Below are 55530 nucleotides of genomic sequence, written 5' to 3' on the forward strand. Positions count from 1 at the left end.
TCGCGTCCCAGTTGACGCCGAGCATGCGGATCGGGGTTCCTCCCGCGTCCCGCTCGATGACGCGGCCGCGCCCGCCGACCCAGCGCAGGGCGCCGTCGGGCAGGACGATGCGGAACTCGGTGGCGTAATCGACATCCTGCTCCAAGCAGGCCTCGTGCTCTCGCTGAAGGCGGGCGACGTCCTCGTGGTAGACCCGGCAGAAGAAATCGTCGGCCGTGTAATCTCCGGGCGGCAGGCCGAACAGCGCGTACCAGGCGGCATTGCTCTGCACCTTGCCGGTCGCGATGTCCCACTCCCAGCTGGCGACATTGCTCACCTGGAGCGCCAGGGCGCTGCGCTCGGGCGGCAATGATCCGCAGAACTCTCCCCCCTCGGGCCGCACGCGGTGCTGTGGAACGGGGAAGACGGTGATGCCGCTCATGGTGGTCTCCGAAAGAGGGGGTGCCTTTTCCGTCCCCGGGGGTGGGGAGGGCGCACTTGTTCTGCCTGCCTGTACTGGTTTCCGGCGGCTGCCTTAGGGTAAAGGGGTCACCGCTTTCTGAACGCGCGGCCGCCTTGCGATGCGGCACCGCACAAGCGTAAGGCCGCTTTCCCGAACCGAAGAGGCGAGCAATGGCTTACTCCACGATCGAAACCAGGACCGAGGACAAGGTCCGCATCGTGACGCTGTCCCGGCCCGAGGCGCTCAACGCGCTCAACACCCAGCTGATGGACGAGCTGTCCGACGCCCTGATCAAGGCGGACGCCGATCCGAGTGTTTCGGTGATGATCGTGACCGGCTCGGAAAAGGCCTTCGCCGCGGGCGCGGACATCAAGGAGATGCAGAACAAGACCGCGATGGAGGCCTATACCGAGGACTTCATCACCGCGAACTGGGAGCAGGCTGCCAAGTGCCGCAAGCCCGTGATCGCCGCCGTGGCCGGCTATGCGCTCGGCGGCGGCTGCGAACTGGCCATGATGTGCGACATCATCATCGCCGCGGACACGGCGAAGTTCGGCCAGCCCGAGATCACGATCGGCGCCATTCCCGGCGCCGGGGGCACCCAGCGCCTCACGCGCGCGATCGGCAAGTCCAAGGCGATGGAGATGTGCCTGACCGGACGGATGATGGGCGCCGAGGAGGCCGAGCGGGCAGGGCTCGTCTCCCGCGTGGTGCCCGCAGCCGACCTGATGGACGAGGCGCTGAAGACCGCGAACAAGATCGCGTCCTTCTCGCGGCCGATCACGATGATGGCCAAGGAATGCGTCGACCGCGCCTATGAGACCACGCTGCGCGAGGGTCTTCTCTTCGAGCGCCGCGTCTTCCACGGCGTCTTCGCGACCGAGGATCAGAAGGAAGGTATGGACGCCTTCGTCGAAAAACGGCAGCCAAGCTTCAAGAACAAATAGATATGGCTGCGGCCGGACCGATGGACACCGTGTCCGCCTGCGCTAGCTTCGGCTGACGCGGATAGCCGCCCGAGGATCGCCGGCATGCAAGACCATCTCGTTCTCGCCGTCGTCCTGATCGGCGTTCTCGGCATCGGGGCCCAGTGGCTCGGCTGGCGCTTCAACCTGCCGGCCATCGTCCTGATGTCGATCGCCGGGCTCCTCCTCGGACCGATCTTCGGCATCATGCGGCCCGAAGAGACCTTCGGCGACTTCTACCAGCCGATCATCGCGGTGGCCGTCGCGGTCATCCTGTTCGAGGGCGGGCTCCAGCTGCGCTTCGACGAGCTGAGGGGGCTGGGGAAGGGCGTGAGGCGCCTCGTCCTGCCCGGCGTTCCCATCGCCTGGGCGCTGGGCGCGCTCGCGGCGCATTACGTTGCGGGGCTGAGCTGGGGCACGGCGATCCTGTTCGGCGGCATCATGGTGGTGACGGGACCGACCGTCATCATTCCCCTCCTGCGCCAGGCGAAGCTGTCCTCGCGGCCCGCCGCGCTGCTCAAATGGGAAGGGATCATCAACGACCCGATCGGCGCGCTCGCCGCCGTGGTCGCCTATGAGTTCTTCTTCACGACCCATAGCGGTGCCGCCGGCCACGAGATCGAATCCTGGCAGATCGCCGCGAGCCTCCTTCTGGGCTCCCTCATCAGCCTCGCATGGGGCGTCGGCGTGGGCTACGGCCTCGCCGCCAGCTTCCGGAAGGGCCTGGTTCCCGAATATCTCAAGCCGCCAGTGCTGCTCTCGTCGGTCCTGCTCTGCTTCGAACTCGCCAACCTCCTGCAGGAAGAAGCGGGGCTGATCGCCGTCACGGCGATGGGCGTCACCATGGCGAACGCCAAGATGCCGTCGATCAACCAGCTGCGCCACTTCAAGGAAAACATCGCGGTCCTGTTCGTCTCGGGAGTCTTCGTCCTGCTGACGGCCAATCTGACGCCGGAGACGCTGACCATGCTCGACTGGCGGGCGGCGCTATTCGTGGCCGCCATGCTGTTCGTGGTGCGGCCCCTGACCGTCTTCCTGTCGACCATGGGAACCGATCTGCGCTGGCAGGAGCGGGCTCTCGTGGGATGGATCGCGCCCCGCGGCATCGTCGCCGTCGCGATCTCCGGCCTCTTCGCCGCCTCGATGGCGGATCGCGGCTATGAAGACGCGCAGATGCTGGTGCCGCTGGCCTTCGCCATGGTCTTCGCCACCGTCCTCCTGCACGGCTTCACCATCGCGCCGCTGGCCAAATGGCTCGGCCTCGCCTCGACCCATCCGCCGGGCGTCCTGATCGTCGGGTCGAGCCCCTGGTCGATCAAGCTCGCCGAGAAGATCCACGACCTGAAGGTGCCGGTGCTGATCGCGGATACGAGCTTCCGGGCGCTTCGCCCCGCGCGGCAGGCGGGCATAGAGACCTTCTACGGCGAGATCCTGTCCGAGGTGACGGAGCACCACATCGAATTCGTGCGCTTCGGCTATCTCCTCGCCGTCGGCGGCAACGAGGCGCACAACGCGCTGGTCTGCACCGATCTCGCGCCGGAAATGGACCGCGCGACGACCTATCAGCTTTCGGCCCGCGGCACGGATGATTCGCGCAAATCGGTGTCCTACAGCCTTCAGGGCAGGACCTTCCTGTCCGAAAAGGTGAGCCTCGATTCGCTGCTGCAGAAGCACTGGGAGGGCTGGGAGTTCCAGTTCACCCGCCTGTCCGAGGAGTACCCGCCGGAGCGCTATCGCGAGGGGCTGCCGGCCGAGGCGCTCATCGTCCTCGTCGTGCGCAAGGACCAGCTCCTCTTCCAGTCCGCCGAGGAACGGATCGAACTGATGGCAGGGGACCGCGTCCTGGCCTATCTGCCGCCCAAGGCGGTCGGCGAGCGCAGGGAACAGGCGCCCGACACCTCCTCGGATGTCGAGGCGATCCAGGAGAAGAAGCGCGCCGCCCTCGAGAAAGTCTCCACCTGACCCGTTCCGGTACGTTCCGCATCGGGACTTAACGGCGGCTTAAGGAAGTTGGCCGTAGCCTTAACCCGGCTGGTTAAGGGAACGGGTATGGCGGTCAGGCAGGAAAGGGGGATGCGCGCGGGCAGCCTTCTTGCCGCCTACACCGCCCGCTACGGCGACGCGATACGGCGCCAGCAGAGCACGATCGCCCTGCGCGCCGCGCGGGTGGAGGCCGAGCTCGCCTACCGCGCGCGCGGAACCTTCCTCGCCAGCATGAACCACGAGCTGCGCACGCCGCTCAACGCGATCACCGGGTTCGCGGGCCTGCTGAAGGAAGCCGACACCTATGGCTTCGGCCCGGAACAGCGCACCGAATATCTCGATTATATCCTGGAATCGGCCGACCTCCTTCTCTCCCATATCGACACCATCCTCGAAGTGGCCGATGCCGAAAGCGGCGGCACCAAGCTGCGCAAGAGGAGCTTCCCGCTGCCCGAGATCATCGAGCATCTGGCCGAAGACCTCGCGGAGGAGCTGGCTTCGCGCGAGATCGTGCTGCGGACCGACATGCCAGACTCCCTGCCGCCCGTGCATGCCGATCCCGACAAGATCATGACGGCTCTGCGCCACCTCGTCCTGTTCATCGCCGCCAAGCACCGGCCCGGCATGCATATCGACGTGACCGTCCGCCCCGGCCTCGCCGGCCGCTCCAAGGGCTGGATCTATCTGGCGATAGAGGATGACGGCCCCGGACGGACGGCGGACGAGCTTGCCGACGCCATGCGGGTCTTCGAGCAGGTCCATGAGGGGCTCGACAGGGGCTTCGGCAGCCAGGCCCTCGGCCTGCCGATCGCCAAGAGCTTCGTCGAGCTCAATGGCGGCCGGTTCAACGTGAAGCCCCGCCAGGCGCCCGGCCACCTGATCCGCTTCGCGCTTCCCCTGGCCGTGGAAGATGAAGCCCTGGCGGTGGCGTCATGATGAGCGAAGAGATCCTCACCCTGACCAGCGAAAGCCAGGAGCCGGGCCGCGGCCGCCGGCGCGTGGGGCGGGTCATCGCCAATACCGGCGCGGTCGTCCTCGTCATGATCGAAAGGCAGGGCGGGGCGGCCGAGATCCTGCACACCGGCGACCTCCTGATCGTCGGGCGCAACAGCTCGCTCTGCGTCGGCGCCGTCAGCTCGATGAGCGTGCCGGCGCCCGCTGCCCAGGGAGAGACCGACGAGTTGTGGATCGCCGAGGTCGAGCTCTACGGCGCGCTGTCGGAAGACGGCGCCGTGCGGCACGGCCTGCCGCGCCCGCCGGCGCTCGGCGACCCCGCATGCCTCGCGGGGGAAGCCGATATCCGCGCCCTCTACGGGCCGGAGGCCAATGGCGGAATGCGGATTGGCACCGTGGCCGGCACGCCCTACGAGGCCACGGTCGCGCCTGCCGCGCTGACGGGCGGCTTCGCTCTCCTCGGCTCCGCGGATTTCGGCAAGAGCTGCTCGATGGCCGTCCTGGTCCGCGCGCTCCTGCGGGCGCGCGAGCCCGTCCATCCGGTGCTCCTCGACATCCACGACGAATATGGCCGCAGCTTCGGGCGCGCGGCGAGGATCATCCGCCCCGGCGCCGGCTTCCTGCCGCATTGGCTGCTGACGTCGGACGAGCTCGCCTGGGTCCTGTCGCTCAGCGGCGGGCCGCTCCTGCCCGAGGAGCGCTCGCTCCTCGACGAGGGCGTCCCCTATGCGCGGCGTCGGACGCTGCAACGGGCCGATCCGGCCGCGCTGGACGGCTCGCCCGTCGACGGTCCGCTGCCTTACCGGATCGGCGATCTCCTGTCCTGGCTCGACAAGACGGCGCAGCAGGACGCTTTGCGCGGAGCGGTCGTCTATGAAAGGCTGCGCACCCGTCTTCGCAGCGCGACGGCGGATGGACGCCTGCGCGTCATCTTCGGCGGCCAGCCCGGCCAGGACACGCTCGGCGAATTCGTGCACGACGTGTTCAGCCTCCGCCGGCCCGGCCCGCTCCTCTCGGTCCTCCAGCTCGGCAAGCTGCCGCTCGGCCTCGAAGGCCTGTTCACCGCCGTCATCGCGCGGATCGGCACGGCGCTTGCCGAGGGAACGCGCGGCGCGGTCTCGGTTCTGCTCCTTCTCGAGGAGGCCGACCGTTTCGCGCCGGCCGACACGCCCACCGGCGTCACCGCCCTGTCTTCCGCCGCCCTCGAAAAGCTGGTCGCGCGCGGCGCGCGCTCGGGCATCGGCCTCGGCTTCACATCCGACCGGGCCAGCGAAGTCAGCGGCCGCCTCCTGCGCGAGGCGCCGACCGTCTTCGTTCACCGCATGTCGGGGGAGGCGGATCGTACCCGCGTGACAGCGGCGCTGCCCGAGGCGGCGAACGCCTTCCTGTCGGCCGCCGCCACGCTCGGCCGCTCCGAGGTGGTCGCCTGCGGAAAGGCCGTGCCGGTGCCGGGACGCCTCCTGATGGACAGCCTGCCCGACGCCGCCGTGCCCGGACAGGTGCGGGCGAAGGGACCCCGCGCAGCCGAAGACATGGTGGAAGACTTCATCCGCCGCTGGCGTTTCGGCAGCGAGGCGGCGGCGGCCGATCTTCCGCCAAGAGTGTCCCGGCGCGAGGGCGGAGACGCCGTGCCCGCGGCCTGACCCGCGTCAGCTCGCCGGCATCTCCGCATAGCGGTAGAGGTAGTTGGCGAAGTCCTGGGGATCCCGCTCGCGCGCATTGCGGAAGATCGACGGTTCGGCCGCGTTGAGGACCCTGCCTTCGGGCGTCACGATCAGGAGCGTCGGCACGCCCTCGAGCTCTTCCATCCCGAAGCGCTGCGGCACGTCCATGTTCCTGTCGTAGCGGCCGACATCCACCTTCACGACAGCATAGTTCTCCGCGATCAGATCCGCGATCTCCGGGATTTCCATCATCCCGGCGAGGATCCGGCAGTCCGGGCACCAATTGCCGCCCATCTTGATCAGCACGCGCTTGTTCTCGCCGCGCGCCTGCGCGAAGGCGCGGTCAATCGCGGCCTGCGCATCGAGCGCGGGGTCATAGGGCTGCGGATCGGCGGAATAGACAGCGTTCTCCGAAATGATCGGCGGTCCTTCGGGACCCTCGGGCTCGCTGTCGGCGCAGGCTGTGAGGCCGGCGGCGAGAGACAGGGCGATCAGCATGGCGCGCATGGGCAATCCTCCACAAGAATGACTTCACAGGTCGCGGCGGCGGCGGCCATCCGCAAGAGCAGGTGTCAGCCCGCCTCCGGTCCCGCCTTCATCAGCGCGGCCCGCTCGCAGGAGGCGACGACAGTGCCGTCCTGGTTCAGCATCTCGTGCAGGAAAGTCACGATGCCCTGGCCGGGGCGGGACTTGGACGCGCGCACGGCCTGCACGGTGGTGCGCGCGCGCAGCGTATCGCCATGGAAGACCGGCGCGGGGAAGCGGACCTTCTCCATGCCCAGATTGGCCACGGTCGTGTTGAGCGTCGTGTCGTTGACCGTCATTCCGACCAGAAGGCCGAGGGTGAAGAGGCTGTTGACCAGCGGACGTCCGAATTCGGTCCGGGCTGCGGCGTGATGGTCGATGTGCAGAGGCTGCGGGTTCATCGTCATCAGCGAGAACTGCATGTTGTCGTATTCGGTGACGGTGCGCGTCCACTCATGCTCGAACACCCGCCCCACTTCGAAATCGGCGAACCACAGTCCCGGCATGAACGACCTCCCTTTTCTGCTGTGCCGCTTACGCAAAGGAATGCGCGGAAGCCAGCACGGGGCATGGATCAGCTGGCGAGCCTGTGGCCCAGGGCCAGCACATGGTCGAGCGTTTCCTCGTCCATCCTCATGGCGAGCTGCGCCAGCTCCGCCGCCTTGCGGCGCCGGTCCGCGGGCGCGGGCGCGGGCGAGGGCGCTGCGGGCGGAGGCGCCAGGGTCGCCATCAGGCTGACGGGGTCGGTGCCGAGCGCCTGCGCGATCGCCTGGAAGCGCGACAGCGACATCCGGTTGGTGCCGAGCTCGTATTTCTCGACCTGCGCGCCCGAGACGCCGCAGGCCCGGCCGAGCGCGGCACGGGACAGGCCGGCGCGCTCACGCATCCGCCGCACGGCCCGTCCGGCCAGAAGGTCCAGCGTCTGCGGTCCGGTGGCGGCGCTTCGCTGTGGCTTGTCCTCTGGTCTCGTCACCGCTCGCCTCTCATCGGGCGACCTATACGCGAGGTGAGAATCGCATGCTACCTCGGATTGCATTAGGGGGCGTTCACAATATGTTCCTCACCGGGCGATGAGGAGCGACGGCATGACGGACAGCGAGTGGCTGAGCGCGATCTGGGAGGCGGCAGAGGAGGTCGGGGATGATTCCCTCGTCCTCGCGACGCTGATGGCGATGCGCGACCCCCGCCTTCGCGACGATGTCAGGGCGCTGATCGCGGCCTCGGACGGCACGCGGGCGAGCCTGCGCGTGCTCCTGCGGCGCAGCGGCCTCTGCACGGCTGCGAATGCGGCCTCGAAGAGGTGAAGCTTGTCTTGCCGGCCTCTTCGGGGCAGCCTCCCCATCGTCCTGCAAGGAAGGAGAACGCGATGAGCACGGAGCGCAGCTGTCGCAGCTTTGCCGAGTTCTTTCCCTTCTACCTGCGCGAACATGCGCGGCCGCGGACGCGGGCCCTCCACTATCTCGGCACGGCGTTGGTGCTCGCCTTCGCCATCTGGGCCCTGCTGACGCTGAACCTCTGGCTGCTGCTGCTCGTTCCCGTGGCCGGATACGGCTTCGCCTGGATCAGCCACGCCTTCGTCGAGCACAATAGGCCCGCGACCTTCACCTATCCGCTCTGGTCGCTGCGCGCCGATTTCCGGATGTTCTTTCTCGCCCTGACGGGGCGGCTCGGCCCGCATCTCGACCGGGCGGGCGTCGCGCGGCCGGGCTGATGGCGCAGCTCCTGATCGTCTACCATTCCAAGACCGGCGGCACCGGGCAGATGGCGGACGCCGCTGCAGAAGGCGCGCGGGAGGAGGCGGAGACCGTCCTCAAGCGGGCGGAAGAGGCGGGGCCGGAGGATCTTCTCGCCGCGGACGGCTACATCTTCGCGGCGCCGGAGAACCTCGCCGCCATCGCGGGGGTGATGAAGGACTTCTACGACCGCAGCTACTATCCTGTCCTCGGACGGATCGAGGGGCGGCCCTATGCCCAGATGGTCTGCGCCGGATCCGACGGCGAGAACGCGGCCCGCCAGACGGCCAGGATCGCGACCGGCTGGCGGCTGAAGGCGGTGCAGGATCCCCTGATCGTCTGCACGCACGCCCAGTCGGCCGAACAGATCCTGGCCGAGAAGACGATCGCGCCAGACGATCTTTCGCGCTGCCGCAAGCTGGGCGAAGCGATGGGCGCGGGCCTCGCTCTGGGCGTCTTCTGAACGGTGGGCGGCGTCCTTGCCGGCGCCGCACAGGCGGGAGGCTGCTCATGGCCGAGGACAGGGGAGGGTGCGCCGGGACGGCCGCGGACATGGTGCCCCCAGTCCGACTCGAACGAACGACCTACTGATTACAAATCTCTGGGTCCGACTATCCGCCCCTTGTCACATCCCCTCAGAGGCTAGGTAATCCGGGCTGTAGCGTCATCAGTCGATATCACCCGTTGCCTTGCGTTTCTGGTAGCATGGTAGCACGGTGGTAGCACGGCAGAGAGGGCGGCTTGGCCGAGCTGCCGGTGCGAGGGGCGATGGCGGGTCGAATTACAAAGCGAGCGGTGGATGCTCTGCCTGCGGGCGAGCGGCGGTGGGATGGCGAGCTGAAGGGGTTCGGCGTCCAGCGCACCAAGGGCGGTACGGCATCCTACGTGCTCAAGTTCCGCGCGGGCGGGCGGCAGCGCTGGCTCACCATCGGCAAGCATGGCAGCCCTTGGACGCCGGACACGGCACGGAAGGAGGCGCAGGCGCTTCTGGCGCTGGTAGCACAGGGTAAGGATCCTGCGACCGAGAAGCTTGCAGCGCGGGACCGAGCGACGTTCGCGGCCTTCGCAGAACGCTACCTCGCTGAGCATGCCGAGCGTCACAAGAAGGCGAGTTCGGTGCGGGATGACCGCGCGAACCTGCGCAACCATCTGCTACCCGCCTTCGGCGCCCGCGCACTGGACCAGATTACCCGGCAGGACGTGGCGAAGCTGCACAGCAGCCTCGCGGACCGTCCCGTGGCCGCGAACCGCGTACTCGCACTGCTCTCCCACATCTTCACGATGGCGCAGGCATGGGGCGAGGTGCCGGACGGCACGAACCCGACGCGGCACATCAAGAAGTTCAAGGAGGTGAAGCGCGAGCGCTATCTGTCGGCTGAGGAGTTCGTGCGGCTCGGCGCAGCGCTGCGGCAGGCGGAAGAGCAGGGGAGCGAGACGCCTTATGCCGTGGCGCTTTTCCGGCTGCTCACCTTCACCGCAGCGCGCTGCAGCGAGATTCGCACGGCGCGATGGGAGTGGGTGGACCTGCAGGCGGGCGAGCTGCGGCTTCCCGACAGCAAGACCGGCCGGAAGACAATCCACCTCTCGCCGCCTGCGCTGGAGGTGCTGGCGGCTCTCCCGCGCGAGGAGGGCAATCCGTTCGTCATCTGCGGAGGCAAGCCCGGCGCCTCGCTCGTGAACTACAAGGATCCGTGGAAGCGGATCAGCGAGGCCGCGCGGCTGGACGATGTCCGCCCCCATGACCTGCGTCACAGCTTCGCCAGTATCGCCGTCGCGGGCGGGATGAGCCTCCCGATGATCGGCGCACTACTCGGACACACACAGGCGCAGACGACGGCGCGCTATGCTCACCTCGCCAGCGACCCGTTGAAAGCCGCTACGGCTGCTGTCGGGACACGGATCAATGGGCTCATGGAGGCAAGGTTAGATGCAACTGCCATGCAGCTTGAGTCGTGGATCCACGAAGCCGCATCTAGGTAAGGAACGTGACCGTAAATCGTACAGTTGAAGCGGTCTGTGAGGTGCGTAGAAATATGTCGGACAGGATTTTTGAAGGCGAGAGCTCTCTGCAGAAGTTCATTGACCGCCGCACGGGTGGTGAAAATCTCCCCGAAGAAACCTTCGATGCGATGTCAGAGGATCTACGCATAGGTGTTGAAGAGGGTGACAGGCTTTCAATTGTTTCTGCCGTCCACTTCTTCAGGGCTGCCAGCGTTCCATTCCCTACATGGCTTACGGACGCACTGGTCTACCTCTTTTGGGATTTAGAAGATGTCAGCGTAGGGGAAGAATTTTCGAGACTACTTTCTCGGCGACAGCGATCCGATGCTCTAGCCTCTAAGCAATGGAACCACTGGCGTCTTCTCACCGCTTGCAGAGTCGCTCAGGGCAAGGGTGGAGCGGGAAAGCAGTTCGTCTACAAAATGAGCAGGCAAGAAGCGGCCCGTTACCTCGGCCTGACCTCAACTGAAAACCTCGGTAGATCATGGGAGCACGCGTACAGCATCGTCGCCGACATCACAGGCGCCAGTACGGAGACGGTTAGAAAAGACTACGCACTCATCCAAAGAGGCAGAGAACGCGAGGGATCAGAGGGTCGGTACTATTTCTTTATGCCGAGACCCTGTGAGGAAGAAGAGTAGGGCAGGACGCGCAGAATTCAGTTGCCCTAGGGCAAACATCGTCTGTTCCCGCTCCCTTAATACGCCGCTCTTTCCGAAGTACCCATAGGCATCCGGGCATGACCGGTAGGTACTAAGAGGAGTAGGCATTTGTCAGACCTTCATCAAACCGAGGATGGATCTCAGAGCGGCCTGTTCAACACAAAGCAGGCAGCAAACTACCTGAACCTTGGCGTAAGCACCTTAAATCGCGCCCGCTGCGAAGGCTGGGGACCAAAGCATACCGTTCTAGGCACCCGCGCGATCCGCTACCGACAACGAGACTTAGACGCTTTCATCGAAGCCGGTCTTCGTCAGTCTACTTCAGAACGCGCGGCATAAGAAGGGCGGCCATGAGCTAAGCCCACAGCCGCCGAAAGGCATTACCATCATGACCATACAGAACCTGCCTCGCGCACGCCAGCGCGAGATTGATCTCCCTACGCCTTTCTCCCATCAGGTGCGGCTTGTCCGCCGGCGCTTCGCCCTCAGCGAAGAGGGCGCCGCCGTCGTCGCCGAACTCGCCTTCGGCTCCTGCGGCGAAGGAGGTGATGCATGAGCGGCAACAGCCAGGAACACGGCATTCGCTACAGCATCGCGGTCGACACCGAGCGCGGCGTGCTGCTCTTCACCGGGCGGGATGCATGGGCACTACAGCACCTTATCCGCGCGGGTGAGAACGGCGTGACGCCGCTAGAGCGTCCAGCGCCGCGCTGGTCGCACTACGTCTGGAAGCTGCGAGGCGCCGGGCTGGACGTGGAGACCATCACCGAGCCCCACGGCGGCACCTATGCCGGAACGCATGCCCGCTACGTGCTGCGCACGCCCTGCAGGATCCGGCCCGGCGCACGGAAGGATGGTGAGCATGGCGCAGCGGCGTAAGGGCCGAGGCGTCGATGCGCAGGGGCGGTCCAAGGGGCCGCCCCGCCACGTCCGCCTCTATCGCAGCACTTTGCACTCGCCTGCCTACCGCTCCCTGGTACCGGCGGCGCGAGCCATTCTGACAGAGCTGTACGACCTCTATGACGGCCAGAACAACGGCGAGCTATTCCTTAGCGTCCGGCGGGCGGCGGAGCGGGTGCACGTCAATAAGGACACGGCCGGAAAGATGCTCGGCATCCTGCGCGAACGCGGCTTCATCAAGCTGCGGGTGGAAGCCTATGCCGAACTCGATATGCGCTACGCCCGTTGCTGGGTGCTGACAGAGTTTCCGTTCGCTGGCCATGCGCCCTCGCGCGACTTCGAAAAGTGGTATCCGCCGGGAAGCAAGGAGTGAATGTTTGCGACGCCTAGAGATGTAACGCCTCCTGATGATTGCTATGACCAACGGAAGCTATGAGACATCATTAATCAGGACACAAGAATTCCTGCAAGGCACGTCCGCAGTATTTCCTCATCCGTTTTGGAACCATGAAACAAAGGCTGTAAAAGTATTGTACTGCGGCAGCGATGGTCCACTAACCCAACGCAGACGAGGAGTAATCGTATACTCACCCGGTGGTAGAGTCATGGTCTGTCCGGCCCCAATCAGCTTCCCTTGATCGCTGAATATATAGGAATTTCCGCTAGCACTATTGCATGTAATAGAAACGTCGAAGACGTTCTCCCAAATTGCTTTGACCCGCACCCATCCTCCATTCTCTCCTAAAACGAAGGAATTGATATCGCGGTGCCAGCGACAATTCTGCCGGTTGCACCGCACATGGGTACTGCCGTTTTCTTCGTTTTTACTATCTACCTTTGTGCTCGTCTCAAGAGAGCTGATCCGTAGCCCATCATGCTCTTCGTCTGGATACGTTGCGACATGCGCTTCGAGGTCTAGCTCTGCGTCTAGGTGGTCCTCTCGGCGCATGCCCTCCCAATCATGGCTGTCGCATACAGCGATATACACGCAAGTGACTCCTGTAATTGGCGTGGCATCATTGTAGGTATCGAGGGACGAAAACTGAAGCAGGATGTGCAGTAATGATAACCTGCTGGTCCGCAATCGGAAAAGTTGTGGCCCTGCCATCTGCGGTGGAGTACCCTCTAACAGTGTGGCGGTGCTAAAATGCTGGCCCTAATTTGGGACAACGTGTCCCTTATCTTGGACCAGTGTACTGATAAACGATAAAAGGTGCCTCGTAAGCCATCCCTCGGTTTCGGACGAAATTGGGCTTGAAGAAAACTTGTCGTCCCCTCTCTTCAGACACAGGTAGTTTGCCAGGTGGGGGAGGCGGCAGAGGTAGCAGTTCGTCGTCCGTCACTGCCTATCTCTATTCAGGATTGGCTGCTCCGCAATGGTAGGAATGCTAGCCTTATCCGAGGCAAATCGATGCGCAGTCGGGCGCGGGTGAACGCTGGCTAGCGAGGTGCAGACACCGCTTGTCTCGCCACAGAGTCGCCATAGTGTCTAAAGGGTTAGGGGCGCGGGGGGTTCTGACCCGCCCCGCCGCGCCTTGCCACGGATGCCTGTTCGGGAGGCCCCATGACGATTCTTAAGGTAGCACGCTCTGCGTGCGCCGCCACGTGTGCGCTCGCTCTTATCTCCACCGGAACGGCCCTCGCCGCGCCCTATGTCGGCGAGATCACCGCCACACAGAACGGCGAAGTGATCGGCACGACCGAGTTCACTTTCGATCCCGAGGTCGCGACGGTGATCAACCGCCCGCTCGGCGACGGCACCACTGAAGACCTCAGCGTCTACGGCTACATCGAGGATCTGACGCTGCCGATCGGCACGCTGTTTGGCGAGCAGTTCTGGCTCGGCAACGATCCGCAGAACCCCAGCTTCACCGCGCTCGACACGAGCGGCCTGCGGAACGGCTTCGATGCGCAGCCGTCGTGGTGGGTCTTCTCCGACAGCAGCGACTATATGAGCGCCACCTTCTCCTACGGGCTGTCGTTCGACGCGGTGCAGGACAGCTTCGTCGCCGTCGTCATGGCGGATGGTCAGGCGGCGCCACAGTTCGACGGCCTGACGTTCACCGTCACGCTGGCCGAGGCGGTCCCGCTGCCCAGCGCCGCTCTGTTCCTCCTGACCGGGCTAAGTGGAGTGGCGGGGGCGCGCCGCTTCTCCAGGCGTAACTGAGGAAAACTCTCACCGGCGTCCGCCCCTATGGCCGGGAGGCCAGCGAGGGCCTAACAGTCGGCACTCGCCTACTTCTGCTGTCGATGAACATCAGCGACCCAGCGGCTTAGCTGCGTTATGTGCTTCCGCAGCGCCACCGCCTCGCTCGTGTGACAGCCGGTGCTATAGTTCCCCTTGGCCTTGCCTTTCGGTGCGCCGGGGCTCTTCCCGCCGTGCATCCGGCACCTCTTCTTCCCCTGGATCGCTGGCGACCGGCAGGGCCTCCCGTGTCTCGTCTTCGCACCGCATAGAGGTGCCGAGGTCAGCAGCGGGGGCAGGGCAGCCCGGCTCATGTGCGAGCGCTGCCTGCCGTGCATGGGGTTGTACGCCTTCACCGATGAAATCCTCCCCCTCCTGCTCGCTGTGAGCTGCGTGGAGGTGTGCTGTGCCAGCCGATACCTGGGTGCGGTTGTCGTGGTGATGGTGATGCACATGCACCGTTTGGCGGCTGTTCGGTCCGCGTGCTTTTCTCAATCCTTCCGCCATTGCGCCGAAGGTGCGGGCTGCTTTCGCTGCTTGTGAGAGGTTCATCTGCCGACCTTCGAAAGTCTGATCGGGTAGGGCGGCCCGGCGATAGCATTCGGCTGCTGCAGCATGCGCCATCACGATCTGAGCGGCGAACAAGCCTTCCAGCGCACCATCCGGCTCAAGCCCTTTCATCGCCATCAACGCGGCGTTGGAAGCTTGGCGGCCGTGACCCTCTCGCCAGCCGTCGCCGTGGTGACAGTGCGCCATGATGGCATCGTTGAGGACGCGCATATTGAAAGCGTTCGAACGCGTGCCGCCATAGGGGCGGCTGTTTTCGCCGCTCTTCTGGCCGGTGTCGTCTTCCACGCTGACCGAATTCCTGCTCACTACTTCTCGCACCCCGCCGCGCGGATAAAGAGATTGACAGATATGATAAGGTGAATCCTGCGGGCCGTCTAACTCAGTTTGAAGTAGAGCTAGATATTTGTTCTATTCTGTCTCGGACTGCCGAGCTACAAGACCGGCCGTGACTGCAACCATAGCTATCGGAGCCCCCATCTTTCCAATCGCACCGGCGGAAGCCGATCAGCGGCGGATGGTGACGTTTCTGCTGCCATAGAGGGTGTGATGGTAGCAGGGTGGTAGCACACTGCCGCAGTGCACTTGGGCGACCGGCGCTAAGTTATTGATTGGTCTGGTGCCCCCAGTCCGACTCGAACGAACGACCTACTGATTACAAATCAGTTGCTCTACCAGCTGAGCTATAGGGGCACGGCGCGTGTCGTGCCCCAGCGCAAGGGGCGGGTCAACTCTCCTGCATTGGCAGGGCGGCGGGCCCGGGCCGTCCCGCGCGGGGACGCCTCTCTTCGCAAGGCGCGGGCTGTCCCGCCGTCTCAGGCGATGAGGAGGAGGCCCGAATAACCGGCAGCGCCTGCGATGAAGGGGAGTATGCGGCTGTCGCGCTCCTCCGGCAGCTCCTCCTTGAGGACGTTGAGGATGATCCCGCCGCCCAGAAAGGCGACGAAGCCGAAGATCAGCGGCTCCGGCGGATGCGTCAGGATCCCGGCGGCCCAGCCCAGAAGGAGCGCCAGCGAGACCGCCCAGCGCCCGATCCGTCTCCAGGTCGCGCTCAGATCCTCGCGGAGGCCGTAATCGGTCACGAGAAAATGCAGGGAAAGGGCGAGGGTGAAGAAGAGGAGGGTCAGCTCGGTGCGTCCCTCGCTCTGGGTGAGGAGGTAGCCGGCGATCACGTTGTAAAGGCCGAAACTGGAAAGATGCACCCAGAACGTTCCTGTCCGCGGCGCTTCTTCTTCGTTCAGCGACGGTTCGGGATCGCGCCGCTTGCGCCGCACCATCGTTTCGAGCGCATAGAAGAGAACGAGGCCGGTCAGGGCCAGCATCCAGGCGAGGCTTTCCTCGAGAAGCCCGACCTCGACCAGCGCCTCGCGCTGTCCCGCCGCGATCTCGGGCAGAAGATGCAGGAAGACATAAGCGACCGAGGCGCCGCCTGCGGCCGAGAGCCATCGCGAGCGCGGAACGCCGTCCAGCGCCTTGAGGTGATGGGCGAAAAGATGGGTGGCAACGAGGGCGAGGGCCGCCAGGAAAGAGGGGAGGACCATGCAGCAGGCATAGGAACAGCCGGGCCTCCGCGTCCAGACATGAGCGCCGTCATGGCTAATGCCCGTTAACCATGCCCCAAAAGGACCTTGATTTTCGGCAGGTTAGATCACGCGAACGGCATCGGCGAGGCGCGGCGTTTGCACGCCATCGCCGTGAACGAAGCGCAAGCCAGTCGAGGACAGCATGAGCAACGACCTGAGCATTCTGAACATGGCCGAACCCGGCCTCGCCTGCCGTTTGTGGTCGAACTGGGTTCGGCAGGCCGATGCGGCATTGCGCGGCGTCGGAGCGGAGGCGTCGGACGAGGACTGGATCCGGGCGCTCGACGCCGTCGACCACGCCGCCGACCTCCTGCCTGCGCCGAAGCTCGGCGCCGTGGCCGCCAAGGCGCGGGACATGATCGGCGACCATCCGGACAAGGTCGCTCGCCGCCGTCTCGCCATGCGGGCCTTTCGCACGGCGGCATGCCTGTCCTATGCGGAGGCGAGCAAGGCGGCCTGAGCCGCCGGCGCCCGGTCCCCGGCGCCGATGGCGGGTGTCCCGCTATGGCACGAGGCCTGACGCGCTGCCGCAACAAGACGAGGCGCCGCCATCGATATTCCCGGACATGCCCCGAGCGCGCTCGGCCTCGCGACCATCTGCACCCGCCTGCTGGCGGCGGGTGTGCTCGGGGCGCTGCTCGGGCTCGAGCGGGAGCGGCGGCACCGCCCCGCGGGCCTGCGCACCTATATGTTGACCGCGCTGGCTGCCGCTCTTCTCGCCATCATCACCACCGAGATCGGCCTCTCGCTGACCGTGGACGATAAGGTCGTGGCGGATCCCATCCGCATCATCAGCGCCGTCACCTCCGGCGTCGCCTTCCTGGCTGCCGGAACCATCATCTCCCAGGGCGGCAGGGTGGTCGGCCTCACGACAGGGGCGGGCATGTGGATGGCCGGCGCCATCGGCGTGGCCTGCGGCTTCGGCTACTATCCGGCCGCCGCCGTGACGGCGGCGATCACGCTCGTCGTGCTGGGCGGCCTGCGCTGGTTCGAGCACCGGACCGATACGGATGACGGGCGGGAAGAAAATGCCGAAACGCCGGAGAAGGCTTGACCGGAGCGGTCCGTCCCCTTAATCGGCGCGTTCTTTTTTCAACCGCTCAGCGCAGGCCCGTCATGAAAGTCCGCAGCTCGATCAAATCGCTCAAGAACCGGCATCGCGACTGCCGCGTCGTGCGCCGTAAGGGTCGCATCTACGTGATCAACAAGACGCAGCGGCGTTTCAAGGCCCGCCAGGGCTGAGGCCGCATTGGGCTTCGGCCCGATCCCTGCTATCTTCGCAGGAATGCGGGCCTTCCTCCTTCCCCTCGTCCTGGGCGCATCGAGCGCCGCCGCGCTCATCCCTGCCGCTGCCGATCAGAACGAGCCGGCGCTCGATGACCTGTTCGCGCAGTTGCAGGCGCCCGAAGGCGATGCAGCCGAGACCGAGGCCCGGATCGAGGCGCTCTGGTATCGTGCGCCGGAAAGCGGCATCGCCGTCCTGTTCGAAAGGGCCGTCGATGCCCTGAACGCCGAAGATCCCAATCTCGCGGCGGTTCTCGCTTCTCATATCAACGGCCTCGCCCCGAGCTATGCGGAGGGCTGGATCCTGACGGGGCATGTCCGCTCTGCGCTCGGCGACGGAGGCGGCGCCTCGCGCGCCTATGCCGAAGCGCTGCGCCTCGAGCCCCGGCATTACGTCGCCCTCGCCAGGCTGGGCGATCTGGCGGTCGAGGCAGGGGACAAGCAGGCGGGGCTCGAACGCTATCGCGAGGCGCTGCTGATCAATCCGCATATGGACGGGGTGCGGGAGCGGGCCGACCGGCTCCGCAAGGAAACGCGCGGCCAGGAAATCTGAGGACGCGCCATGCAGCTCCTCCTCCTTCTCGCGCTCCTCGTTCTCTCCTTCGTTCTGGCAAGGCAGGCCCGGCGATTCTTCGCCCGGCGCGAATCGGCAGCGCGCTCCCGGCGCCGCCTCGTCGAGACGCTGTCGGATCCCCGCGACGCCGCCGCCATCCTGCTGGTGCAGCAGGCTGCTTACGAGGGGCACGTCTCCCTCGATCACAAGCGGGTCATCACGGCGCTCATGCGGAAGGCCTTCGGGTCCGACGAGGCCGAGGCGGAGGGGCTCTTCTCTTTCGGGCGGATGGCGATCGGGCAGACGGGCGATGCCGCCGATGCGCTGCCGCGGCTGCTCCGTCCGATTCGCGAGCGGTGCACCCTCGACGAGATGAAGGAACTGCTGGCCATGCTCGAAGAAGTCGCGAGCACGCAAGCCCCGCCCAATGACAAGCAGCGCGCGCTGATCGTCGCGACCAGACGGGCCCTGCGCCTGGGAGAGCCCGCGGACAAGACCGCCTAGGCGAGGCTGTAGCGTCCGGCCGAGTCCTTGCTCGCGCGGCCCCTTTTCACATGCGCGTCGAGATGGGCGGCGACATTGAGAGCGGCCGCCGGGCGCAGGGCGGCATCGAGACCCTCATAGACCTGCGGCACGATTTCGCCGGCGCTGGCCGGGCCGCTCGCGAGCACCGCCAGAAAGGCCGCGTCCCGCGCCCTGCGATGGTTCTGCACGGCTTCCACGAAGGGCAGGGGATCTTCGATCGGCGCGCCATGCGTCGGGTAGTAGATGCGCTCGTCACGCAGCCGCAGCCGTTCGAGGCTCGCCATATAGGCGTCCATGTCGCCATCGGGCGGCGCGATGACGGTCGTTGCCCAGCCCATGACGTGATCGCCCGTGAACAGGGCCCGCTCCTCCTCGAGCGCGAAGCAGAGATGGTTGCCGATATGGCCGGGCGTGTGCACCGCCTTGAGCGCGGCGCCGGGGACCGTCACACTCTCTCCGTCAAGAAGGATCCCGTCCGGCTCGAAGGCGAAGTCCGCGCCTTCGTCGAGCGCCGGCGCCGCTCTGGCTGGCGGGGAGGGGTGGGCTCCGAACGCCCTGACCGGGGCGCCGGTCCGCGTCGCGAGCCGCCGGGTGCCGGCGCAATGATCGCGGTGGGTGTGGGTAACGAGGATATGCCGGATGGGCCCCGGCGCCGCCGCCAGCACCGCCTCGGCATGGGCGGGATCGTCCGGGCCGGGATCGAGCAGAATCACGCCGCGCGAATCACCGACCAGATAGGTGCCGGTGCCGGTGAAGGTGAACGGCCCCGGATTGTTCGCGATCACCCGCCGAACGAGCGGGCTGAGCCTGTCGGGCTTCCCATAGGCGAATTCGAATTCGCGAATGAAGGGAATCATCACTGAAGGGCGAGCAGCGCATTCCGTTGCGCCGACAGGTCGTAGCCTGCCGCCTTCGCCGCCTCGATCAGGCCATCCACCTCCGCGCCGCCTCGCGCGCGGGCCATCGCCCAGAGCGTCGCGGAACGCGTGCCCGAGCGGCAATAGGCCAGCGTCTTGCCGGGGGCTTCGAGCGCCGCCGCCATCGCATCGATGTGCTGCGGGTGGACGCCGTCGGGCCCGACCGGCACGTGCAGGAAGGAAAGCCCGGCATCCTGCGCCGCCGTTTCCATCGCGGCCGCCGAGGGCTGTCCCGCATCTTCATTGTCCGGCCGGTTGCACACGATCGTGCCGTAACCGAGGCGCTTCGCCTCCTGGACGTCGTCGATGCTGATCTGGGGGGAGACGGCGACCCCCTCTTCGAGCTGGCGGAACATCTGCGCCTCCTCTTTCGGTGGGTCGGGTTTGCCGGAGCGCGGGTCCGGCGGCCGGGATGATGGTCGGAGTGAGAGGATTCGAACCTCCGGCCCCTGCCTCCCGAAGACAGTGCTCTACCAGGCTGAGCTACACTCCGATCCGTGCGCCTCTAGCGCCGGGAATCGCGCTTGGCAACTCCTAGAAAACTTGGCCGAAAGGGCGTTGCAATGCCGATCGCGAGCGGATAGTGAGGCGGCCGTCTTGGGGTGTAGCCAAGTGGTAAGGCAGCGGTTTTTGGTACCGTGTATCGTAGGTTCGAATCCTACCACCCCAGCCATCTCCTTCACATTCTCGCGGGTCCGGACGCAGGCTGCTCGCCGGCGGTCGCGCAAGGTTAAGTCGAGCGGCGAGAAAGCCGTCGACCTGCTTGTGTGCAGTGCAGCATAAACACGAAATGGCGACCGCAGTTCAGCGTGTTGTCGGCGGTATTACTTGTCGAAACCGTCACTTCGCGTCCCACCTGCACGTGATAGGGTGCGCGCGATGTGGTTGACACACGTAACCTCTTGCGCCTCTCTGCGCAGCGACCCGGTCGAGACTTGAGAGGGATGGAAGCGGCGTCGCCTTTAGACGTTGCATTTCAGAAAGTTTCACTCGATCATCGATTTCGGGTTGGTACGGGGTTCGCCCCAAAAACGGTTTTGCGCTCGCTGCGAGTCATTCCACGACGCGGCAGGCGAACGCGGACGGGTCAACTTTGTAAGGCGTCCTCCGGGACGCGCAGCAAGGGCCGCTCGGCCGAACAGATACGGAAGCATCCGGTAGGTGAGCAGATGATGAAGACAAGCGCACTCCTGGGGTCGGTGGCCCTGCTTGCGGTCGTGGGTACGACTCCCGCGGCCGCGCAGTTTCGGCAGGCGCTCGACGTGGCACAGCAGACCGTCGATGAGGGCAGTGCCAGCCAGCAGCGCGTCGAGCAGCTCGATGATCAGGCCTCTGAACTCCTCGGCGAGTATCGGGCGAACCTGAAGCAGCGGGATCTCCTGCGGCGCTTCAACGTCACGCGTGAGCGTGAGGTTCAGAACCAGCTGGCCGACATTCGCGGACTCGAGCAGGACGTCGAGAACATCCAGGGCCTCCAGCGCGCGGTCACGCCGCTGATGGAAGAGATGCTGCAGCAGCTCGAAGCGCTGATCGCGGCGGACATTCCCTTCCTCGCCGAAGAGCGGGCCGAGCGCCTGGACCGTCTGCGCACGGTCATGGCCGATTCCACGCAGACGCCGGCCTCGCGCTACCGCCTGCTGATCGAGGCCTTCCAGATCGAGAACGAATACGGCCGCACGATGGAGGCCTATAACGGCGTCGTCGACAATGGTGGCGAGGAGCTGACCGTCGAGTTCCTGCGGATCGGGCGCCTGGCGCTCGTCTACAAGAACGCCGACGACACCATCCTGCGAATCTACAATCGCGACACCGGGCAGTTCGAGGATCTCGACATGAGCTTCCTGCCGAATATCCGCCAGGGCCTTCGCATGGCGAAGGAACAGACGCCTCCGGGCCTGCTGACCGTGCCGACGACGGCGCCGGTCGAGGTCAGCGAGTAATCGAGAAGGGTTCGGAAGAATGAAGATGTTCAAGTCTCTCAAGACCGGCATTATGGCCGGTGCGGTCTGTGCGGCGGCCATGACGGGCGTCGCATCGGCCCAGCAGACGTCGCTCGACGAAGTGCTCCGGGCAGCGCGCGAAGAGCGCCGCGCGGCGGCCGAGGTCAACCGCGAACGCGAGGCGCGCTTCCTTCAGGAGCGTGACCAGCAGCAGGCCCGCCTCAGCCAGGTCGTGGCCGAGGTGCAGCAGGAAGAAGCGCGTTCGGACGCTCTCGACGAGCAGTTCGCGACGAATGAAGCCCGCATCGAGGAGCTGCAGAACACGCTGCAGGAGCGTCAGGGCGAGTTCGGCGAGCTCTTCGGTGCCGCCCGCTCGGCAGCCGGCGACCTCGCAGCCCAGCTGCGCCAGTCGATCATCTCGGCGCAATATCCCGGCCGGGCGCAGCAGCTGTCAGAGCTTGCGCAGTCCGAGCAGCTGCCTTCGGAAGAGGAGCTCCAGAACCTCTATCTGACCATGCTGCAGGAAATCGTGGCGCAGTCGAAGACAGCCACCTTCCCCGCCACCGTGGTCAATGCCGCAGGCGAGACGACGCAGGAAACGATCACCAGGATCGGTCCTTTCTCGGCCTTCGCTGGCGGCAGCTACTACACCATGGCTTCGACCGAGACCGGCACGCGCCTGACGGAGCTGCCCCGGCAGCCCGGTGGTGATGCCGTCGAAAACGCCCGCCGCGTGCAGGGCTATGATGGCGACGGTTATGTCGAAGGCACGATCGACCCCTCGCTCGGCCAGCTCCTCGGCCTCGTGATCGAGACGCCGACCCTCGAAGAGCGCATCGCGCAGGGCCGTCTCGTCGGTCAGGTCATCATCGGCGTTCTGATCATCGGCCTGCTTCTCGGCCTCTATAAGTGGATCACGCTCCTGATGACGGCGGCGAAGGTCCGCAGCCAGATGCGCAAGAAGAGCGCGTCCAAGTCGAACCCGCTGGGCCGTGTCATGATGGCCTATGAGTCGAACACTGCGGCCGATACCGAGACCATGGCTCTCAAGCTCGACGATGCCGTGATGAAGGAAGTGCCCCGGCTCGAATCCGGCCTGAACCTGCTCAAGGTGCTCGCCGCTGTCGCGCCGCTGCTCGGCCTGCTCGGCACCGTTATCGGCATGATCAACACCTTCCAGGCGATCACGCTGTTCGGCACGGGCGACCCCCAGCTGATGGCGGGCGGTATCTCCGAGGCCCTGATCACCACGGTGCTCGGCCTGATCGCGGCGATCCCGCTTCTGCTGCTCCACGCCTTTGCCAGCGGCACGGCGCGCAGCGTGACCAATATTCTGGAGGAGCAATCCGCCGGAATGATCGCAGAGCACGCGGAGTCGCGGGTCTAACGACCCGCGGGCCGCGCCCGAAAAAGGAGGACCAGCTATGCTGGAGGTCTTCAATCCGGCGGATGCCGCCGACAATATCCGGGCGTTCCTCGAGGCCGGCGGCAATGTGCTCTTCGTGATCATGATCACGACGTTCGTGATGTGGGCGCTCATCGTTGAACGCCTCATCTATTTCAGCACCGCCAACGGCAATGTGCGCAAGCGGGCGATCAATGCCTGGGACGAGCGGACAGATCACACCTCCTGGTATGCGCACGCGATCCGGGAGAAGCTGATCTCCGAGGTGAAGCTGACCGCGACGTCCAATCTCGGTCTGATCAAGGTGCTGGTGGCGGTGTCGCCGCTCCTTGGCCTTCTGGGGACGGTGACGGGCATGGTCGAGGTGTTCGACGTGATGGCCGTGACCGGTTCGTCCAACGCCCGCCTGATGGCTGGCGGCATTACCAAGGCGACGATCCCGACCATGGCCGGTCTCGTGGCTTCTCTTTCCGGCATCCTCGCGATGAACATTCTCGACCGGCAGGCGAAAAAGACCATTTCCTCGGTCTCGGATCGCCTGGCGTTCAACTAGGAGCTTTCGATGCGCAGACGAATGAGACACGGCGAGGAAGAAGCCGACGTCAACATGACGCCGCTCCTGGACATCGTGTTCATCATGCTGATCTTCTTCATCGTCACGGCGACGTTCGTGTTCGAAGAGGGGATCTCGCCGAACCTGCCGGAGCCGTCGCCTCAGGACGAGGAGACGACGCCGCCGCCGAGCCTGCTGCTGACGGTGCAGGAAGACGGCTTCGTCCTGGTGGACGATGTCCGCCTGATCGATCCGCGGTCGACCAGGCCGGTGGTGGAAGAGTTCCTCGCCTCCGAGCCCGAAGGCGTCGTCATCGTCTCGGCGGCTCCGGAATCGGAAACCGGCACGACCATCACCGTGCTCGACCAGGCGCGCGATGCCGGCGGTCCGGAAGCCTATGGCCGGATCACCGTCGCCCTTCAGGGCGAGATGTAAGAACGAGGAGGCCGCAGGCGCGCGGCCTCCTTCCGGACCAGACGCCGCAGCCGAAGAGGGCGCGGCCATCATGAGGACCAAACATGGCAAGAAGACCAGTCAGAGGACCGACAGGCGGTGCGGATGACGACGTCAACGTGACGCCGCTCCTGGACATCGTCTTCATCATGCTCATCTTCTTCATCGTGACCTCGACCTTCATCAAGGAGCCGGGCATCGACCCCGAGCGACCGCTCGCTGTCACGCAGGAAGAGCAGAGCCCTGCCGTGCTCGTCGGCATCAGCGCCAATGACGAGATCTTCATCAACCAGGAGCAGGTCGACCTCAACGAGGTCCGCTTCCGGGTCGAGGAACTGCGTCGGGAGACGCCCCGCGGCAACGCCGTGATCCAGGCCGATCAGGGTGCCAAGTCGCGCGTGCTTCTCGAAGTGCTCCAGCAGGTCAAGGACGCCGGTGTCGCCGACGTCGCCGTCTCAACCGAAGCCGCTTAAGGAGAAACGCCATGGGTGCATTAATTCGAGTTCTGATCGGCGTACCCGTCGCCTTCGTGGTCGTCGGCGCGCTCTTCCTTCTGATGTACGGCCTGATCAAGGTGGACGTCATCAATCTGGGCGAGGAGAAGGATCCCGTTTCGATCCAGATCTCCCGCCAGATCGAGGACACCGAGATCCGCAACCAGAAGCGGTTCGAGCGCCCCGAGCTCGACCAGCCGCCGCCCCCGCCGCCGGCGATCGACCGCGCCAATTTCGAACCTGCCGTCGAAGGCGTTCAGGCGGCTGCGCCGGATTTCGGAGCCGATATCGACATCGGCACGGCCTTCAACCCCGACCGCGACGCGCAGCCGCTCGTCCGCGTTCCGCCGCAGGGCTTCGAGCGCTGCATCGGCAATCGCGCCGCGACCGAAGTCGTCGCGCTGGCCTTCGACGTGACCCCGCAAGGTCAGGTGACCAATGTGGAAGTCGTCGATTCCACCGATAGCTGCTACAATCGCTATGCGGTCCGTTCGGCCGAAAAGTGGAAGTACCAGCCGAAGATCGTCGATGGCGAGCAGCAATGGCGCCGTGGCGTTCGCACGACGATCAAGTTCCAGGTCGGCTCCGAGTAAGAGCTCCGATCACCCTTACGCCGAAGCCGCTTCGCTTCGCGGCTTCGGCACCGGGTCCGTAGATAGAGATGTTGAGTATGCGACACTTCCTTTCCGCGACGGCCCTCGGCGTCGCCCTTGGCGCGACCCTGACTGTCGGTTCCGCCCCCGTCACGTCCGCCGCCGCGCAGGTCAGCGAGGAGGAGGACCGCCGCCGCTCTCGCCAGACATTGCAGCAGCGGACCGGACAGCAGCTGAACGAGGCGCTGAACCTCGCCAATGAAGAGCCGCCCCGCCTCCAGGAGGCGCTGGCTGAGATCAATGACCTGCTCCGGCGGGATCTGCCGCCCTTCGACCGCTCCACCGTGCTCGAGATCCGCGGCAGCCTGAACTATCAGCTCGAAAACGTGGAGCAGGCTCTTCAGGACTACACGCAGGTCCTGCGGCTCGATGCCCTTCCCTCGGACCGCCTGATCCAGATCCGGCGGAACGTCGCGCAGCTGCACTACTCGCAGGAGAACTTCCAGGAAGCCGTGCGCTTCATGCGCGACTTCATCCAGCAGTCGCCGCAGGAGGCGACCGCGAACGACTACTTCATCCTCGCCGGCGCGCTGATCCAGCTCGAGGATTATCAAGGCGCGCGAGAGCCCGCGGAGACGGCGCTGCGCCTCGATGAGAAGCGCGAGAAGCGCTATTACGACCTTCTCAACCTCATCTATTCGGAGCTCGGCCTGGCCGCGGAGCGCGGGCAGCTTCTCGAGCAGATGGTCGAATATTTCCCCGAGGTGGAATCCTACTGGGTCCAGCTTTCGGGCAGCTATTCGGCCGCCGACCGCATCCGGGACGCCTTCGCCACGCTCGAAGCGGCCTATCGCGCCGGCATCATCAGCGACGAGCCGAAGATCGTCGCGCTCGCCCAGTTCTATTCGGAACTCGACAACCCCTATCGCGGGGCACAGATGCTCGAGCAGGAAATGGCCGCGGGCAATGTCGAACGCGATCTGGGCAATCTCAAGCTGCTGAGCCAGCTCTGGACGCAGGCCCGTGAGCAGGATCAGGCGATCGACATCCTCACCGAGGCCGCGGGCCTCGCCGATGACGGCGAGCTCTATTATCAGCTGGGGCAGAGCTATCTGGCCGATGAGCAGTTCGAGGAGTCTATCCGGGCGCTGCGGCAGGCTCTCAATGCTGGCGGTCTCTCGGCCGATGAGCAGGGCAATATCTACACGCTGATCGGCTCCGCCTATTTCTCGCTCGACAGCGAGAGCCCGCAGGGCCGTCAGAACGCCAAGGACGCGTTCCGCCAGGCGACCCGGTTCCGCTCCTCCGCCCCGGCGGCGCAGGAATGGATCCAGTACATCAACGCCATCATCGACACCGAGCGGCGCCAGGACGAAGTCGAACGCCTCCAGGCGATCGAGCGTCAGGAGCAGCAGATCGATCGCTGCGAATCCATTCTCGACGTGATCGACCTCGGCGGCGCGTCGGGCGCGGATGACGAGACCGTCTCGCAGTGCCGCGAGCTCATCGCGCAGGTTGAAGCGGGCGTCACGGCGGAGCAGCTGGTGGACGGCACGGCCGCCACGCCCGCGGCTCCGGCCGAAGAAGAGCCTGAGACGGAGGCGGGCTGAGCCCCTCCGCCGCGAATGCGACCATGATCGGAAGGCGCTCCCCCGGGAGCGCCTTCTTTTTGTTCGAGGAGCGCATTTCGTGCCGTTTTCCTCTGGATTCGCCAAACCGGCTTTGTTAGACGCTGCTCACTGGTGATCCCCAGTAGCTCAGTTGGTAGAGCAAGCGGCTGTTAACCGCTTTGTCGCTGGTTCGAGTCCGGCCTGGGGAGCCATTCCTTCTTTCATTCATGACGTCGATCCACTTGTCCGCCCCTGCGGGCCGAGGCGGGCGCGTTCGGCCTGCGCCGGTTCGGGCGGGAAGCCGGGATAGGCGCGGCGCTCTGCGCCTGCCGGCCGGCGCGCTTCGATCCAGCGCCGCGAAAGAGGGGGGAAGACCTCTGTTCTCGGCAATCGCCCGCTACGGCTCCAAACGGAACGGCCCCGCCCGGGAGCTGGGCGGGGCCGCATTTGGGGGAGTGCGTTATGAGTTGCTGCCTGCTCTCAGCAACATCGCCACGATGTCGCCGCCTTGGTTAAAGAGGCCTTAACGCCGCCGCTCACTCGGCGGGCTGCGGCGCCTGGCCGGGATAGGAATGGTCCCGCTCGATATCGGGAAGCTCTTCCTGGCTCGCGCCATCGCCGAGGCTCGGCGGCTTGGTGCCCGTCCAGCCCCACTTGTAGAGCCGGGCGATGTCGATGCCGACGGCGTAGAGGGCCGGAACGAAGATCAGCGTGACGAACAGCGCGAAGAAGACGCCGAAGGCGAGCGCGATGATCATCGGTTGCAGGAACTTCGCATTGACCGACTGCTCGAGCAGGATCGGAACGAGCCCGACAAAGGTCGTCAGCGAGGTGAGAATGATCGGCCGGAACCTGACCGTGCCCGCCTCGACGAGCGCTGCGAAGGCACCGGCGCCCTCGTCACGCAGCCTGTTCACATAGTCGATGAGGACGAGGTTGTCATTCACGACCACCCCGCCGGCCGCCGCGATCCCGAAGACCGAGAACATGGCGAAATCCGTTCCCGTCAGCGCATGGCCGAACATTGCGCCCATGAAGCCGAAGGGAATGGCCGACATGATCAGGATCGGCTGGAAATACGAGCCGAAGGCGATGGCCAGCAGCATGTACATCGCGAACAGCGCGATGCCGTATAGCGCGAGGACCTGGCTGAAGAACTCGTCCTGCTCCTGGCCTGCGCCGCGCCGCGTCAGGGTGACGCCCGGGTGCCGGTCCTGCCAGTCCGGCGCGAACTCGCCGTAGAAGTCGGACTGGATCGCGCCCCGATCGGCATCGGCCGCCATGCGGGCGAAGATGCTGACCGAGCGTTGCCGGTCGACCCGCTGGATGCGGTTGAGGCCCGGGCTGAACTCCGTATCGGCGACGGCCGAGAAGGGGATCTGCCGGCCATCGGGCGTGCGGATCCGGAGATTGTCGAGGCTCTCGAGGGATTCGCGGACCTCGCGCGGATAGCGCACCATGACGCGGACATCCTCGCCGCTGCGCGGCAGGCGCTGGACCTCTTCGCCGAAATAGGCCTGCCGCACCTGGCGGGACACTTCGGCCAGCGTGATGCCGAAGCGCTCGGCGCCGGGCTTCAGGGTGAACTGGAGCTCGTCATTGGGCGATTGCAGGCTGTCGCGAACGTCGTAGAGCTCGGGCACGGTGCGCAGGTAGTCCTTGATGTCGTTGGCGGCATCCTGGAGCGCATCGAGCGAATCCGCCTCGATCGAGGCATAGAACCGGCCCGCATCCTCGTTGGCGGCCGTGCTCAGGCTGATATCCTCGGCATCGGGGATATCGCCGATCAGCTCGCGCAGGCGGTCGCCCACCGTGCTGGTCGCGATGCCGCGCTCGTCCGCATCGGTGAGGATGATGCGGGCATTCACGCCGCCTTCGCTGACGCGCAGGCGCTTGGAGACGATGATGTCCCGGCCGATCTCTTCCTCATATTCCTCGCGCAGCTCGTCGACCGCCTGGCTGACGATCTCGAAGATCTGCACGTTGCGGGCATAGGGCGAGCCTTCCTGCGGCGTGATGTCGAGGACGATGGAGCGGCCTTCGACCTCCGGCTGGAACGAGAAGGGCACCCAGCCCTGCTGGAGCAGCGCCACGGACAGCCAGAAGAGGCCGAGGAAGGTGAAGACCGTGATGTAGCGGAACTTCACGGCCTGAATGATCAGGGGCCGGTAGAACCGCTTGGCGAAACTCACCATGCCGTTGGCGAAGACGGCCTGGAAGCGGGCGAAACGGCTCTCCTGCTTGGGCTCCTTCATGTGCGACAGGTGCGAGGGTAGGATCAGGAAGCTCTCGATCAGCGAGAAGGAGAGGGCGAAGATGATCGGCCAGGCGATATGCTTGGTGAACTCCGCCGTCGGACCCGAAATGAGAATGAAGGGCGCGAAGGCGATCATCGTCGTCAGGACGGCGAAGAGCACCGGCTTGGCCACGATCTGCGTGCCGAGCACGGCGGCGGTCAGGCCGGTCCGCCCGCGCTCCGTCTGGCGGTGGATGCTCTCGCCCACGACGAGCGCGTCGTCGACCACGATGCCGATGACGAGCAGGATGCCGAACAGCGACAGGAAGTTCAGCGTCACGCCTGCGGTCGGCAGGAAGATGAACGTCCCGATGAAGGAGATGGCGATGCCGGCGGCGACCCATGCGGCGACGACGGGACGAAGGAACAGGGTGAGGACGATCAGGACGAGGATGAGGCCGACAAAGGCATTGGAGCCGACGAGCTCCATCTGGCTGCGATAGTCCTCGACCGTGTCATAGGTGATGAAGAGCTTCGCCGAAGGCGGCAGCTCGTCCTGCTTCGCCTCGACATAATCCTCGATGGCCTTCGAGACCGTGACGATGTTCAGGCGGCCCGACGCGCGCGGCACGATGGTGATGGCGGTCTGGTCGTCGACTTCCGAGCGGAAGCGGGCCTCGGTGAAGCCGTCGATCACCGTGGCCACATCGCCGACCGTGATCACGCTGCCGTCGCGGTTCTGCCGCACGACGATGCGCTCGAATTCAGCTCGCGTATCGGCGAGGTTCCGGATGCCCAGAGCGATGCCGCCGGTATCCGTCGTGATCGTGCCCGCCGCGCGGTTGATCGAGGAGGCGCGTATCGCCTGGGCGATATCGTCGAAGGTGAGCCCGTAGCGGCGGAGCGCCGATTCTGAGACCTCGATCGAGACTTCTTCGGCGCGGTCGCCATACATGTCGACGAGCGGCGTGGCGTCGGGAAGGGCGGCGATCTCGTCGCGGATCTCGCGGGCGAGGCGGTTGTGCTCGCGGTCCGGCAGGGCCGAGCTGAAGGTGATGAAGGAGAGCGGCCGCTCCAGGATGAACTGGCGCACGACCGGCGGGAAGGCGTCCTGCGGCATGTTGCTGACGCCGTCGACGCGGGCCTTCACCTGGTTCAGGAACCCTTCGAAGCTGCGCCCGTCATCGCGCATCTCGATGAAGACATTGGCATAGCCTTCGGTGGCGGTCGCCTGCATCTCCTTGATGCCGTCGAGATCGGCGAGCGCCTCCTCGATCCGCATCACGATCTGCTCCTCGACCTCGCGCGGTCCGGCGCCGGGCCAGGAGACGGAGATGTCGACGAAGCTGAGCGGCGGGCTCGGCTCGGCCTCCCGGTCGATGGTGGCGAACTGCATCAGACCGACGATGAAGATCAGGATCATCAGGAGGTTGGCGGCGACGCCGTTACGCGCCCACCAGGCGATGAGGCCGTTCATCAGTTCGCTCCTGCGTTGGCGGCACGTCCGCTATTGGCCCGGCGGCGATCAGCCTGCAGGCCGCCGGCCTCGGCTTCGTCTTCTGCGGGTTCGCTGGCCGCGGCTTCATCCGCGCTGAGCGGCCGGACGACATTGCCGACAGCGGTCGGCAGGCGGCTGACCACAACCCTCTCATCCGGCTCTACGCCGGCGGTGACGATCACGCCCTCCGGCGTGCGGGCGGCGACGGTCACTTCGCGGCGGCGAAGCCGGTTCTCCTCGTCGACGACATAAACGGTGCCGTCATCCTGAACCGCGAGGCGCGGCAGGACGAGGGCGCGGTCGAGCGCGGGCCCCTCGATCACCGCGTCGACGAAGAGGCCGACCGCCAGCGGAAAGCCGTCATCGGCATTGGCGCCGTAGGGGTCATCGACCCGCGCAATGGCGGAAATCAGCCGCGTCGTCGGATCGACGGCAGCGTCGACCCGCACGATCCGGCCCTCCCACTCGCGCAGGGCGCCGGCCACGCTAGTCGACAGGTTCACACGCGGTCCTTCGCCGGTGAAGGCGAGCGGCAGGTCCAGCCGGGCGAGGTCGGCATCGGTCAGCGGCAGGCGGATCTCGACCGCGGCGGTCGAGAACACCTGGCCGAGCTGAGTGCCGGGGCTGACGAACTGGCCGACATCGGCGCCGATCGAGCGGACGCGGCCGGCGAAGGGCGCCTCGATGGTTGTGCGCTCGAGGGCGAGCTCGGCATCGCGCAGATTGGCCTTGGCGCTCTCGAATTCCGCTTCGGCCCGGGCGAGCTGCGGCTCGCGCAGGGTCAGGCCGGAGGGGGTTCCTTCACCGCCGGCCAGCTCCTCGTAATCCTGGCGGGCAAGCGCCGCTTCGGCCTGCTCGATGGCAAGGGCCTGGCTCGCCTGGGCGACCTGCGCCTCGGCGCGGGTCTTGGCGAGTTCGTAATCGGCGTCCTCCAGCCGGACGAGGACTTCGCCCGCTTCGAACACGCCGCCATCGGCGAAGCTGTCGGAGACCTCGGTGATCACACCCGAGATCTGGGAGGTCAGCTGGATCTCCCGCCGAGGCTCGACTTCGCCCTGCGTATAGACCTTGAGGGCCACGGGCTCGAACTCGGCGTCCTCGACGAAGACCGCGGGGGCCTGCGTCTCGGCCTCCTGGCGCTCCCGCTCGGGCCGCATGCTCCCCAATACGCTGATCAGGACGAAGAAGCCGACCGGGACGGCCAGGCTGACGGCGATGACGAGAATCTTGCGCTTCATGACCGGTCTCTCCCACGGCCCGTCAGGCCGATTCTAAAACTGTCCTCCCGCACCGGCAGGGCGGCGGGATCATCCGAGGACACCAGCGCCGCGGGTACGGTGAAGGGGGCGCCGAGCGCCAGATAGAGCCCGATCCTGTTGGTCAGGCGGGCGCGGCTGGCGGCGATGAACTGGGACTCGTTGGCGATGCGCCGCTGCTGGGCGCTGATCAGGTTGAAGATGTTCGTCGTGCCGCTGAGATATTGACGCTCGGTCAGTTCTTCGGCGGCGACGGCCTCCTCGAAGGCGAGGCGGCGGGCGGCCTGCTGGGCGGAGAGGAGGCGCTCCGCGGCGACGGCGTCCTCGACCTCCTGATAGGCTTCGAGCACCGTCTGGGCATAGACATGCAGCGCCGCCTCCATCTGCGCCTTCTGCGCAGCGATCGAGGCGCGGATCCGGCCGCCCTGGAAGAGCGGCTGGACGAGGCTGCCGATCAGCTGGGCGACCACGTCGTCGGGGTCGAAGGTGATGTTGGAGGCCGTGTCGAAGCGGTTGTCCGCGCTGCCCGACAGGCGGAGCGTCGGCAGGAGCGCCTTGCGCGCGGCGGAAACCCGCAGGCCCGCCGCCTGGAGCTGGCGTTCCGCCGCCAGGACGTCGGGGCGGCGGAAGAGAAGGTCTTCGGGACCGCCCAGGCCGACCACTCCGCCATCTTCGCTCACGAGGGTGCGCAATTCGGGAAGCGCGTCCGAAACGGCGACCGAGGCAGCCGGATAGCGGCCGAGCAGCACTTCGAGCTGCCGCGCCGCTTCGCGCTCGGACTGCTCCCGCGCGATCAGCTGCGCGCGCGACTGCGCGAGGGAGGCGCGGGCCAGGCGGACGTCGAGGCTGGTGGAGATTCCGCGGTCATAGCGCCGCTCGATGATGTTGAGATTCGCTTCGCCGGCCTCCACGTCGCGCTCGGCCAGCTCGCGCTGCAGCCGCGCTTCGGTGAGCAGGTAGAAGCTCTGCGCCGTGCCGCCCGCGATGGACAGCGCCGCCGCGGCGAAGTCGAGTTCCTGCGCCTCCGCATCGAGATAGGCAGCGCGGGTCGTGTCGGTCAGGCGCCCCCAGAGGTCGAGCTCCCACGAGGCGTTGAAGCCGAGGCTGTAGCTGTCCGAAGAGCTCGGCCCCGCCGTGCCGGTGATGATCTCGCCGTTCGGGCCGGTGGTGGCGAATGCGCCGCCGGGCGTGCGGGTGCTGCTGGCGTTGAGGCCCGCGCTGAGTTGCGGCAGCAGGCTGGCGCGCTGGATGCGGGCCTGCGCCAGCACGGCGCGGACCTGCGCGGCGGAGGCGGCGAGGTTGTTGTTATAGGCGATGGCTTCGGCGACGAGCGGCGTGACGGTGGGATCGGACAGCTCTTCGAGCCAGTCCTCGGTCACCGGCCGCGAGCCGGCCGGCGCGAAGGCGTCGGACACCGCCGCCCAGTCGCCGGGGATTTCGGCCGGTGCGATCGGCTCTTCCACGTCGATCGTGGCACAGCCTGCGAGCGCGAGGGCGCCGCCGCCCATCAGCAGGCGCCGCACCGTCCTGATATTCGACTTGCCGCTCACGCTGCCCCGCCTCCTGTCGTCCGGCTTTCCACCGGTTGCAAACCGCGCCCGCTCATAGGGCCAATTCCATTCTTTATCGTTAATCGAGAAAGACATTGGAAGCCCGCAAAGAGGGCGCAAGGCCGCAGCGGCAGATTCTTCGCGAATTTGTCATGTGGATCGGGGAGGGGGAGTGGAGGCCTCGGCCGGAATCGAACCGGCGTACACGGCTTTGCAGGCCGCTGCGTCACCACTCCGCCACGAGGCCATCCATAGGTGGTGCGAAGCGCTCGATAGCCCGGCGCGAGCGCGCCGTCAAAGCCAAAGGCGCTCTCGCTTCCCAATTGCGGCGGGCTCCGCTAGTGCGGCCCCTCAGACCCTCAACGCGATCAGGACGAGTGATGGACACAGCCCGCGCCCGCAAGCACATGGTGGACAGCCAGGTCCGGCCCAATGACGTGACGAATCCGCGTCTGCAGCAGGCGATGAACACCATACCGCGCGAGCTCTTCGTGCCGACGAACCGGCGCGCGCTCGCCTATGTCGACCGCGACGTGCCCCTGTTCGACGGCCGCTGGCTGCTCAAGGCGCGGGACATGGCCAAGCTGATCCATGCCGCGAACATCCAGGAGGGCGATCTCGTCCTCGATGTCGGCTGCGGCTTCGGCTATTCGAGCGCGGTCATGGCGAGCCTCGCCGGCATGGTCGTCGGCGTCGAGGAGGACGAGGACGTCTGCGCCAAGGCCTCCGAGAACTTCTCCACGCTCGGCATCGACAATGCCGTCATGGTGAACGAGCCGCTGCCTCAGGGCTGCCCGAAACAGGGGCCATACGATGTCATCATCATCGAGGGCGCCGTGGAGGAGAACCTCGACACGCTGCTCGGACAGCTCAAGCCCGATGTCGGGCGCCTCGTCACGATCATGATGGACCGCTGGGACCTCGGCCATGCGACGCTGTTTACCCGTTCTGGGGAAAGTTTCGGCCGCCGAATGCTCTTCGAGTCCCGGCCGGCGGGGGTTTTACCGGGCTTTAACCGTTCTGAAGGCTTTGTATTTTAACCAAGGTTGACGGGAGAGGTCAGCTACACGCGCCACGCGAAACGCTCTTGCAGGGGCGGCCGAACACGGGAATGGTGCGTCAGGACGAAACGAGGACGACAGCGGCATGGCGAGCGCGCAGACCGAACCGAGCATGGACGAGATCCTGGCGTCGATCCGTCGGATCATCTCCGAGGAAGACGATGCCCCGGCCGAAGTGCCTGTCCGGCGCCGTCTCGAGACGCTGAAGCTCCACGACGAGGCGGACGAAGAGGAGCAGTCCGCTTCCGAGCCCGCCGCCGTATCGCCTCCGCCCGCCGCTGCGCAGGAGGACGACATGCCGCCGGCGCCGCCCGCGGTCGAGGAGCAGGCGGCCGGCGGCGAACCGGCGGCCCAGATCCGCGAGCAGGCGCGCGCGGACGACCAGCCCGAGCCCGAGGCGGCCGCCGCGCCCGAGGCGAAGCAGGAGGCGCCTGCGGACGAGCTCGATGATTTCGCGCCGCTGCCCGAAGACGAGCCGAGCTCCGGCTCGACCATGGAGTCCGCCGCGGTCGCCCATGAGCAGGGCGAGGTGCACGATTCGACCTATGACGAAGGGCCCGTCGAACAGCCCGCAGCCGAAGCGCGCAAGGATGCCAGCCGCGCCGCAGAAGCGCTGAAGCCGCTGACCCAGGCCGCTGCCGAGAGCATGAAGAGCGCGATCAGCGAGAACTCGGCGAGCAAGATCGCCAGCGCCTTCGGCACGCTGGAGGAGAATGTCCGCATCTCCTCGTCCTCCAGCCACACGATCGAGGATATGGTCCAGGCCATGCTCGCCCCGATGATCGACGCCTGGCTCGACCGGAACCTGCCGCGCATCGTGGAGGAGAAGGTCGAGGAGGAAGTGCGCCGCATCGCGCGCCGCCGCTGACACGCAGGCGAAATCAGGGGTGTCGCCAGACCCCCGGCTGAGACTATAGGAGGGCCCTCTTGGAAGGGCCCTTTTTGCTATGCCGTTGCCGAAGCAGTTCGATTCCGCCGATGTCGAATCCCGCCTCTACGAGGCATGGGAGAAGGGAGGCTGTTTCAAGCCCTCGGGCAAGGGCGAGCCGTTCTGCGTCGTGATCCCGCCGCCCAATGTGACGGGCAGCCTGCATATGGGCCACGCGCTCAACACCACGCTCCAGGACATCCTCGTCCGCTTCGAGCGGATGCGCGGCAAGGATGTCCTCTGGCAGGTGGGCACGGACCATGCCGGGATCGCGACCCAGATGGTGGTCGAGCGGCAGATGGCGGAGAAGGGCGAGAAGCGCACGGACCTCTCCCGCGAGGAGTTCATCGAGCGCGTCTGGGAATGGAAGGCCGAAAGCGGCGGCAAGATCCAGAACCAGTTCCGACGCCTCGGCGCCTCCGTCGACTGGTCGCGCGAACGCTTCACCATGGATGAGGGCCTGTCGGCCGCCGTCCGCAAGGTCTTCGTCCAGCTCTACGAGGAAGGCCTCATCTACCGCGCCAAGCGGCTCGTGAACTGGGACCCCAAGCTCGTCACCGCGATCTCCGACCTCGAGGTCGAGACGCGCGAGGTCCAGGGCCACATGTGGCACGTGAAGTACCCGCTGGCCGGCGGCGAGACCTACGAATATGTTGAGACGGACGCGGACGGCAACGAGACGCTGCGCGAAACGCGCGACTACATCGCCATCGCGACGACAAGGCCCGAGACCATCCTCGGCGACGGCGCGGTCGCGGTGCACCCGGACGATCAGCGCTACGCGCCGCTGGTGGGCAAGCTCTGCGAGGTCCCGGTCGGGCCGAAGGAACATCGCCGCCTGATCCCGATCATCACGGACGAATATCCCGATCCCGACTTCGGCTCGGGCGCGGTGAAGATCACCGGCGCGCATGACCAGAACGATTACGGCGTCGCAAAAAGGGCAGGGATTCCGCTCTACCGCCTGATGGACGAGCACGCGTCTATGCGCGCCGACGGCGCGCCCTATGCCGAAGAGGTCGAGAAGGCGGCCGCCCTGCGCGATCAGGATGGCGAACCCGACGAGGCAGCGGTCGACGCGATCAACCTCGTCCCGGACGATTTGCGTGGCCTCGACCGCTACGGGGCCCGATGGGAAGTAATCGGCCAGTGCGAAGCCGAAGGCACGCTGATCCGCGTCGAGGACAAGACCATCCAGCAGCCCTTCGGCGACCGCTCCGGCGTCGTGATCGAACCCATGCTGACGGATCAGTGGTGGGTCGACGCGGAGAAGATGGCCGGCCCCGCCATCGAGGCCGTCCGCTCGGGCAAGACCCGCTTCGTCCCGGAAAACTGGGACAAGACCTACTATCAGTGGATGGAGAACATCGAGCCTTGGTGCATCAGCCGCCAGCTCTGGTGGGGGCATCGGGTTCCGGTTTGGTATGGACCCTCTCTACGGAAGAGTATGGGCAAACCTTCGTCCGACGCCCTAGAGCAATGGAAACGCGGCGAACTGTCGATGGAAGACATGCTAATGAGTGGCGAAGGGCCAGAACGCATGATTCCAGATCACGGGACGAAGAAAGTGTTCTGTGCAGAGTCATCGGAAAAGGCCTTCGCGATGATGCGAGAGTATTATCCGACGGATTACCAGATCGGTACGGTTGAGCTCGAAGGCAGGTCGATCGACGATATCGTTCATCAGCTTGCGGAAAAGGGTAGGCCGAACCTAATTCCTGTCTACCAGGACGAGGACGTCCTAGACACCTGGTTCTCCTCCGCTCTCTGGCCGTTCTCCACCCTCGGCTGGCCGGAAGAGACCTCGGAACTCGAACGCTTCTACCCCACCGCCGCCCTCTCGACCGCCTTCGACATCATCTTCTTCTGGGTCGCCCGGATGATGATGATGGGCCTGCACTTCCAAAAGGAAGTGCCGTTCAAGGAGGTCTATATCCACGCCATCGTGCGGGACGAGCACGGACAGAAGATGTCCAAGTCCAAGGGCAATGTCGTCGACCCGCTCGGCTGGATGGACACATACGGCACGGACGCGCTGCGCTTCTGCCTCGCGGCGCAGGCGACGCAGGGGCGCGACCTGAACCTGTCCGAGCAGCGTGTCGAAGGCTACCGGAACTTCCGGACCAAGATCTGGAACGCTGCCCGCTTCGTCGAGATGAACGAGGCTTCCGTTCCCGAAGGCTTCGATCCCGCCGCCCTCAAACTCCCCCTCAACCGCTGGATCGCGCATGAGGCGACCGAGGCGCGGGCGCAGGTCACTTCGGCGCTCGAAGCCTACCGGTTCGACGATGCGGCGCAGGCGGCCTATCGCTTCACCTGGAACCTCTATTGCGACTGGGCGCTGGAGCTGTCCAAGCCGATCCTGAACGGCGAGGACGCGGCGGCGAAGGAAGAGACCAAGGCGACGCTCGCCTGGGCGCTGGACCGCATCCTCGTCCTCCTGCACCCCTTCATGCCCTTCGTCACCGAAGAGCTCTGGGCGCAGACGGGCGAGCGGGACGGCTTCCTCATGCTCGAGGATTGGTCTGCGCCCGACCTGCGCGACGAGGCGGCGGCGGGCGATGTCCGCTTCGCCATCGACCTGATCTCGGAAATCCGTTCGCTCAGGGCCGAGATGAACGTCCCGCCCTCGGCCCGCCTCCCGCTCGTCGCCCTCGGCGCCGATGCGGAAACGCAGCGCCGGCTGAAGGATCAGGCGCCGGCCCTCCGCCAGCTCGCCCGGATCGAGGACATCACGCTAGCCGACACCCCGCCCCAAGGCGCGGCGCAGATCGTCACCGGCGGCGTCACCTATGCGCTGCCCGTGGCCGAGCACATCGACCTTTCGGCCGAACTCGCCCGCCTCGAAAAGGAAATCGGCAAGACCGAAAGCGAGATCGGCAAGATCGACAACAAGCTCGCCAACGAGAAATTCGTCTCCCGCGCCCCCAAGGAGGTCGTGGACGAGCAGCATACGCGCCGCGCGGATTTCACCGCGACGCTGGAGAAGCTGCAGGCGGCGAAGGCGCGGCTCGAAGCGATGTAGAGGGAAGGGCGGAGCCTCAGCCCAGCGCGCATTCGCCGCCGAGGATCTCCGCCTTCAGCCCCTTGGAGATCGGCTCCTCGCCGAACCACATGTCGGAGATCGCATCGAAGGTCGCGCGCTCGGGCAGGACCATCAGCGCGATGCCGTCCACGGCCATCTCCGTCCGGTCGAGCTTCGGCAGATAGGCGATCTCGACCCGGCTCTTGGGCTGGATCAGCGCGAAGGCCGCATCGATCTGTGCGATCGTCTCCTCGTCGAGCGTCCGCGCCAGCTTGGGCGGCCAGTCATCGGGCAGGCCGTCGGGCATCTCTCCTTCGTGCAGGACCTCCATCACGATCATCTCTCCGCCATCCCGCTCGAACAGGGCGAGATTGTAGAGGTCGTGCCACAGGACGGAGCGCTTGGCGCATCCCACGAGATCATAGCCGGCAGCATGGATGACCGGTTCGTTCTCCGGCCCCGCATCGCGTTCATCGGCCTGGGCGGCGAAGGTGGCGGCGGCGGCGGCCAGACTCGCCATCAGGAAGAGGCGCATGTCGCTCTCCATCGGTCCGCTGATATTCCTGCGGCGAACAGTCGCCCGCTGCAGGAGTTCGCACGCTCACGCAACCGCGATGCTGCAGCGCAACGAACCTTCGCCGCCCGGCCTGTGCGATGGGGGCGGCGAGGCGCAAGCTGTTCATTGCCGGAACCGATCGCGCGCAGCCATGACAGGGGCGTCGCCGGCATCGAAAATTTCGATGCTTCTTATGTGTATCATTCGTTTTTGTCGGAGGGGCTGCCGGGCCTAGCTTCCCCCTAGCGCGCGGGCCGAGCCCGGAGCGGAACAGCGATCAGGGATGGAGATTGGATATGGACGGCGAAGCAAGATGCCCGGTGATCCACGGCGGGATCAGCGTCAAGGGCCGGCAGAACCGGGATTGGTGGCCCAAATCCCTCGACCTCAGCATCCTGACGCATGGCGGCATCTCACCGAGCCCGCAGGACCCGGATTTCGATTACGCCGAGGCGTTCAGCAAGCTGGACCTTCAGGCGGTCAAGGATGACCTGCACGCGCTGATGACGGACTCGAAGGAGTGGTGGCCGGCCGATTACGGGCATTACGGACCCTTCTTCATCCGCATGGCCTGGCATGCGGCGGGCACGTACCGGATGAGCGACGGCCGCGGCGGCGCGTCCTCCGGCGCGCAGCGCTTCGCGCCGCTCAATTCGTGGCCGGACAACGCCAATCTCGACAAGGCGCGGCGCCTTCTCTGGCCGATCAAGCAGAAATACGGGAATTCGCTGTCCTGGGCGGACCTCCTGGTCCTGACCGGCAATGTCGCGCTCGAATCGATGGGCTTCAAGACCTTCGGCTTCGGCGGCGGCCGCGAGGACATCTATGAGCCGGAAACGGACGTCTATTGGGGCACCGAGGCCGAATGGCTCGGCGAGAACGACCGCTATTCGGGCGATCGCTACCTCGAGCAGCCGCTCGCGGCCAGCAATATGGGCCTCATTTACGTCAACCCCGAAGGCCCGAGCGGCAAGCCGGACCCGGCCGCCGCGGCGCACGATATCCGCGTCACCTTCGGCCGCATGGCGATGAACGACGAGGAGACGGTCGCGCTGGTCGCCGGCGGCCACACCTTCGGCAAGTGCCACGGGGCCGCGGATGCGGTCGTCGGCGCCGAGCCCGAAGGCGCGGATATCGCGGCGCAGGGCTTTGGCTGGACCAATGAGACGGGCACCGGCCATGGCGGGCACACCATGACCTCCGGCCTCGAAGGCCCGTGGACGCCCGAGCCCATCAAGTGGGACATGGGCTATTTCGAGCAGCTCTTCGAATATGAGTACGAGCTGACCAAGAGCCCCGCCGGCCACTGGCAGTACGCGCCCGTGAACCTCAAGGACGAGGACCGCGCGCCCGACGCTCATGATCAGGGCAAGAAAGTCCCGACCATGATGCTGACGACCGACCTCTCGATGAAGGTCGATCCCTCCTACGAGCAGATCTCGCGCCGGTTCTATCAGAACCCCGACGAGTTCGCCGATGCCTTCGCCCGCGCCTGGTTCAAGCTGACCCACCGCGACATGGGTCCCAAGGTCCGTTATCTCGGGCCGGAAGTGCCCCAGGAAGACCTGATCTGGCAGGACCCGATTCCGGCCGTCGACCATGACCTCGTGGACGCTTCGGACATCAAGGCCCTCAAGGCGCAGATCCTCGACAGCGGTCTTTCCATTGCCGACCTCGTCTTCGTCGCCTGGGCCTCGGCCTCGACCTATCGGGACAGCGACAAGCGCGGCGGCGCCAATGGCGCGCGCATCCGCCTCGCGCCGCAGAAGGACTGGGAAGCCAACGATCCCCAGCGTCTCGCTCAGGTCCTCGCCAAGCTCGAGGGGGTCCAGTCGGACTTCAACGCCAAGCAGTCCGGCGGCAAGAAGGTTTCTCTTGCGGACCTCATCGTCCTCGGCGGCTCGGCCGCGGTCGAGAAGGCGGCGCGCGATGCGGGCTATGATGTCGAAGTGCCCTTCACGCCGGGCCGCATGGACGCGACCGCGGAGATGACGGATTCGGAATCCTTCGAGCCGCTCGAGCCGGGCGCGGATGCCTTCCGCAACTATGTCCACGCCGACCACACGGTCCCGACCGAGGAACTGATGGTCGACCGGGCCCGCCTGATGACGCTCAGCGTGCCGGAAACCACCGTGCTGATCGGCGGGCTCCGCGTGCTCGAGGCCAATCAGGGCGGCACGAAGGACGGCGTGTTCACCGACCGTCCGGGCCAGCTGACCAACGACTTCTTCGTCAACCTGCTCGACATGGGCGTGGCGTGGAAGGAGAAGACCGACGAGCAGAAGGAATTCGTCGGCACCGACCGGGCGACGGGCGAGCACAAGTGGACTGCGAGCCGGGTGGACCTCGTCTTCGGCTCCAACTCCCAGCTCCGCTCGCTGGCGGAACACTATGCGCAGGACGACTCGAAAGAGAAATTCGTGCGCGACTTCATCGCGGCCTGGGTCAAGGTGATGGAGCTCGATCGCTTCGACGCGAAGTAAGACAGGCCTTGGGAGGCGGCCGGACGGCCGCTTCCCCTATCGCGAGATCCGCCCCTGCGCCGTGACGGGTGCAGGGGCATGCCTTTCTTTTTCGGCTGCTTTGCCGCATTGAGCGCGGAGAAGCCGCTCGCCATCTGCGCCATGCCGGGCGGGGGTCTTCGCCGCAGCCGCGTCGCCGAGAGGAAGGCCTTTCATGCTCTCCAGCTTCGATCCGGTGATCCTCGCGCGGATCCAGTTCGCCTTCACCGTCTCCTTCCACTTCCTGTTTCCGGCATTCTCGATCGGGCTGGCGAGCTTTCTCGCCGTGCTCAACGGCCTCTATCTGAAGACGAAGAACGAGGCCTATCTCCGGCTCTTCCAGTTCTGGGTGAAGATCTTCGCCATCGGCTTCGCCATGGGCGTCGTCTCCGGCATCACCATGTCCTACCAGTTCGGCACAAACTGGTCGGTCTTCTCGGATGTCGCGGGTCCCGTGATCGGGCCGCTCATGGCCTATGAGGTGCTGACGGCCTTCTTCCTCGAGGCCGGGTTCCTGGGGATCATGCTGTTCGGGCGCGACCGTGTCGGGCCGACCCTGCACATGGTGGCGGTGCTCGCCGTCGCGGTCGGCACGGCGATCTCGGCCACGTGGATCCTGTCGGTGAACAGCTGGATGCACACGCCGCAGGGCTTCGAGGTCGCCGAGAACGGGCAGTACATCCCGACGGACTGGCTTGAAGTGATCTTCACGCCCTCCTTCCCGTACCGCCTCGCGCACACGCTGACGGCGGCCTATCTGACGACGGCCTTCATCGTCGGCGGTGTGGGCGCCTGGCACCTCCTCAAGGGGCGCAGGGACAATCCCGGTGTCCGCACCATGTTCTCGATGGCGATGTGGATGGCGGCGCTCGTCGCCCCGCTCCAGATCGTCCTCGGCGACATGCACGGCCTCAACACCCTCGAATACCAGCCCCAGAAGGTCATGGCGATGGAGGGGCACTATGAGAGCCACCCCGACGGCGCACCGCTCTATCTCTTCGGCATTCCCGACGACGAGAATCAGGAACTCGATTACGCCATCGGAATTCCCAAGCTCAGCTCGCTGATCCTGAAGCACCATCTCGACGCGCCGCTCGCCGGGCTCGACACCATCCCCGACGACGAGCAGCCGCCGGTCTCCATCGTCTTCTGGTCGTTCCGCATCATGGTGGGCCTCGGATTCCTGATGCTCGGCGTCGGCATGTTCAGCCTGTGGGCGCGCTTCCGGGGCTCGCTCTTCACCAACAAATGGCTTCACCGCTTCGCGCTGGCGATGGCGCCTTCGGGCCTCGTCGCCGTCATCGCCGGATGGGTGACGACCGAGGTCGGACGGCAGCCCTACACGGTCTACAACATGCTGCGGACGACGGATTCGGTCAGCCCGCTCGGTGCGCCTGCGGTGGGCACCTCGCTGATGTTCTTCATCCTCGTCTATTTCATCGTGTTCGGGGCGGGGACCTTCTACATCCTGCGCCTGATGGCGCATGCCCCCGAGGCCGGCGAGCCCGGCCTCACCAAGGCGGACGGTCCCGTCAGGACGGCCGGCATCACGCCGGGCGTCGAGGAAGATCCCGAGCGGTTCCTGCATCCCGAAGAGACGACCGAAGAACGCTAAGGAGAGGCGGCATGGATATCAGCTTCGATCTCACCGTCGCATGGGCCGTGCTCCTGGTGCTCTCGGTCTTCATCTATGTCGTCCTCGACGGCTTCGATCTCGGGGTCGGCATCCTGTTCTCGGCCTTCCATGAGCGGCGGGAGCGGGACGTGCTGATGAATTCGGTCGCCCCCGTCTGGGACGGCAACGAGACCTGGCTGATCCTTGGCGGCGGCGGGCTCTTCGCAGCCTTCCCGCTCGCCTACGCGATCATCATGCCGGCGCTCTATGCGCCGATCATCGCCATGCTGCTCGCCCTGATCTTCCGAGGCGTGGCCTTCGAAGCGCGCTGGCGGACCGAGCGGGCGAAGAAGTGGTGGGACAGGGGCTTCATCGCCGGATCGGTCGTCGCCGCCTTCGCCCAGGGCGTCGCGCTCGGCGCGCTCCTGCAGGGGATCGAGGTGGAAGGCCGCGCCTATGCCGGCGGCTGGTATGACTGGCTGTCCTGGTTCTCGGTCATCACCGGCCTGGCGCTCGTCGCCGGTTACGGCCTTCTCGGCGCCACCTGGCTCGTGATGAAAACCGATGGCGACATCCAGGAGAAGGCGCGAAGCCTCGCCTGGGGCTTCGGCATCGCCACTGTCGGCTTCATCGTGGTCGTCAGCGCCTTCACGCCTTTCCTCGAAGCCTCCTATGCCCAGCGCTGGTTCGAGATGCCCGGCATCCTGCTGGCCGCGCCCGTGCCGCTCGCCATCGCGGCGATGGCGGTGCTGATGTTCCGCAGCCTCGCCATCCACAAGCACGAATACAGGCCTTTCGTTCTGGCGCTTCTTCTCTTCGCGCTCTGCTTTGCGGGGCTCGGGATCTCCATGTATCCCTTCATCATCCCGACCGAGGTCACGATCTGGGACGCGGCGACGCCGTGGATCAGCCAGATCTTCATGTTCGTCGGCGCGGTGATCCTGATCCCGATCATCCTCGCCTATACGGGCTACGCCTACTGGGTGTTCCGCGGAAAGATCGATCCCGAAAAGGGCTATCACTGATGGCGCAGCTGCCCGGGCCGGTGCGCAAGGGCTTGTGGTTCGTCGGCCTGTGGTGCGCGGGCGTGCTGGCGGTGACGGTCGTCGCCTATGCGATCCGCGCCGCCATATTGTGAGGCGCCCGCCCGCAGGGCTCGACAGCGGATGACGGAACGGAATAGCCCTTGAGCGCCAGCAGCAGGCGAGGGTGTCCGTGCTCCACGAGATCAAGTCCGAATCACTCGCCGTCACGATCGCGGATTATGGCGGACGCCTCGCGCGGATCGTGTATGGCGGCGGATCGTCTGCGACCGATGTCCTGCTCGGGCACGAGGACGAGGCGGCCTATCGCGACGATCCGCATTTCCTCGGCGCGACGCTCGGGCGGTTCGCCAACAGGATCGGCGGCGCCCGCTTCGAACTCGAAGGAGAGGCCTTCCGTCTCGACGCGAACGAGCACGGCAATACGCTGCATGGCGGGGCGGGCGGCTTTCACGCGAAGAGCTGGAGCGTCGAGGCGAAGGAGCGGCACAGGCTCGTCCTGCAGCTCGTCAGTCCCGATGGCGATCAGGGCTTTCCCGGCAGGCTTTGCGTGCGCACGCGTTTCTCGGTCGAAGGGGGCACTCTCACCGTCTCCTACGAGGCGCAGACCGACCGGCCCACCCCGATCAGCCTCAGCCAGCATCCCTATTTCAACCTCGGCGGCGCAGGTTGCGGCACGGTCGAGGACCACGCCGTCTCGATCGCCTCCGGCAGGATCGTGGTGGTGGACGATGAGGGCATCCCGACAGGCGATGTCCAAGCGGTCGACGATACCGTTTTCGATCTACGCCGCCCGGTCCGGCTGGGCGAAGTGCTGCCGCGCCCGGCGCCCGTCGGCTTCGATCACTGCTATCTCGGCGCAGGCGAGGGGGTGCGCGCCGAGGTCGTTCATGCGCCGAGCGGACGGCGGCTCCGCCTCGCCTCGGACCAGCCTGCATTGCAGTTCTATACGGGCGGGAAGCTCGATGGCGGCTTCATGCCCTTTGGCGGGCTCTGCCTCGAGCCGCAGGATGTTCCCGATGCGCCGAACCAGTCCGCCTTCGCCGCGACGATCCTGCGGCCGGGCGGAACCTATCGCCGCTCGATCCGCTATTCGTTCGACGAGATATGAGGACATTGCCGCGAATGCCCGCTACGCATCGGCTTGTCGCGCCGAAGTGAACGGTGATAGCGTTATCAGCTACAGCCGCCCGAGAGCGGCCACTGGGGTAGGGAACGAGAAATGAGCACAACGACCGGTCAAACCGGGGCCGCCGAACCCGCAGGAGCCGCCCACCCGGCGGCGCATGTCCTGACAGAGCCGAATACCGGCGCCATCATCCTGATCGCTCTGGTGGCGACGCTGGGCGGGTTCCTGTTCGGCTTCGACTCGGGTGTCATCAACGGCACGGTCGATGGGCTCCAGACCGCCTTCGCCTCCTCCAGCGTCGGCACCGGCTTCTCCGTGGCCTCCATGCTTCTGGGATCTGCCGCCGGCGCTCTGGCGGCGGGCCGACTTGCCGATGCCTTCGGTCGCCGCGCCATGCTCATGGTCGCGGCCGTCCTGTTCATCATCTCGGCCTGGGGGTCGGGCGTCTCGGGCGGTGTCGCGGAATTCGTGTTCTATCGCGTGCTCGGCGGTCTCGCCGTCGGCGCGGCCTCGGTGATGTCGCCTGCCTATATCGCCGAGATCGCGCCCGCACGCTATCGCGGCGCGCTCGCCACGACGCAGCAGATCGCCATCGTCGCGGGCCTCTTCATCGCCTTCTTGTCGAACTATCTTCTCGCGGGCGCAGCGGGCGGCAGCACGGCTGAGTTCGCTCTCGGCTTCGAGACCTGGCGCTGGATGTTCTGGGTCGAGCTTCTGCCGGCGACGATCTTCCTGCTCGCGCTCTTCGCGATCCCCGAGAGCCCGCGCTATCTCGTGGCGAAGGGCCGCTCCGACGAGGCGCGCGGCGTTCTCGACCGCCTGTTCCGCGGCGGCGCGGGAGCCAAGGTCGCCGAGATCGAGCGCACGCTCGCCCGCGATCACCGTCCGCGCTTCTCCGACATGACGCTGGGCGGCAAGGTGCGTCCCATCGTGTGGGTCGGCATCGGCCTCGCCGTCTTCCAGCAGCTCGTCGGCATCAACGTCATCTTCTACTACGGCGCCGTCCTCTGGCAGTCCGCCGGCTTCACCGAATCCGACGCGCTCCTGCAGAACGTGCTGACCGGCGGTTCGGGCATCCTCGCCGTGCTGCTCTGCCTCGCAATGGTCGACCGCGTCGGCCGCAAGCCGCTCCTCTTCTGGGGGTCGGTCGGCATGGCGGTCGCGCTCGGCGTGATGGCCTTCGCCTTTTCCACCGGCGAACTTGGCGCCAGCGGCCTCGAGATGTCGTCGAGCATGGGCCTGACCGCGCTGATCGCCGGCCTCGTCTACGCCTTCGTCTTCAACCTCTCCTGGGGTCCGGTGATGTGGGTGCTGCTCGGCGAGATGTTCCCGAACCAGTTCCGCGGTTCGGCGCTCGCCGTGGCGGGCCTCGCGCAGTGGCTCGCCAACTTCCTCGTCACCATGACCTTCCCGATCATGCTGAACTCGATCGGGCTGGCGCCGACCTATGGCATCTACTGCTTCTTCTCGGTGGTCTCGGCCTTCTTCGTGGCGCGCGCCGTGCGGGAGACCCGCGGCCTCGAGCTCGAAGAGATGGCCGGGTGACGCAGCGGCAGGCGCCTTCGATCCGTGCAATCGGACGCGAGCGCTTGCCTCTCTTCCTCGCCGACGAGGCGCTGCCGGATCCGCAGCGCCTCGTCCTAGCGGCGCAAGCCGCAAGCTTCGCCAGGAACGGACCCTACTATCCCGGCATTCGGGCGGCTGCGCCCGCAGGCTATGCCGCAGGGCTCGCTGAGGCGCTGCGCAGGCCGGTCTGCGCGATGATGGGCTGGAGCGCCGATACCCGCCTCGAGACCGCGTCCTGCGACTTCTCTCTCGTCACGACCCCGCCCCGGGACCTCGCGCTCATCCAGCGCCTGCCTCACTTCGATGGCACGGACGGCGAGGTGGTGGCGGTCCTGCACTATCTCTGCGGACCCGAGCATGGCGGCACCGCCTTCTACCGCCATCTCAGCACCGGCTTCGAGCGGGTGACGGAAGACCGGCACGCGGCCTATGATGCAGCGCTGCGGCAGGATCTAGCTGATCATGGCGAGCCGGGGCCGAGCTATCGCGGCGCCTCCGACGACATCTTCGAACGCCATGCGCGGGTGGAGTGCGTCTTCAACCGGTTGATCGCCTATTCCGGCACGACCCTGCATTCCGGGCTCGTGCCGGAGGGCCATGGGCTATCAGCCGCCCCTGAAGAGGGGCGGCTGACGGTGAATACGTTCCTGCGACGCGCGAGCGCCTGACGGCTCAATCCTCCGGACAGGCCATGCCGGCTTCGGTCGGCACCAGCGTCACATCCGAGACCGTGACCGTCGCTTCGCCCTCGGCCGCGAGGACGAAGGGCGCGGCCATCTCGCTCAGGTCGGCGCCTGCCTCCGCAAAGCAGGTGAGCCGCGCGGTAACGTCCTGCCACTCTCCCGCTTCGCCCAGGGGCAGGGTGAACAGCCCTTCGCCCATGCCGTAGCGGATGGGGGCTTCAGGCTGCTCGTCATAGCGATAGGAGACGCGCAGTCCGATATCGGCATTGGCCTCGCGCTGCCAGTCGACGGGCTGCGCATGCACGACGAAGCGGGCAGGGGCCGAGCCGTCCCATTGCAGGCGGATCGAGTCTTCCTGCGCATCGCGGTCCGTGCGCGACAGAGCGAGCGACCCGTCGGGGCTCATCGCAGTGGCATCCGAAACCAGCATGTCGCCTTCTGCCGAGGACAGGGTCATCCGGCGGCCGCCGCGGGCATCGCCTTCGGCCAGGATGGTGTTGGCGTCGGCGCCGGCCACTTCGTAGTCCTCGCGCAGTTCCGCCAAGGTGCCGTCATCGCCGTAGGTGAGGCCGTAGCCATAGGCGAAGAGGGGGGCGTAATCCGCATCCCCGACATTGAGCATGGCCTGATCGGGCCGCTTCGGCCAGGAAAAGGAGAGGCGTCCCGTAAAGTCCTGCCGCGGCTCGCCGTCCTGGCTGCCGACCAGAACATCCGCGATGCCGCCGCCTTCACTTCCCGGCAGCCAAGCCGCGACGAAGGCGTCGGAGGCGTTGAGTTCGGGGTTCACCCACATCGGCCTGCCCGACAGGAACACCGACACGACCGGGATCCCGTCCGCCTGAAGGCGGCGCATCGTCTCGAGCGCGGTCTCGTCGGCGAAGTTCAGGTCCTCGCGGTCGCCGCGGAATTCCGCGTAGGGATCCTCGCCGAAGACCACCACGGCGACATCCGGCTCCTCTTCATAGGAGCCGTCCTCGCTGAGAACGGCTTCGCCGCCCGCTTCGCCGATCGCCGCTTCCAGGCCTTCCCAGATCGTCTGGGCGTTCGGGAAGTCCTCGCGGCTGTTCCCGTCGCCCTGCCAGCTCAGGGTCCAGCCGCCGGTCTGCTTGCCGAGATCGTTCGCGCCGTCGCCCGCGACCAGAACGCGCATATCGCCGGCGATGGGCAGGACGCCCTCGTTCTTGAGGAGGACGAGCGACTTGCGCACCGATTCGCGGGCCAGCGCCCTGTGCTCGGGCGAGCCGAGCCGGTCGAAGTCTCCGGCGAGAGGCCGCTCTGAGGGGCGTCCGCGCTCGGGCAGGCCCGCCCGCAGCTTGACCCGGAGGATGCGGGCGACGGCTTCATCGAGCCGCTCCTGCGTGATCTCGCCGGACTGCGCGGCTGCGAGCGTCGTCTCGTAGAGGCCCTTCCAGCTATCGGGCGCCATGAACATGTCGAGACCGGCATTGAAGGAGGCCGGGCAGTCGGTGGGCGTGCAGCCCGCAACCTGGCCGTGGCCGTTCCAGTCGCCGACGACGAAGCCATCAAAACCCATCTGGTCGACTAGCACGTCGGAGAGCAGCGCCTCGTAGCCGTGCATCTTCTGGCCGCGCCAGCTCGAGAACGAGGCCATGACCGTCTGCACGCCCGCCTCGATCGCCGGTGCGTAGCCCGCGCCGTGAATGTCGCGCAGCTCTTCTTCGGTGGCGACCGTCTCGCCCTGATCGACGCCGTCGCGCGTCCCGCCGTCACCGAGGAAGTGCTTGGCGGTGGCCAAGACCTTGTCCGGGCCGAGAAACGCCTCGGTGTTCGGATCGCCCTGCAGGCCCCGCACCATCGCATCGGCATAGGCGGCCACGATCTCGGGCGCCTCGGAATAGCCCTCATAGGTCCGGCCCCAGCGGTCATTGCGCGGCGTCGCAAGGGTGGGGGCGAAGGTCCAGTCGAGGCCCGTGGCGGCGATCTCCGCCGCCGTGGCGGCGCCGATCCTCTCGATCATCTCGGGGTCGCGCGCGGCGCCGAGGCCGATATTGTGCGGAAAGATCGTCGCGCCGACGATATTGGAGTGACCATGCACGGCATCGGTGCCCCACAGGACCGGGATGCCTTCGCCGTCGGGACCGACCGAGGCATCCCAGAACGCGTCCGCCAGTTCGACCCAGTCGGCGGGATCGGCGCGCAGGTCGCCGCCGGGAGCCGAATTGCCGCCATTGAGGATCGAGCCGAGCTTGTATTGCCTGACGTCCTCGGGCGTGACCGAGCCGATATCGCCCTGGATGATCTGGCCCACCTTCTCTTCGAGCGTCATCGCGGCGAGAAGGCGCTCCACCTCTGCTTCGATCTCGGGGTCGTCGGCGACGGGACTCTGGACCGCCGGCCACGCCTCGGGATGAACGTCGGGCGCGCCGGAGGCGGAGCCGTCCGTCTGCGCCGGCTGCATGGCATTCGCCGAGGTGGCGACCTTGGCTTCGCCGCAGCCGGTCGCCGCCAGCGCGATGGCGCCGGTCGTCATCAGGAGGCGCAGCCGCCTCGCCTTGCTCATGTCCATACATCCTCCCGTAGGCACCGGCCCATGGCCGGGCTCTGTTCTGTTAGGGCTATCACCTTACCGTAACTCATCCTCCGGCCTGCGCAATCGACCGCGCGCAGCCGCAGCCGACGCCTTGCCGCCCCGCAGGCACAGCGGCAGAGTGAGCGCTAACAACGAAGCGCGAAAAGAGCCTCGAGCGGGCCGGGAGGATCGGGTGGGATCATCGAAGCGGAATCTGTGGCTGGCGGGGACGGTGCTCGGCTTGAGCGGAATATCCCTCGCCAGTGCCGCGGCGGCGCAGGAGGCGGCCGCGCTGCATGCCAACCAGGCCGGCTACCTGCCGGGCGGGGCGAAGGAGGCGACGCTCGTGGCGGCGTCGGACGCGCCGCTCGAGTGGACACTGCGGGACGCGCGTGGCGGGACGGTCGCGAGCGGGCAGACCGAGCCTTTCGGCCCGGACGCCGCCTCCGGCCAGTCGGTGCACATTATCGATTTCTCCGCTGCCGATGCGACGGGAGAGGGCTTCGTCCTTGCGGCGGGCGGGGCGCAAAGCGAGCCCTTCGCGATCGAGGACGGGATCTACGGAAACCTCGCTGCCGATGCGCTCGCCTTCTTCTATCACCAGCGCGCCGGCGCCCCTGTCGAGGCCGCTCTCGTGGGCGAGGAATGGGCGCGGCCCGCAGGCCATTCGCCGGACATCACCCGCTGCGTTCGCACCGATCACCGCGGCAATGACTGGGGCGGCTGCCCTTATGAGCTCGATGTCTCCAAGGGCTGGTACGATGCGGGCGACCACGGAAAATACGTCGTCAATGGCGGCATCGCGGCGTGGACGCTGATGAACTACGCCGAACGGGCGGATGGCGGCGTGGCGGACGGCGAGGCCGCGCTGCCCGAAGCGGGGAACGGCGTTCCCGACCTTCTCGACGAGGCGCGGTGGGAGATGGACTTCCTCCTCTCCATGCAGGTGCCGGAGGGGACGTCCCTGCGCCTGCCCCTCGGCGATCAGGGCGGGAAAGAGACCCTGACGCTCACGCAGGTCGATGCCTCGGGCATGGCGCACCACAAGGTCGGCGATTCGGCATGGACCGGCCTCCCCCTGCCGCCGCAAGATGCGCCGGATGACCGGGTCGTCAACTATCCCTCGACGGCCGCGACGCTGAACCTCGCGGCGACGGCCGCCCAGTGCGCCCGGGTCTTCGACGGCGTGGACGACGCCTATGCCGGGACCTGCCTCGAAGCGGCGCGCCGCGCCTATGACGCCGCCAGACGCGTCCCGGACGCCTTCGCGACGGAGGTGCTCGAAGGCGGCAGCGGCGCCTATGGCGATACGAATGTCGAGGACGAGTTCTACTGGGCCGCGGCCGAGCTCTACGCGGCGACCGGCGAGGCGGCATATGCGGAGGACATGCGCAGCTCGCGCTTCTTCCTCGCCGTCCCCCGGCCGGGGGTGCGTGACATCGCATGGCCGACCGTCGAGGCGCTCGGCACCCTGTCCCTTCTGACCGCCGGCGCCTTGGACGAGGACGAGCGCGCAAGGGCCGAGGAGAAGCTGATATCGGTTGCCGACGCCTTCCTCGCGGAAGCCGAAGAGCAGGGCTACGGCGTGCCCTTCGACCGCAGCTATGTCTGGGGCTCGAATGGCGACATGGCGAACCGGGGCATGGTCCTCGGCTACGCCTACGACCTGACCGGCGAGATGCGCTATCGCAACGGCGTTCTCGGCGTCACCGACTATCTGCTCGGCCGCAATCCGCTCGGCTTCTCCTATATCGCCGGCTATGGCGAGAATGCGCTGCGCCAGCCGCACCACCGCTTCTGGATGGGCGCGGTGGAGGAGGGACTCCCGCTTCCGCCCGCAGGCGCTCTGGCCGGCGGGCCGAACGAGACCGGCTCGGGCGACGAGGTGACCAAGGCGCTGGTGGCCGAAGGCTGCGCCCCGATGGCCTGCTATCGAGACGACTACCGCGCCTATGCGCTGAACGAAGTGGCCATCAACTGGAACGCGCCCCTGTTCTGGATCGCGGCCTTCCTGTCCGAGGACGTGCAGGACCGCTCCTAGGGGCGGCGCCTCGCGCCGATAAGGCGCTCAGGAAGCGGGCGGGGCCACCGAGTCCCGCTCGACCAGCTCGAAGTCGAGCACGATGGCGCGGCGTTCCTGCCCATCCTCGCCCAGCAGGTCGACGGCGCAGGCCGCCATGTCGGCGATAGGCTGGCGGATGGTGGTCAGGCTCGGCCAGATGGTCCGCGCCATCTCCGTGTCGTCGAAGCCCGCGACCGACAGATCCTCCGGCACGCGCAGGGCTGCCCTGTGCGCGGCGGCGATCACTCCGGCCGCCATGTCGTCATTCGCCGCGAAGATCGCGGTCGGCGGCTCTTCGAGGGCGAGCAGCCGTTCCGTCGCCTCCATGCCCGACCGATAGGTGAAGGCGCCGGGCACGATCAGTTCCGAACGGAAGGGCTGTCCCGCCTCGCGAAGCGCCCGCTCATAGCCCTGCATGCGGATATCCGGAGCGAGCTGGGTGTCCGGGCCGCTGACGAAGCCGATGCGTTCATGGCCGAGGCGCAGGAGCTGGCCGGTCATCGCATGGGCCGCGGCCTCTTCGTCGATCGCCACCCGGCGCGCTCCCGTTCCCGTCTCGGCGGGCGTGATCAGGACGCAGGGAATGCCCGCTGCCCGCAGAGCCTCGATCAGAGGAGCGTTCTCGCTGAGCGGCGGCGCGACGAGTAAGCCGTCGAGCCCGCCCTCGCGGAGCCGCTCGGCGACCCGTTCGGGCTCCTCGACGTCTCCGTCCGACAGCTCTTCGACCACCAGGTGGTGGCCGCCGCTGCGGCAGCTCTTGAGCGCTCCGATCAGGAGCTCTCCGAGATAGCCGCTGCTGGGGTTGTTGTAGGTCAGGCCGATGAAGAGCGAGCGGCCACCGGCTAGGCTGCGCGCGACGAGGTTCGGCCGGTAATTCAGCTCGGTGATCGCGGCGCGAACGCGTTCCCGCGTCTCCTGCCGGACGATGTCAGGCGAATTCAGGACGCGGCTGACGGTCATCTGAGAGACGCCCGCTCGTTCCGCGACCTCCTTGAGTGTGGGTTGAGAACGCCGGGTCAGCGTATCGGTGTCGTTCCTCACGATGCGCTCGACGCTCTCCTCGGCTTGTCTACGGGTGGCGGTCCGCCACCCGTAGACTTTGCAGCCGTCATCTTGCCGAAGCAACAGCGAGGGGAGGGCGCCCTCAGACGTAGTTGGCTACAAACGTTTCCAAACGTTCCTGGCGGCCGGACCGCGGTTTCGGATCGAGATTTTCCGACAGCGCGCGGTCGGCGAGCGAGTCGAGCGTGGCGTCGTTCCGGATGAAGCGCCCGAGATCGCCGTCCCAGCCCGCATAGCGTTCCTTGATGAAGGCGTCCGCCTCGCCGTTCTCGAGAATTGCGGCAGCCGAAAGAAGGCCCTTCGCCAGCGCGTCCATCCCGCCGATATGGCCGAAATAGAGGTCCTCGGCGTCGATCGACTGGCGGCGGACCTTGGAGTCGAAGTTGAAGCCGCCGGTCTCGAAGCCGCCATTGCGCAGCATGTGGATCATGGTGCGGGTGATGTCGACGGGATCGTTCCAGAACTGGTCGGTGTCCCAGCCGTTCTGCGGATCGCCGCGGTTCGCATCGACCGAACCGAAGATGCCGAGCGCATAGGCCGCCGCGACCTCGTGGTCCATCGGCAGGCCGGCGAGCGTCGCGTGGTTGGTCTCGATATTGACCTTCACGTCCTCGAGGAGGTCGTAGCGTTCGAGGAAGCCGTACACCGTGGCGACGTCGCGGTCGTATTGATGCTTGGTCGGCTCGTGCGGCTTGGGCTCGATCAGGATCGGGCCGCTAAGGCCGATCTTGTGCTTGTAGTCCACCGCCATGGACAGCATGCGCGCATACTGGTCCATCTCGCGGCCGAGATCGGTGTTCAGGAGGGTGTCATAGCCCTCGCGGCCGCCCCAGAAGACGTAGTTGGCGCCGCCGAGGCGCTTGGTGGCGTCCATCATCTGGCGCACCTGCACGGCGGCGCAGGCGAAGACTTCCGGGTCGGGGTTGGTCGCGCCGCCCGCCATATAGCGCGGATGGCTGAAGAGGTTGGCCGTGCCCCAGAGGAGCTTCTTGCCGGTCTCTTCCATCTTGGCTTCGAGCGGATCGAGAATGCGGGCGAGGTTCTCGGTATGCTCCTTCATCGTCTCCGCCGGAGCCATGACGTCGACGTCATGGAAGGCGAAGAAGGGCAGGCCGAGGCGGGAGAAGAACTCGAAGGCCGCATCGAGCTTCGCTTCGGCGCCTTCCTGCCCGTCGAGCTTGTGCCAGGGGCGGTCGAACGTGCCCGCGCCGAAGACGTCGAAGCCGTTCCAGGCGAAGCTGTGCCAGTAGCAGACCGAGGGGCGCAGATGCTCCTCCATGGTCTTGCCCATCACGACGCGGTCCTTGTCGTAATAGCGGAAGGCGAAGGGATCGTCCGTTTCGGGACCCTTGTACTGCACGGGCTCTACGCCGGCGTAATAGTCTTTGCTCATCAGTCGTCTCCTCTCGGAAGAATGTCGCGGGTTTGCGCGTAGAGGGCCGAGAAGCGCTTGCGCTTTTCGGCCAGGAGCCGGACGTCGGCCGGGTCTGGGGTGACCGTCTCGACGACGGGCGGCGGGGCGAGAACGCTCGCCTCGTTCCCGCCCGCGCAGAGCTGGGCGAGGCGGGCGGCGCCATAGGCCGGTCCGACCTCCGCGTCGCGGCGATAGACCAGCGGACGGCCGAGCGCGGCCGCGAGGATGCGGCCCCAATAGGCAGAGCGCGAGCCGCCGCCGATGACGGTGATCTGTTCGACGGCGCTGGCGCTGTCGAGCGCGGAGAGCCCGTCGGCGAAGGCCATGGCCACGCCTTCGAGCACGGATTGCGCGACCTGCTCGGGGCCGGTGTCGTGGTCCATGCCGAAGAGGACGCCGCGGGCATGGGGGTCGTTATGGGGCGTCCGCTCGCCCGAAAGATAGGGCAGGAAGAGGAGCGGCGAATCGAGGCGGCCATAGCGCTCTGCGCCCGCCACCGCCTCGCCCGCGTCGTGAACGCCCGTCATGCGCGCCGCCCAGTCGAGGCAGGAGGCGGCCGAGAGCATGACCGTCATCTCGTGCCAGCGGCCGGGCAAAGCGTGGCAGAAGGCGTGGACGCCGCTTTCGGGATTGGGGGCGAAGCTGTCGCCGGCGGCGAAGAGGACGCCCGACGTGCCGAGCGACAAAAAGGCATCGCCCTGTCCGGTCACGCCGACGCCGACCGCGCCCGCCGCATTGTCGCCGCCGCCGCCCGCGACCGGGACCTCTTCCATGCCCCAGCCCTTCGCGATCTCAGGCAGGAGGGTGCCGGTGGCCTCGGATCCTTCGAACAGCTCGGGCATATGCGCCGTCGTGAGGCCGGTGGCGTCCAGCATCTCGTCCGACCAGGCGCGCTTGCCGACATTCAGCCAGGACGTGCCCGAAGCATCGGACTGATCGGTTGCGTATCCGCCTGTCATCAGGAGGCGGACATAATCCTTGGGCAGGAGCACCTTGCGGACGGCCGCGAAGATTTCGGGCTCGTGCTCGGCGACCCAGAGAAGCTTGGGCGCGGTGAAGCCGGGGAAGATGAGGTTCCCCGTCAGCTCGCGCGAGCGGGGCTCGCGGCGCTCCAGCTCCTCGCATTGCGCGGCGCTGCGCCCGTCATTCCACAGGATGGCGGGACGCAGGACCGCGTCGTTCTCGCCGAGCAGCGTCGCGCCGTGCATCTGGCCCGACAGGCCGACAGCCTCGACCTTGGCGCGGCGCTCGGCAGTCAGGCTGCGCACCGCCTCGTCGGTCGCGCGCCACCAGTCGGCCGGGTCCTGCTCGGACCACAGGGGCT

At 66.4% G+C, this 55530-nt stretch carries 53 protein-coding genes, 5 tRNA genes and 1 pseudogene (2 of these 59 cut by a window edge); 38 read left to right on the plus strand and 21 right to left on the minus strand.

Annotation, left to right across the window (positions count from 1 at the left end; genetic code table 11):
• Positions 1-421: the 5' portion of a PAS domain-containing protein gene (locus IE88_RS0109835; RefSeq protein WP_031553782.1), read on the minus strand. 632 nt of this gene lie to the left of the window's left edge; 421 of the gene's 1053 nt are visible here — the first part of the coding sequence; it begins with the start codon at positions 419-421; the stop codon falls past the left edge of the window.
• Positions 422-612: 191 nt separating this feature from the next.
• Here IE88_RS0109835 and IE88_RS0109840 point away from each other — a divergent pair, with 191 nt between their 5' ends.
• From IE88_RS0109840 to IE88_RS0109855, 4 genes are all read left to right on the plus strand, one after another.
• The gene (locus IE88_RS0109840; protein ID WP_031553794.1) at positions 613-1389 is read left to right on the plus strand and encodes an enoyl-CoA hydratase; all 777 of its coding nucleotides are present in this window, start codon (positions 613-615) and stop codon (positions 1387-1389) included.
• An 84-nt stretch (positions 1390-1473) separates the two neighbouring features.
• Positions 1474-3369: a cation:proton antiporter gene (locus tag IE88_RS0109845; protein ID WP_031553797.1), complete on the plus strand. Its 1896-nt coding sequence runs from the start codon at positions 1474-1476 to the stop codon at positions 3367-3369.
• Between the two features lie 111 nt (positions 3370-3480).
• Positions 3481-4326: a sensor histidine kinase gene (locus IE88_RS0109850; RefSeq protein ID WP_031553799.1), complete on the plus strand. Its 846-nt coding sequence runs from the start codon at positions 3481-3483 to the stop codon at positions 4324-4326.
• A complete protein-coding gene (locus tag IE88_RS0109855; RefSeq protein ID WP_031553801.1) occupies positions 4323-5987 on the plus strand; it encodes an ATP-binding protein in 1665 nt (554 codons plus the stop codon). The genes IE88_RS0109850 and IE88_RS0109855 overlap by 4 nt, the downstream gene beginning before the upstream one ends.
• A 6-nt stretch (positions 5988-5993) precedes the next feature.
• On the opposite strand, the gene IE88_RS16580 is transcribed toward IE88_RS0109855, so the two are convergent.
• The 3 genes from IE88_RS16580 to IE88_RS17365 form a co-directional block, all read right to left on the minus strand.
• Positions 5994-6515, minus strand: a complete 522-nt coding sequence (locus IE88_RS16580) for a thioredoxin family protein (RefSeq protein WP_051881860.1) — start codon at positions 6513-6515, stop codon at positions 5994-5996.
• Positions 6516-6580: 65 nt separating this feature from the next.
• Positions 6581-7039 (minus strand): MaoC family dehydratase, encoded by a 459-nt coding sequence (locus IE88_RS0109865; RefSeq protein WP_031553808.1) that lies wholly within the window; start codon positions 7037-7039, stop codon positions 6581-6583.
• Between the two features lie 68 nt (positions 7040-7107).
• On the minus strand, positions 7108-7506 hold the full coding sequence (locus tag IE88_RS17365) for a helix-turn-helix domain-containing protein (protein WP_162178331.1): 399 nt from the start codon (positions 7504-7506) through the stop codon (positions 7108-7110).
• Between the two features lie 112 nt (positions 7507-7618).
• On the opposite strand from IE88_RS17365, the gene IE88_RS0109875 reads away from it, so the two are divergent.
• The 8 genes from IE88_RS0109875 to IE88_RS17370 all read left to right on the plus strand — a co-directional run bounded on the left by IE88_RS0109875 (position 7619) and on the right by IE88_RS17370 (position 12202).
• Positions 7619-7837, plus strand: coding sequence for a hypothetical protein (locus IE88_RS0109875; RefSeq protein ID WP_031553813.1), 219 nt, complete (start codon positions 7619-7621; stop codon positions 7835-7837).
• 62 nt (positions 7838-7899) lie between these two features.
• On the plus strand, positions 7900-8244 hold the full coding sequence (locus tag IE88_RS0109880; RefSeq protein ID WP_031553817.1) for an Mpo1-like protein: 345 nt from the start codon (positions 7900-7902) through the stop codon (positions 8242-8244).
• Positions 8244-8729, plus strand: a complete 486-nt coding sequence (locus IE88_RS0109885; protein WP_031553820.1) for a flavodoxin family protein — start codon at positions 8244-8246, stop codon at positions 8727-8729. Before IE88_RS0109880 ends, IE88_RS0109885 begins: the two co-directional genes overlap by 1 nt.
• Before the next feature lie 278 nt (positions 8730-9007).
• Positions 9008-10246, plus strand: coding sequence for a tyrosine-type recombinase/integrase (locus IE88_RS0109890; RefSeq protein WP_081871586.1), 1239 nt, complete (start codon positions 9008-9010; stop codon positions 10244-10246).
• Between the two features lie 53 nt (positions 10247-10299).
• Entirely contained in the window at positions 10300-10908 is a 609-nt protein-coding gene (locus tag IE88_RS18155) for a hypothetical protein (RefSeq protein WP_156032547.1), read from the plus strand.
• A gap of 129 nt (positions 10909-11037) precedes the next feature.
• Positions 11038-11268 carry a helix-turn-helix transcriptional regulator gene (locus IE88_RS18950; protein ID WP_202900479.1) on the plus strand — a complete coding sequence of 77 codons (231 nt, stop codon included), beginning with the start codon at positions 11038-11040 and terminating at the stop codon, positions 11266-11268.
• A gap of 213 nt (positions 11269-11481) precedes the next feature.
• Positions 11482-11808 carry a winged helix domain-containing protein gene (locus IE88_RS0109900; protein ID WP_202900480.1) on the plus strand — a complete coding sequence of 109 codons (327 nt, stop codon included), beginning with the start codon at positions 11482-11484 and terminating at the stop codon, positions 11806-11808.
• Entirely contained in the window at positions 11792-12202 is a 411-nt protein-coding gene (locus IE88_RS17370) for a helix-turn-helix domain-containing protein (protein ID WP_051881866.1), read from the plus strand. The genes IE88_RS0109900 and IE88_RS17370 overlap by 17 nt, the downstream gene beginning before the upstream one ends.
• Positions 12203-12319: 117 nt before the next feature.
• Here the strand turns inward: IE88_RS17370 and IE88_RS18160 are convergent, their stop codons facing one another.
• A complete protein-coding gene (locus IE88_RS18160; RefSeq protein ID WP_156032549.1) occupies positions 12320-12817 on the minus strand; it encodes a hypothetical protein in 498 nt (165 codons plus the stop codon).
• 576 nt (positions 12818-13393) lie between these two features.
• Between IE88_RS18160 and IE88_RS0109910 the strand changes: the two genes are divergently transcribed.
• A complete protein-coding gene (locus IE88_RS0109910; RefSeq protein ID WP_031553831.1) occupies positions 13394-13996 on the plus strand; it encodes a VPLPA-CTERM sorting domain-containing protein in 603 nt (200 codons plus the stop codon).
• 68 nt (positions 13997-14064) lie between these two features.
• Here IE88_RS0109910 and IE88_RS18955 read toward each other — a convergent pair whose 3' ends face one another.
• The 4 genes from IE88_RS18955 to IE88_RS0109925 form a co-directional block, all read right to left on the minus strand.
• A complete protein-coding gene (locus tag IE88_RS18955) occupies positions 14065-14238 on the minus strand; it encodes a hypothetical protein (protein WP_420330131.1) in 174 nt (57 codons plus the stop codon).
• Positions 14159-14869: a hypothetical protein gene (locus tag IE88_RS18165; RefSeq protein WP_156032551.1), complete on the minus strand. Its 711-nt coding sequence runs from the start codon at positions 14867-14869 to the stop codon at positions 14159-14161. Before IE88_RS18165 ends, IE88_RS18955 begins: the two co-directional genes overlap by 80 nt.
• Before the next feature lie 329 nt (positions 14870-15198).
• Positions 15199-15274, minus strand: a tRNA-Thr gene (locus IE88_RS0109920).
• Between the two features lie 122 nt (positions 15275-15396).
• Positions 15397-16122: a hypothetical protein gene (locus IE88_RS0109925; RefSeq protein ID WP_031553835.1), complete on the minus strand. Its 726-nt coding sequence runs from the start codon at positions 16120-16122 to the stop codon at positions 15397-15399.
• Between the two features lie 184 nt (positions 16123-16306).
• Here IE88_RS0109925 and IE88_RS0109935 point away from each other — a divergent pair, with 184 nt between their 5' ends.
• The 5 genes from IE88_RS0109935 (at position 16307) to IE88_RS0109955 (ending at position 18505) form a co-directional block, all read left to right on the plus strand.
• Positions 16307-16624, plus strand: coding sequence for a hypothetical protein (locus tag IE88_RS0109935; protein WP_031553837.1), 318 nt, complete (start codon positions 16307-16309; stop codon positions 16622-16624).
• Between the two features lie 135 nt (positions 16625-16759).
• The gene (locus tag IE88_RS0109940; protein ID WP_420330132.1) at positions 16760-17218 is read left to right on the plus strand and encodes an MgtC/SapB family protein; all 459 of its coding nucleotides are present in this window, start codon (positions 16760-16762) and stop codon (positions 17216-17218) included.
• Between the two features lie 62 nt (positions 17219-17280).
• On the plus strand, positions 17281-17406 hold the full coding sequence (ykgO, locus tag IE88_RS0109945) for a type B 50S ribosomal protein L36 (protein ID WP_031553840.1): 126 nt from the start codon (positions 17281-17283) through the stop codon (positions 17404-17406).
• A gap of 43 nt (positions 17407-17449) precedes the next feature.
• Complete coding sequence (locus IE88_RS17375) at positions 17450-18001, plus strand: tetratricopeptide repeat protein (protein WP_051881868.1); 552 nt, start codon at positions 17450-17452, stop codon at positions 17999-18001.
• 9 nt (positions 18002-18010) lie between these two features.
• The gene (locus IE88_RS0109955; protein ID WP_031553843.1) at positions 18011-18505 is read left to right on the plus strand and encodes a tellurite resistance TerB family protein; all 495 of its coding nucleotides are present in this window, start codon (positions 18011-18013) and stop codon (positions 18503-18505) included.
• Here the strand turns inward: IE88_RS0109955 and IE88_RS0109960 are convergent.
• The 3 genes from IE88_RS0109960 to IE88_RS0109970 form a co-directional block, all read right to left on the minus strand.
• Complete coding sequence (locus IE88_RS0109960) at positions 18502-19383, minus strand: MBL fold metallo-hydrolase (RefSeq protein ID WP_031553845.1); 882 nt, start codon at positions 19381-19383, stop codon at positions 18502-18504. The genes IE88_RS0109955 and IE88_RS0109960 overlap by 4 nt on opposite strands.
• A complete protein-coding gene (locus tag IE88_RS0109965) occupies positions 19383-19799 on the minus strand; it encodes a protein tyrosine phosphatase family protein (protein WP_031553848.1) in 417 nt (138 codons plus the stop codon). The genes IE88_RS0109960 and IE88_RS0109965 overlap by 1 nt, the downstream gene beginning before the upstream one ends.
• Before the next feature lie 60 nt (positions 19800-19859).
• Positions 19860-19936: transfer RNA gene (locus IE88_RS0109970), tRNA-Pro, on the minus strand.
• Positions 19937-20041: 105 nt separating this feature from the next.
• Between IE88_RS0109970 and IE88_RS0109975 the strand changes: the two genes are divergently transcribed.
• The 9 genes from IE88_RS0109975 (at position 20042) to IE88_RS0110015 (ending at position 26703) form a co-directional block, all read left to right on the plus strand.
• Positions 20042-20116: transfer RNA gene (locus tag IE88_RS0109975), tRNA-Gln, on the plus strand.
• A gap of 496 nt (positions 20117-20612) precedes the next feature.
• Positions 20613-21383: a DUF3450 domain-containing protein gene (locus IE88_RS0109980; RefSeq protein WP_051881870.1), complete on the plus strand. Its 771-nt coding sequence runs from the start codon at positions 20613-20615 to the stop codon at positions 21381-21383.
• A 25-nt stretch (positions 21384-21408) separates the two neighbouring features.
• On the plus strand, positions 21409-22770 hold the full coding sequence (locus tag IE88_RS0109985) for a MotA/TolQ/ExbB proton channel family protein (RefSeq protein WP_031553861.1): 1362 nt from the start codon (positions 21409-21411) through the stop codon (positions 22768-22770).
• Positions 22771-22807: 37 nt separating this feature from the next.
• Positions 22808-23341: a MotA/TolQ/ExbB proton channel family protein gene (locus IE88_RS0109990; RefSeq protein WP_031553863.1), complete on the plus strand. Its 534-nt coding sequence runs from the start codon at positions 22808-22810 to the stop codon at positions 23339-23341.
• Positions 23342-23350: 9 nt separating this feature from the next.
• On the plus strand, positions 23351-23776 hold the full coding sequence (locus IE88_RS0109995) for an ExbD/TolR family protein (RefSeq protein WP_031553866.1): 426 nt from the start codon (positions 23351-23353) through the stop codon (positions 23774-23776).
• Positions 23777-23859: 83 nt separating this feature from the next.
• Complete coding sequence (locus IE88_RS0110000) at positions 23860-24267, plus strand: ExbD/TolR family protein (RefSeq protein ID WP_031553869.1); 408 nt, start codon at positions 23860-23862, stop codon at positions 24265-24267.
• A gap of 11 nt (positions 24268-24278) precedes the next feature.
• On the plus strand, positions 24279-24881 hold the full coding sequence (locus IE88_RS0110005; RefSeq protein ID WP_031553872.1) for an energy transducer TonB family protein: 603 nt from the start codon (positions 24279-24281) through the stop codon (positions 24879-24881).
• Positions 24882-24958: 77 nt separating this feature from the next.
• The gene (locus IE88_RS0110010) at positions 24959-26491 is read left to right on the plus strand and encodes a tetratricopeptide repeat protein (protein ID WP_031553875.1); all 1533 of its coding nucleotides are present in this window, start codon (positions 24959-24961) and stop codon (positions 26489-26491) included.
• A gap of 136 nt (positions 26492-26627) precedes the next feature.
• A tRNA-Asn gene (locus IE88_RS0110015) sits at positions 26628-26703 on the plus strand.
• Between the two features lie 324 nt (positions 26704-27027).
• Here the strand turns inward: IE88_RS0110015 and IE88_RS0110020 are convergent.
• From IE88_RS0110020 to IE88_RS0110035, 4 genes are all read right to left on the minus strand, one after another.
• The gene (locus tag IE88_RS0110020) at positions 27028-30204 is read right to left on the minus strand and encodes an efflux RND transporter permease subunit (RefSeq protein WP_036767014.1); all 3177 of its coding nucleotides are present in this window, start codon (positions 30202-30204) and stop codon (positions 27028-27030) included.
• Positions 30204-31463, minus strand: a complete 1260-nt coding sequence (locus IE88_RS0110025; protein ID WP_036767015.1) for an efflux RND transporter periplasmic adaptor subunit — start codon at positions 31461-31463, stop codon at positions 30204-30206. The genes IE88_RS0110020 and IE88_RS0110025 overlap by 1 nt, the downstream gene beginning before the upstream one ends.
• Positions 31460-33031: an efflux transporter outer membrane subunit gene (locus tag IE88_RS0110030; protein WP_051881876.1), complete on the minus strand. Its 1572-nt coding sequence runs from the start codon at positions 33029-33031 to the stop codon at positions 31460-31462. Before IE88_RS0110030 ends, IE88_RS0110025 begins: the two co-directional genes overlap by 4 nt.
• A gap of 173 nt (positions 33032-33204) precedes the next feature.
• A tRNA-Cys gene (locus IE88_RS0110035) sits at positions 33205-33278 on the minus strand.
• 133 nt (positions 33279-33411) lie between these two features.
• Between IE88_RS0110035 and IE88_RS0110040 the strand changes: the two genes are divergently transcribed.
• From IE88_RS0110040 to IE88_RS0110050, 4 genes and pseudogenes are all read left to right on the plus strand, one after another.
• Positions 33412-34071 (plus strand): protein-L-isoaspartate O-methyltransferase family protein, encoded by a 660-nt coding sequence (locus IE88_RS0110040; RefSeq protein WP_031553884.1) that lies wholly within the window; start codon positions 33412-33414, stop codon positions 34069-34071.
• Positions 34072-34177: 106 nt separating this feature from the next.
• Positions 34178-34267, plus strand: a pseudogene (locus tag IE88_RS18960) (DUF2497 domain-containing protein); the annotation flags it as partial.
• Between the two features lie 471 nt (positions 34268-34738).
• A complete protein-coding gene (locus IE88_RS18965) occupies positions 34739-34960 on the plus strand; it encodes a DUF2497 domain-containing protein (protein WP_420330133.1) in 222 nt (73 codons plus the stop codon).
• 79 nt (positions 34961-35039) lie between these two features.
• Complete coding sequence (locus IE88_RS0110050; protein ID WP_031553888.1) at positions 35040-38045, plus strand: valine--tRNA ligase; 3006 nt, start codon at positions 35040-35042, stop codon at positions 38043-38045.
• A 16-nt stretch (positions 38046-38061) separates the two neighbouring features.
• Here the strand turns inward: IE88_RS0110050 and IE88_RS0110055 are convergent, their stop codons facing one another.
• Complete coding sequence (locus IE88_RS0110055) at positions 38062-38580, minus strand: chalcone isomerase family protein (RefSeq protein WP_162178332.1); 519 nt, start codon at positions 38578-38580, stop codon at positions 38062-38064.
• 317 nt (positions 38581-38897) lie between these two features.
• On the opposite strand from IE88_RS0110055, the gene katG reads away from it, so the two are divergent.
• The 6 genes from katG to IE88_RS0110090 all read left to right on the plus strand — a co-directional run bounded on the left by katG (position 38898) and on the right by IE88_RS0110090 (position 47123).
• A complete protein-coding gene (gene katG / locus IE88_RS0110060) occupies positions 38898-41084 on the plus strand; it encodes a catalase/peroxidase HPI (RefSeq protein ID WP_031553894.1) in 2187 nt (728 codons plus the stop codon).
• Positions 41085-41277: 193 nt separating this feature from the next.
• On the plus strand, positions 41278-42717 hold the full coding sequence (locus IE88_RS0110065) for a cytochrome ubiquinol oxidase subunit I (protein WP_051881878.1): 1440 nt from the start codon (positions 41278-41280) through the stop codon (positions 42715-42717).
• An 11-nt stretch (positions 42718-42728) separates the two neighbouring features.
• Positions 42729-43742 carry a cytochrome d ubiquinol oxidase subunit II gene (gene cydB, locus IE88_RS0110070; protein WP_031553898.1) on the plus strand — a complete coding sequence of 338 codons (1014 nt, stop codon included), beginning with the start codon at positions 42729-42731 and terminating at the stop codon, positions 43740-43742.
• 184 nt (positions 43743-43926) lie between these two features.
• Complete coding sequence (locus IE88_RS0110080; RefSeq protein WP_051881882.1) at positions 43927-44871, plus strand: aldose epimerase family protein; 945 nt, start codon at positions 43927-43929, stop codon at positions 44869-44871.
• 111 nt (positions 44872-44982) lie between these two features.
• Positions 44983-46434 carry a sugar porter family MFS transporter gene (locus tag IE88_RS0110085; RefSeq protein WP_081871591.1) on the plus strand — a complete coding sequence of 484 codons (1452 nt, stop codon included), beginning with the start codon at positions 44983-44985 and terminating at the stop codon, positions 46432-46434.
• Positions 46431-47123 (plus strand): DUF6445 family protein, encoded by a 693-nt coding sequence (locus tag IE88_RS0110090; RefSeq protein WP_031553903.1) that lies wholly within the window; start codon positions 46431-46433, stop codon positions 47121-47123. The genes IE88_RS0110085 and IE88_RS0110090 overlap by 4 nt, the downstream gene beginning before the upstream one ends.
• Positions 47124-47127: 4 nt before the next feature.
• Here IE88_RS0110090 and IE88_RS0110095 read toward each other — a convergent pair whose 3' ends face one another.
• Complete coding sequence (locus IE88_RS0110095) at positions 47128-49659, minus strand: glycoside hydrolase family 3 protein (RefSeq protein WP_031553904.1); 2532 nt, start codon at positions 49657-49659, stop codon at positions 47128-47130.
• Between the two features lie 202 nt (positions 49660-49861).
• Here IE88_RS0110095 and IE88_RS0110100 point away from each other — a divergent pair, with 202 nt between their 5' ends.
• On the plus strand, positions 49862-51709 hold the full coding sequence (locus IE88_RS0110100) for a glycoside hydrolase family 9 protein (RefSeq protein ID WP_202900482.1): 1848 nt from the start codon (positions 49862-49864) through the stop codon (positions 51707-51709).
• Between the two features lie 27 nt (positions 51710-51736).
• Here the strand turns inward: IE88_RS0110100 and IE88_RS0110105 are convergent, their stop codons facing one another.
• From IE88_RS0110105 to xylB, 3 genes are all read right to left on the minus strand, one after another.
• Positions 51737-52771 carry a LacI family DNA-binding transcriptional regulator gene (locus IE88_RS0110105; RefSeq protein WP_031553908.1) on the minus strand — a complete coding sequence of 345 codons (1035 nt, stop codon included), beginning with the start codon at positions 52769-52771 and terminating at the stop codon, positions 51737-51739.
• Between the two features lie 103 nt (positions 52772-52874).
• Positions 52875-54185: a xylose isomerase gene (gene xylA, locus IE88_RS0110110; RefSeq protein WP_031553909.1), complete on the minus strand. Its 1311-nt coding sequence runs from the start codon at positions 54183-54185 to the stop codon at positions 52875-52877.
• A protein-coding gene (gene xylB, locus IE88_RS0110115; protein ID WP_031553912.1) for a xylulokinase crosses the window boundary here: on the minus strand, positions 54185-55530 show its 3' portion. The gene runs 109 nt beyond the window's last position; 1346 of the gene's 1455 nt are visible here — the last part of the coding sequence; its start codon lies beyond the right edge, outside the window; the stop codon is at positions 54185-54187. Before xylB ends, xylA begins: the two co-directional genes overlap by 1 nt.

Source organism: Parvularcula oceani, assembly GCF_000733125.1.
GTDB classification, from domain to species: Bacteria; Pseudomonadota; Alphaproteobacteria; order Caulobacterales; family Parvularculaceae; genus Parvularcula; species Parvularcula oceani.

What these genes read in the sequence shown, in the direction of transcription:
- IE88_RS0109840 (WP_031553794.1), top strand. Translation starts at nt 613, where the DNA reads ATGGCTTACTCCACGATCGAAACCAGGACCGAGGACAAGGTCCGCATC.
- IE88_RS0109845 (WP_031553797.1), top strand. Translation starts at nt 1,474, where the DNA reads ATGCAAGACCATCTCGTTCTCGCCGTCGTCCTGATCGGCGTTCTCGGC.
- IE88_RS0109850 (WP_031553799.1), top strand. Translation starts at nt 3,481, where the DNA reads ATGCGCGCGGGCAGCCTTCTTGCCGCCTACACCGCCCGCTACGGCGAC.
- IE88_RS0109855 (WP_031553801.1), top strand. Translation starts at nt 4,323, where the DNA reads ATGATGAGCGAAGAGATCCTCACCCTGACCAGCGAAAGCCAGGAGCCG.
- IE88_RS16580 (WP_051881860.1), bottom strand. Translation starts at nt 6,515, where the DNA reads ATGCGCGCCATGCTGATCGCCCTGTCTCTCGCCGCCGGCCTCACAGCC.
- IE88_RS0109865 (WP_031553808.1), bottom strand. Translation starts at nt 7,039, where the DNA reads ATGCCGGGACTGTGGTTCGCCGATTTCGAAGTGGGGCGGGTGTTCGAG.
- IE88_RS0109875 (WP_031553813.1), top strand. Translation starts at nt 7,619, where the DNA reads ATGACGGACAGCGAGTGGCTGAGCGCGATCTGGGAGGCGGCAGAGGAG.
- IE88_RS0109880 (WP_031553817.1), top strand. Translation starts at nt 7,900, where the DNA reads ATGAGCACGGAGCGCAGCTGTCGCAGCTTTGCCGAGTTCTTTCCCTTC.
- IE88_RS0109885 (WP_031553820.1), top strand. Translation starts at nt 8,244, where the DNA reads ATGGCGCAGCTCCTGATCGTCTACCATTCCAAGACCGGCGGCACCGGG.
- IE88_RS18155 (WP_156032547.1), top strand. Translation starts at nt 10,300, where the DNA reads ATGTCGGACAGGATTTTTGAAGGCGAGAGCTCTCTGCAGAAGTTCATT.
- IE88_RS0109900 (WP_202900480.1), top strand. Translation starts at nt 11,482, where the DNA reads ATGAGCGGCAACAGCCAGGAACACGGCATTCGCTACAGCATCGCGGTC.
- IE88_RS17370 (WP_051881866.1), top strand. Translation starts at nt 11,792, where the DNA reads ATGGCGCAGCGGCGTAAGGGCCGAGGCGTCGATGCGCAGGGGCGGTCC.
- IE88_RS0109910 (WP_031553831.1), top strand. Translation starts at nt 13,394, where the DNA reads ATGACGATTCTTAAGGTAGCACGCTCTGCGTGCGCCGCCACGTGTGCG.
- IE88_RS0109925 (WP_031553835.1), bottom strand. Translation starts at nt 16,122, where the DNA reads ATGGTCCTCCCCTCTTTCCTGGCGGCCCTCGCCCTCGTTGCCACCCAT.
- IE88_RS0109935 (WP_031553837.1), top strand. Translation starts at nt 16,307, where the DNA reads ATGAGCAACGACCTGAGCATTCTGAACATGGCCGAACCCGGCCTCGCC.
- ykgO (WP_031553840.1), top strand. Translation starts at nt 17,281, where the DNA reads ATGAAAGTCCGCAGCTCGATCAAATCGCTCAAGAACCGGCATCGCGAC.
- IE88_RS17375 (WP_051881868.1), top strand. Translation starts at nt 17,450, where the DNA reads ATGCGGGCCTTCCTCCTTCCCCTCGTCCTGGGCGCATCGAGCGCCGCC.
- IE88_RS0109955 (WP_031553843.1), top strand. Translation starts at nt 18,011, where the DNA reads ATGCAGCTCCTCCTCCTTCTCGCGCTCCTCGTTCTCTCCTTCGTTCTG.
- IE88_RS0109960 (WP_031553845.1), bottom strand. Translation starts at nt 19,383, where the DNA reads ATGATTCCCTTCATTCGCGAATTCGAATTCGCCTATGGGAAGCCCGAC.
- IE88_RS0109965 (WP_031553848.1), bottom strand. Translation starts at nt 19,799, where the DNA reads ATGTTCCGCCAGCTCGAAGAGGGGGTCGCCGTCTCCCCCCAGATCAGC.
- IE88_RS0109980 (WP_051881870.1), top strand. Translation starts at nt 20,613, where the DNA reads ATGATGAAGACAAGCGCACTCCTGGGGTCGGTGGCCCTGCTTGCGGTC.
- IE88_RS0109985 (WP_031553861.1), top strand. Translation starts at nt 21,409, where the DNA reads ATGTTCAAGTCTCTCAAGACCGGCATTATGGCCGGTGCGGTCTGTGCG.
- IE88_RS0109990 (WP_031553863.1), top strand. Translation starts at nt 22,808, where the DNA reads ATGCTGGAGGTCTTCAATCCGGCGGATGCCGCCGACAATATCCGGGCG.
- IE88_RS0109995 (WP_031553866.1), top strand. Translation starts at nt 23,351, where the DNA reads ATGCGCAGACGAATGAGACACGGCGAGGAAGAAGCCGACGTCAACATG.
- IE88_RS0110000 (WP_031553869.1), top strand. Translation starts at nt 23,860, where the DNA reads ATGGCAAGAAGACCAGTCAGAGGACCGACAGGCGGTGCGGATGACGAC.
- IE88_RS0110005 (WP_031553872.1), top strand. Translation starts at nt 24,279, where the DNA reads ATGGGTGCATTAATTCGAGTTCTGATCGGCGTACCCGTCGCCTTCGTG.
- IE88_RS0110010 (WP_031553875.1), top strand. Translation starts at nt 24,959, where the DNA reads ATGCGACACTTCCTTTCCGCGACGGCCCTCGGCGTCGCCCTTGGCGCG.
- IE88_RS0110020 (WP_036767014.1), bottom strand. Translation starts at nt 30,204, where the DNA reads ATGAACGGCCTCATCGCCTGGTGGGCGCGTAACGGCGTCGCCGCCAAC.
- IE88_RS0110025 (WP_036767015.1), bottom strand. Translation starts at nt 31,463, where the DNA reads ATGAAGCGCAAGATTCTCGTCATCGCCGTCAGCCTGGCCGTCCCGGTC.
- IE88_RS0110040 (WP_031553884.1), top strand. Translation starts at nt 33,412, where the DNA reads ATGGACACAGCCCGCGCCCGCAAGCACATGGTGGACAGCCAGGTCCGG.
- IE88_RS18965 (WP_420330133.1), top strand. Translation starts at nt 34,739, where the DNA reads ATGAAGAGCGCGATCAGCGAGAACTCGGCGAGCAAGATCGCCAGCGCC.
- IE88_RS0110050 (WP_031553888.1), top strand. Translation starts at nt 35,040, where the DNA reads ATGCCGTTGCCGAAGCAGTTCGATTCCGCCGATGTCGAATCCCGCCTC.
- IE88_RS0110055 (WP_162178332.1), bottom strand. Translation starts at nt 38,580, where the DNA reads ATGCGCCTCTTCCTGATGGCGAGTCTGGCCGCCGCCGCCGCCACCTTC.
- katG (WP_031553894.1), top strand. Translation starts at nt 38,898, where the DNA reads ATGGACGGCGAAGCAAGATGCCCGGTGATCCACGGCGGGATCAGCGTC.
- IE88_RS0110065 (WP_051881878.1), top strand. Translation starts at nt 41,278, where the DNA reads ATGCTCTCCAGCTTCGATCCGGTGATCCTCGCGCGGATCCAGTTCGCC.
- cydB (WP_031553898.1), top strand. Translation starts at nt 42,729, where the DNA reads ATGGATATCAGCTTCGATCTCACCGTCGCATGGGCCGTGCTCCTGGTG.
- IE88_RS0110085 (WP_081871591.1), top strand. Translation starts at nt 44,983, where the DNA reads ATGAGCACAACGACCGGTCAAACCGGGGCCGCCGAACCCGCAGGAGCC.
- IE88_RS0110095 (WP_031553904.1), bottom strand. Translation starts at nt 49,659, where the DNA reads ATGAGCAAGGCGAGGCGGCTGCGCCTCCTGATGACGACCGGCGCCATC.
- xylA (WP_031553909.1), bottom strand. Translation starts at nt 54,185, where the DNA reads ATGAGCAAAGACTATTACGCCGGCGTAGAGCCCGTGCAGTACAAGGGT.